The organism is Streptomyces sp. NPDC046860 (assembly GCF_040645115.1).
In the GTDB taxonomy this organism is placed as follows: domain Bacteria; phylum Actinomycetota; class Actinomycetes; order Streptomycetales; family Streptomycetaceae; genus Streptomyces.
Map to the genome: position 1 here is coordinate 1 of NZ_JBEYXQ010000014.1, position 57,671 is coordinate 57,671.

General features: G+C 72.7%; 45 protein-coding genes and 1 tRNA gene (1 of these 46 running past the window's edge). 28 read left to right on the top strand and 18 right to left on the bottom strand.

Annotated elements, in window-relative coordinates; genetic code table 11:
• Positions 1-91 precede the first annotated feature (91 nt).
• Positions 92-1,843 (bottom strand): phospholipid carrier-dependent glycosyltransferase, encoded by a 1,752-nt coding sequence (locus tag ABZ898_RS20430; protein ID WP_361660543.1) that lies wholly within the window; start codon positions 1,841-1,843, stop codon positions 92-94.
• A gap of 106 nt (positions 1,844-1,949) precedes the next feature.
• Here ABZ898_RS20430 and rsmI point away from each other — a divergent pair, with 106 nt between their 5' ends.
• From rsmI to ABZ898_RS20460, 6 genes are all read left to right on the top strand, one after another.
• On the top strand, positions 1,950-2,798 hold the full coding sequence (gene rsmI / locus ABZ898_RS20435; RefSeq protein ID WP_361660545.1) for a 16S rRNA (cytidine(1402)-2'-O)-methyltransferase: 849 nt from the start codon (positions 1,950-1,952) through the stop codon (positions 2,796-2,798).
• Positions 2,799-3,143: 345 nt separating this feature from the next.
• On the top strand, positions 3,144-3,491 hold the full coding sequence (locus tag ABZ898_RS20440; protein ID WP_361660548.1) for a hypothetical protein: 348 nt from the start codon (positions 3,144-3,146) through the stop codon (positions 3,489-3,491).
• A 25-nt stretch (positions 3,492-3,516) separates the two neighbouring features.
• A complete protein-coding gene (locus ABZ898_RS20445; protein ID WP_361660551.1) occupies positions 3,517-4,404 on the top strand; it encodes a TatD family hydrolase in 888 nt (295 codons plus the stop codon).
• A gap of 167 nt (positions 4,405-4,571) precedes the next feature.
• Positions 4,572-5,816 carry a ubiquitin-like domain-containing protein gene (locus ABZ898_RS20450; protein WP_361660890.1) on the top strand — a complete coding sequence of 415 codons (1,245 nt, stop codon included), beginning with the start codon at positions 4,572-4,574 and terminating at the stop codon, positions 5,814-5,816.
• A 41-nt stretch (positions 5,817-5,857) separates the two neighbouring features.
• The gene (gene rsmA / locus ABZ898_RS20455; RefSeq protein WP_361660554.1) at positions 5,858-6,727 is read left to right on the top strand and encodes a 16S rRNA (adenine(1518)-N(6)/adenine(1519)-N(6))-dimethyltransferase RsmA; all 870 of its coding nucleotides are present in this window, start codon (positions 5,858-5,860) and stop codon (positions 6,725-6,727) included.
• Positions 6,724-7,617, top strand: coding sequence for a 4-(cytidine 5'-diphospho)-2-C-methyl-D-erythritol kinase (locus ABZ898_RS20460; protein WP_361660557.1), 894 nt, complete (start codon positions 6,724-6,726; stop codon positions 7,615-7,617). Before rsmA ends, ABZ898_RS20460 begins: the two co-directional genes overlap by 4 nt.
• A 3-nt stretch (positions 7,618-7,620) precedes the next feature.
• Here ABZ898_RS20460 and ABZ898_RS20465 read toward each other — a convergent pair whose 3' ends face one another.
• Complete coding sequence (locus ABZ898_RS20465) at positions 7,621-8,214, bottom strand: Uma2 family endonuclease (protein WP_361660560.1); 594 nt, start codon at positions 8,212-8,214, stop codon at positions 7,621-7,623.
• A gap of 158 nt (positions 8,215-8,372) precedes the next feature.
• Between ABZ898_RS20465 and ABZ898_RS20470 the strand changes: the two genes are divergently transcribed.
• The 4 genes from ABZ898_RS20470 (at position 8,373) to ABZ898_RS20485 (ending at position 14,562) form a co-directional block, all read left to right on the top strand.
• Positions 8,373-10,181, top strand: a complete 1,809-nt coding sequence (locus ABZ898_RS20470) for an ABC-F family ATP-binding cassette domain-containing protein (protein ID WP_361660562.1) — start codon at positions 8,373-8,375, stop codon at positions 10,179-10,181.
• A gap of 167 nt (positions 10,182-10,348) precedes the next feature.
• On the top strand, positions 10,349-12,109 hold the full coding sequence (locus tag ABZ898_RS20475) for a PQQ-binding-like beta-propeller repeat protein (protein ID WP_361660566.1): 1,761 nt from the start codon (positions 10,349-10,351) through the stop codon (positions 12,107-12,109).
• 52 nt (positions 12,110-12,161) lie between these two features.
• Entirely contained in the window at positions 12,162-13,805 is a 1,644-nt protein-coding gene (locus ABZ898_RS20480; protein WP_361660569.1) for a PQQ-binding-like beta-propeller repeat protein, read from the top strand.
• A gap of 67 nt (positions 13,806-13,872) precedes the next feature.
• On the top strand, positions 13,873-14,562 hold the full coding sequence (locus ABZ898_RS20485; protein WP_361660572.1) for a LuxR C-terminal-related transcriptional regulator: 690 nt from the start codon (positions 13,873-13,875) through the stop codon (positions 14,560-14,562).
• 36 nt (positions 14,563-14,598) lie between these two features.
• Here ABZ898_RS20485 and ABZ898_RS20490 read toward each other — a convergent pair whose 3' ends face one another.
• Both ABZ898_RS20490 and ABZ898_RS20495 read right to left on the bottom strand, forming a co-directional pair.
• Complete coding sequence (locus tag ABZ898_RS20490; RefSeq protein WP_361660575.1) at positions 14,599-14,937, bottom strand: hypothetical protein; 339 nt, start codon at positions 14,935-14,937, stop codon at positions 14,599-14,601.
• Positions 14,938-14,958: 21 nt separating this feature from the next.
• Positions 14,959-16,671 carry a sodium:solute symporter family protein gene (locus ABZ898_RS20495; protein WP_361660577.1) on the bottom strand — a complete coding sequence of 571 codons (1,713 nt, stop codon included), beginning with the start codon at positions 16,669-16,671 and terminating at the stop codon, positions 14,959-14,961.
• A gap of 167 nt (positions 16,672-16,838) precedes the next feature.
• Between ABZ898_RS20495 and galT the strand changes: the two genes are divergently transcribed.
• The 3 genes from galT to galK are packed head-to-tail and all read left to right on the top strand — an operon-like array spanning position 16,839 to position 20,037.
• Entirely contained in the window at positions 16,839-17,924 is a 1,086-nt protein-coding gene (gene galT / locus ABZ898_RS20500) for a galactose-1-phosphate uridylyltransferase (RefSeq protein WP_361660580.1), read from the top strand.
• Complete coding sequence (gene galE, locus ABZ898_RS20505; RefSeq protein ID WP_361660582.1) at positions 17,921-18,883, top strand: UDP-glucose 4-epimerase GalE; 963 nt, start codon at positions 17,921-17,923, stop codon at positions 18,881-18,883. The genes galT and galE overlap by 4 nt, the downstream gene beginning before the upstream one ends.
• On the top strand, positions 18,883-20,037 hold the full coding sequence (gene galK / locus ABZ898_RS20510) for a galactokinase (RefSeq protein WP_361660585.1): 1,155 nt from the start codon (positions 18,883-18,885) through the stop codon (positions 20,035-20,037). Before galE ends, galK begins: the two co-directional genes overlap by 1 nt.
• A 7-nt stretch (positions 20,038-20,044) precedes the next feature.
• On the opposite strand, the gene ABZ898_RS20515 is transcribed toward galK, so the two are convergent.
• Positions 20,045-20,500 (bottom strand): N-acetyltransferase, encoded by a 456-nt coding sequence (locus ABZ898_RS20515; RefSeq protein ID WP_361660588.1) that lies wholly within the window; start codon positions 20,498-20,500, stop codon positions 20,045-20,047.
• Positions 20,501-20,765: 265 nt separating this feature from the next.
• Here ABZ898_RS20515 and ABZ898_RS20520 point away from each other — a divergent pair, with 265 nt between their 5' ends.
• Positions 20,766-21,533 carry a response regulator transcription factor gene (locus ABZ898_RS20520; RefSeq protein WP_361660590.1) on the top strand — a complete coding sequence of 256 codons (768 nt, stop codon included), beginning with the start codon at positions 20,766-20,768 and terminating at the stop codon, positions 21,531-21,533.
• On the opposite strand, the gene ABZ898_RS20525 is transcribed toward ABZ898_RS20520, so the two are convergent.
• Positions 21,492-21,989, bottom strand: coding sequence for a MarR family transcriptional regulator (locus ABZ898_RS20525; protein WP_361660593.1), 498 nt, complete (start codon positions 21,987-21,989; stop codon positions 21,492-21,494). The genes ABZ898_RS20520 and ABZ898_RS20525 overlap by 42 nt on opposite strands.
• 89 nt (positions 21,990-22,078) lie before the next feature.
• Here ABZ898_RS20525 and ABZ898_RS20530 point away from each other — a divergent pair, with 89 nt between their 5' ends.
• On the top strand, positions 22,079-22,870 hold the full coding sequence (locus ABZ898_RS20530) for a trans-aconitate 2-methyltransferase (RefSeq protein WP_361660596.1): 792 nt from the start codon (positions 22,079-22,081) through the stop codon (positions 22,868-22,870).
• Here the strand turns inward: ABZ898_RS20530 and ABZ898_RS20535 are convergent.
• Both ABZ898_RS20535 and ABZ898_RS20540 read right to left on the bottom strand, forming a co-directional pair.
• Complete coding sequence (locus ABZ898_RS20535; protein ID WP_161146734.1) at positions 22,867-23,544, bottom strand: TetR/AcrR family transcriptional regulator; 678 nt, start codon at positions 23,542-23,544, stop codon at positions 22,867-22,869. The genes ABZ898_RS20530 and ABZ898_RS20535 overlap by 4 nt on opposite strands.
• Entirely contained in the window at positions 23,541-24,536 is a 996-nt protein-coding gene (locus ABZ898_RS20540; RefSeq protein ID WP_361660599.1) for an acyl-CoA desaturase, read from the bottom strand. The genes ABZ898_RS20535 and ABZ898_RS20540 overlap by 4 nt, the downstream gene beginning before the upstream one ends.
• Before the next feature lie 327 nt (positions 24,537-24,863).
• Between ABZ898_RS20540 and ppc the strand changes: the two genes are divergently transcribed.
• On the top strand, positions 24,864-27,596 hold the full coding sequence (ppc, locus tag ABZ898_RS20545; RefSeq protein WP_361660602.1) for a phosphoenolpyruvate carboxylase: 2,733 nt from the start codon (positions 24,864-24,866) through the stop codon (positions 27,594-27,596).
• 65 nt (positions 27,597-27,661) lie between these two features.
• Here ppc and ABZ898_RS20550 read toward each other — a convergent pair whose 3' ends face one another.
• A complete protein-coding gene (locus tag ABZ898_RS20550) occupies positions 27,662-28,147 on the bottom strand; it encodes a hypothetical protein (protein WP_361660604.1) in 486 nt (161 codons plus the stop codon).
• Positions 28,148-28,343: 196 nt separating this feature from the next.
• Between ABZ898_RS20550 and ABZ898_RS20555 the strand changes: the two genes are divergently transcribed.
• A complete protein-coding gene (locus tag ABZ898_RS20555; RefSeq protein ID WP_361660607.1) occupies positions 28,344-29,558 on the top strand; it encodes a hypothetical protein in 1,215 nt (404 codons plus the stop codon).
• Complete coding sequence (locus tag ABZ898_RS20560) at positions 29,555-34,108, top strand: hypothetical protein (RefSeq protein WP_361660610.1); 4,554 nt, start codon at positions 29,555-29,557, stop codon at positions 34,106-34,108. The genes ABZ898_RS20555 and ABZ898_RS20560 overlap by 4 nt, the downstream gene beginning before the upstream one ends.
• On the opposite strand, the gene pth is transcribed toward ABZ898_RS20560, so the two are convergent.
• The 6 genes from pth to ABZ898_RS20590 form a co-directional block, all read right to left on the bottom strand.
• Positions 34,065-34,667: an aminoacyl-tRNA hydrolase gene (gene pth / locus ABZ898_RS20565; RefSeq protein WP_361660613.1), complete on the bottom strand. Its 603-nt coding sequence runs from the start codon at positions 34,665-34,667 to the stop codon at positions 34,065-34,067. The genes ABZ898_RS20560 and pth overlap by 44 nt on opposite strands.
• Before the next feature lie 94 nt (positions 34,668-34,761).
• Positions 34,762-35,364, bottom strand: a complete 603-nt coding sequence (locus ABZ898_RS20570) for a 50S ribosomal protein L25/general stress protein Ctc (protein WP_361660615.1) — start codon at positions 35,362-35,364, stop codon at positions 34,762-34,764.
• Between the two features lie 208 nt (positions 35,365-35,572).
• Positions 35,573-36,553, bottom strand: a complete 981-nt coding sequence (locus ABZ898_RS20575) for a ribose-phosphate diphosphokinase (RefSeq protein ID WP_361660618.1) — start codon at positions 36,551-36,553, stop codon at positions 35,573-35,575.
• Positions 36,554-36,700: 147 nt separating this feature from the next.
• Entirely contained in the window at positions 36,701-38,149 is a 1,449-nt protein-coding gene (gene glmU / locus ABZ898_RS20580) for a bifunctional UDP-N-acetylglucosamine diphosphorylase/glucosamine-1-phosphate N-acetyltransferase GlmU (protein ID WP_361660620.1), read from the bottom strand.
• 134 nt (positions 38,150-38,283) lie between these two features.
• Positions 38,284-38,359, bottom strand: a tRNA-Gln gene (locus ABZ898_RS20585).
• A gap of 14 nt (positions 38,360-38,373) precedes the next feature.
• The gene (locus tag ABZ898_RS20590) at positions 38,374-39,243 is read right to left on the bottom strand and encodes a hypothetical protein (protein WP_361660623.1); all 870 of its coding nucleotides are present in this window, start codon (positions 39,241-39,243) and stop codon (positions 38,374-38,376) included.
• Positions 39,244-39,387: 144 nt separating this feature from the next.
• Here ABZ898_RS20590 and ABZ898_RS20595 point away from each other — a divergent pair, with 144 nt between their 5' ends.
• Together ABZ898_RS20595 and ABZ898_RS20600 are read left to right on the top strand one after the other, a co-directional pair.
• Positions 39,388-40,713 (top strand): histidine kinase, encoded by a 1,326-nt coding sequence (locus tag ABZ898_RS20595; protein ID WP_361660626.1) that lies wholly within the window; start codon positions 39,388-39,390, stop codon positions 40,711-40,713.
• A 184-nt stretch (positions 40,714-40,897) separates the two neighbouring features.
• The gene (locus ABZ898_RS20600; RefSeq protein ID WP_361660628.1) at positions 40,898-41,428 is read left to right on the top strand and encodes a calcium-binding protein; all 531 of its coding nucleotides are present in this window, start codon (positions 40,898-40,900) and stop codon (positions 41,426-41,428) included.
• Positions 41,429-42,055: 627 nt separating this feature from the next.
• Here ABZ898_RS20600 and ABZ898_RS20605 read toward each other — a convergent pair.
• Positions 42,056-42,589: an SUKH-3 domain-containing protein gene (locus tag ABZ898_RS20605; RefSeq protein WP_361660631.1), complete on the bottom strand. Its 534-nt coding sequence runs from the start codon at positions 42,587-42,589 to the stop codon at positions 42,056-42,058.
• 56 nt (positions 42,590-42,645) lie between these two features.
• A complete protein-coding gene (locus ABZ898_RS20610; protein ID WP_361660634.1) occupies positions 42,646-43,161 on the bottom strand; it encodes a YwqJ-related putative deaminase in 516 nt (171 codons plus the stop codon).
• Between the two features lie 344 nt (positions 43,162-43,505).
• Between ABZ898_RS20610 and ABZ898_RS20615 the strand changes: the two genes are divergently transcribed.
• The 6 genes from ABZ898_RS20615 (at position 43,506) to mfd (ending at position 55,682) form a co-directional block, all read left to right on the top strand.
• Positions 43,506-44,510, top strand: a complete 1,005-nt coding sequence (locus ABZ898_RS20615; protein WP_361660636.1) for an SMI1/KNR4 family protein — start codon at positions 43,506-43,508, stop codon at positions 44,508-44,510.
• 10 nt (positions 44,511-44,520) lie between these two features.
• Positions 44,521-47,028, top strand: coding sequence for an SUKH-4 family immunity protein (locus tag ABZ898_RS20620; protein WP_361660639.1), 2,508 nt, complete (start codon positions 44,521-44,523; stop codon positions 47,026-47,028).
• Positions 47,029-47,211: 183 nt separating this feature from the next.
• A complete protein-coding gene (locus ABZ898_RS20625) occupies positions 47,212-48,075 on the top strand; it encodes a cellulose-binding protein (protein WP_361660642.1) in 864 nt (287 codons plus the stop codon).
• A 403-nt stretch (positions 48,076-48,478) separates the two neighbouring features.
• Positions 48,479-49,267, top strand: coding sequence for an ABC transporter ATP-binding protein (locus ABZ898_RS20630; RefSeq protein ID WP_361660645.1), 789 nt, complete (start codon positions 48,479-48,481; stop codon positions 49,265-49,267).
• Positions 49,264-51,843: an FtsX-like permease family protein gene (locus tag ABZ898_RS20635; protein WP_361660648.1), complete on the top strand. Its 2,580-nt coding sequence runs from the start codon at positions 49,264-49,266 to the stop codon at positions 51,841-51,843. Before ABZ898_RS20630 ends, ABZ898_RS20635 begins: the two co-directional genes overlap by 4 nt.
• A 305-nt stretch (positions 51,844-52,148) precedes the next feature.
• Positions 52,149-55,682 carry a transcription-repair coupling factor gene (gene mfd / locus ABZ898_RS20640; protein WP_361660651.1) on the top strand — a complete coding sequence of 1,178 codons (3,534 nt, stop codon included), beginning with the start codon at positions 52,149-52,151 and terminating at the stop codon, positions 55,680-55,682.
• A 116-nt stretch (positions 55,683-55,798) separates the two neighbouring features.
• Here mfd and ABZ898_RS20645 read toward each other — a convergent pair whose 3' ends face one another.
• The gene (locus ABZ898_RS20645) at positions 55,799-56,392 is read right to left on the bottom strand and encodes a TetR/AcrR family transcriptional regulator (protein WP_361660654.1); all 594 of its coding nucleotides are present in this window, start codon (positions 56,390-56,392) and stop codon (positions 55,799-55,801) included.
• Positions 56,393-56,511: 119 nt separating this feature from the next.
• Between ABZ898_RS20645 and ABZ898_RS20650 the strand changes: the two genes are divergently transcribed.
• Together ABZ898_RS20650 and ABZ898_RS20655 are read left to right on the top strand one after the other, a co-directional pair.
• The gene (locus tag ABZ898_RS20650; RefSeq protein ID WP_361660657.1) at positions 56,512-57,423 is read left to right on the top strand and encodes a hypothetical protein; all 912 of its coding nucleotides are present in this window, start codon (positions 56,512-56,514) and stop codon (positions 57,421-57,423) included.
• Positions 57,424-57,575: 152 nt separating this feature from the next.
• Positions 57,576-57,671, top strand: partial view of an HNH endonuclease family protein gene (locus tag ABZ898_RS20655; RefSeq protein WP_361660660.1) — the start only. It continues 621 nt past the right edge of the window; the window shows 96 of its 717 coding nt (coding positions 1-96); its start codon is at positions 57,576-57,578; the stop codon falls past the right edge of the window.

The following is a 57,671-nucleotide window of genomic DNA, read 5'->3' on the forward strand; positions in this document are numbered from 1 at the left end:
CCTCCGCCTTGCAGCCGCACGCACCAGACCCCGCTCGGGTCGGCCGACAAGGCGCCGTCGGCCCGAGCCGGCCTGATCCGGAAGAAAGGCCCTAGACCCAGGTGTCCAGCCACATCCGCGACCGCCACTGGTCGAGCGGGATCGCCTGGCCCGTGTACAGGGGCCAGAAGTAGATGAAGTTCCAGGCGATCAGCAGGACCAGGACGCCGGCGGCGGTGGCGCCGACCACGCGGCGGGTGTCGGTGGAGTTCGGCGGGCCGATGATCGCGCCGGCCAGCATCGCCACCCCCAGGCACAGGAAGGGCAGGAAGACCACCGCGTAGAACAGGAAGATCGTCCGCTCCTGGTACATGAACCAGGGGAGGTACCCCGCCGCGATCCCGCAGGCGATGGCCCCGGCCCGCCAGTCGCGGCGGAACGCCCAGCGCCACAGCACGTAGAGCACGGCCGCGCACCCGGCCCACCACAGCACGGGGGTGCCGAGCGCCAGCACCTCGCGGGCGCACTTGCCGCTCGTGCCCAGCGGGCAGCCGCCGGCGCCGGGGGTGGGGGACTCGTAGAAGTACGACACCGGGCGGCCCAGCACGATCCAGCTCCACGGGTTGGACTGGTAGGTGTGCGGGGACGACAGGTTGACGTGGAAGTTGTAGACCTCGTGCTCGTAGTGCCACAGGCTGCGCAGCCAGTCGGGCAGGAAGGTCCAGGAACCGCCCCGGCCGTCGGTCGCGGCCCAGTTGCGGAAGTAGCCGCCGGTGCCGTCGGTGGAGGACAGGATCCAGCCCGTCCAGGAGGCGATGTACACCGCGATCGTCACCGGCACCGTCGCCAGGAACGTGATCCCCGTGTCGTACCGCAGCACCGCCTCGTACGGGTGCCGGGCGCCGGCGACCTTGCGGGCGCCCACGTCCCAGAGCACGGCCATCACGCAGAACGCGGCCAGGATGTACAGCCCGTTCCACTTGGTGCCGAACGCCAGGCCCAGCATCACGCCCGCGCCCCAGCGCCACGGACGCCGGCCGAGGCGGAAGGTGTCCGCGACGCGGGCGTCCGGGCGGGCGACGCCGTCCGGGCCCACCGGGAGCGCGGCGGCGAGTCGCTCCCGCGACCGGTCCCGGTCCACCACCAGACAGCCGAAGGCGGCGACCACGAAGAACATCAGCACGCCGTCCAGCAGCGCGGTCCGGCTCATCACGAAGTGCAGGCCGTCCACCGCCATCAGCGTGCCCGCCAGGCAGCCGAGGAACGTCGAGCGGAACATCCGGCGCCCGATCCGGCACAGCAGCAGCACGCTCAGTGTGCCGAGCAGCGCGGTCATGAACCGCCAGCCGAACGGGTCGAAGCCGAAGAGCAGCTCACCCAGCCCGATCACGTACTTGCCGACCGGCGGATGCACGACGTACGCCGCGTCCGAGGGGATCGCGAGGTGGCCGTGGGAGGCGAGGACCGCGTCGTTGGCGTTCTTGTCCCAGTTCACCTCGAAGCCCCGGTGGACGAGCGCCCAGGCGTCCTTGGCGTAGTACGTCTCGTCGAATATCACCGAGCGCGGGCTGCCCAGGTGCCAGAACCGCAGCAGGCCCGCGAACAGCATCACCAGCAGCGGCCCGCCCCAGCCCGACCAGCGGGTGATCCGGTCCGCCAGGTGCGGCGGGCAGCCCAGCACCTGCCACATCCGCGGCGAGGGCTGCGCGTACGGCGGCACGAGCCGGTCCCGTACGTCGGCCGCCGGGGCGCCCGCGGGAGGTACGTAGCCGAATCGGCGCAGCCGCCGCTGCCAGGACGGCCGCTCGTCGTCGGGCGGCGCCTGGCCCTGCCGGAGGTCCGTGGAGGACGCGGTACTGGTCACCGCGCCATGGTAGGGAAACCTCCCGTGTGAGTCCCGCGCAAGCGCGGTACCGATTGGGACGCGATCGTTTTCCGTCCCGCCCGGCACCCCTGGGAGGATGGTCCCCGTGACTGGAACCCTTGTCCTCGCAGGTACCCCCATCGGCGACGTCGCGGACGCCCCGCCCCGGCTCTCCAAGGAGCTGGCGGACGCCGACCTGATCGCCGCCGAGGACACCCGGCGGCTGCGCCGCCTCACCCAGGCCCTCGGGGTCACCCCGGGCGGCCGCGTGGTGTCGTACTTCGAGGGCAACGAGTCCGCGCGCACCCCCGAGCTGGTGGAGGAGCTGCGCGGCGGCGCCCGTGTGCTCCTCGTCACGGACGCCGGTATGCCCTCGGTCTCCGACCCCGGCTACCGCCTCGTCGCGGCCGCCGTCGAGCACGACATCAAGGTCACCGCCGTGCCGGGCCCGTCCGCCGTGCTCACCGCGCTCGCCCTGTCCGGGCTGCCCGTGGACCGGTTCTGCTTCGAGGGCTTCCTGCCGCGCAAGGCCGGCGAGCGGCTGTCCCGGCTGCGCGAGGTCGCCGGTGAGCGGCGCACCCTCGTCTACTTCGAGGCCCCGCACCGCCTGGACGACACCCTCGCCGCGATGGCCGAGGTCTTCGGCGCCGACCGCCGCGCCGCCGTCTGCCGCGAGCTGACCAAGACCTACGAGGAGGTCAAGCGCGGCCCCCTCGCCGACCTGGCCGCCTGGGCCGCCGAAGGCGTGCGCGGCGAGATCACCGTCGTCGTCGAGGGCGCCCCCGAGCCCGGCCCCGAGGAACTGGACGCCGGTGAACTCGTCCGCCGCGTCCGGGTCCGCGAGGAGGCCGGCGAGCGCCGTAAGGAGGCCATCGCGGCGGTCGCGGCGGAGGCCGGGCTGCCCAAGCGGGTCGTGTTCGACGCGGTGGTCGCCGCCAAGCGCACGGCGGACTGAGCGGGGTCTGCCACGGGGGTCTGCCACTGGGGCCTGCCATCGGGGGTCCGTCGTCGGGGGTCTGCCGCCGGGCGGCCCGGCGGCTCGCACCGCCCGTGGGCCTGGGCCGCGCGCCCCGCGTGCGGCGCGTATGCCGGGGTGCGCCCCATGGCCGGGCAAACGGGGGGTCGAGGGGGCAAAGCCGCCGGGCCCCCGAGCGGAGCGATTGGGCAAGGATGACCCAAGGCGCGTCCAACACTCGACAGGTCGCGTGCTTCCGGGGCGTTGTGGGCGTCCACTGGGTGAAGGGGGCAGGAACCGTCCCCTCGTCCCGGACCGGGACGTCAGTGGACCGCAGGAGCTGGCATGAGTGAGGTAGCCGGACAGACCGCCGCCGTTCACGAGTCGTACGCGTTCGCCTGCATGCGATGCGGGCACGGCTGGGAGCAGTCGTACGCGATAGAGCACCACACCGACGCCGAGGGCCACGAGTGCGTCCGGTACGTCAGCGGGGGCACCGTGGTGCCGTCCCCGCTGAGCCGGCCGGTGTGCCAGAACTGCGACGGGCACCTCGTGCGGATCATGCGCGCCGGACAGGTGTCCGCCGTACGCGGCCCGCAGCCCGCGCCGGCCGCCCCCGACCCCGCGCCCGCCCCCGCCCACCACTGGCACCTCTCCGACCTGCTGCACCCCTTCCAGCGCCGGGCGAGCTAGCGGGAGCCTTTCGTAGGATCGGGGCATGCCTTCGAACGCCCCCGCGAGCGACAAGAACGCGCCGCCCCCGCTCCCGGCGCCCCTGGGCGTCGAGGTCGCCGACTCCCACACCCACCTCGACATGCAGTCGGGCACCGTCGAGGAGGGGCTGGCGAAGGCCGCGTCGGTCGGCGTGACCACGGTCGTGCAGGTCGGCTGCGACCTGGCGGGCTCCCGCTGGGCCGCCGAGACGGCCGCCGCGCACGACCGCGTCCACGCGACGGTCGCCCTGCACCCGAACGAGGCACCGCGCATCGTGCACGGCGACCCCGACGGCTGGTCCAGGCAGGGGGCCAGGCAGCCCGGAGGGGACGCCGCGCTGGACGAGGCGCTCGCCGAGATCGACCGGCTCGCCGCGCTCCCGCAGGTCAAGGGGGTCGGCGAGACCGGACTCGACTTCTTCCGCACCGGCCCCGAGGGCAAGGAGGCGCAGGAGCGGTCCTTCCGCGCCCACATCGAGATCGCCAAGCGGCACGGCAAGACCCTGGTCATCCACGACCGCGACGCCCACGCCGACGTCCTGCGCGTACTGAAGGAGGAGGGCGCCCCCGAGCGCACCGTCTTCCACTGCTACTCCGGCGACGCCGCCATGGCGGAGATCTGCGCCCGCGAGGGCTACTACATGTCCTTCGCCGGGAACGTCACCTTCAAGAACGCCCAGAACCTCCGGGACGCCCTGGCCGTGGCCCCGCTGGAGCTGGTCCTGGTGGAGACCGACGCCCCCTTCCTCACCCCGGCGCCCTATCGCGGCCGGCCCAACGCCCCGTACCTGATCCCGGTGACCGTGCGCGCCATGGCCGCCGTACGCGGCACGGACGAGGACACCCTCGCCGCCGCCCTCGGCGCCAACACCGCGCGCGCCTTCGGCTACTGACGGCACCCGTTCGAGTCGTCACTCCGGGTGGTCGTGCCGCTTTGGAGAGTGACGCCCGCTCCGCTAGGTTCTGGGGGCCCGATCGGCGAAGGCCCCTGGAGCGTGGCGGCGTGAGCAAGCGAGACGAGCGGTACGGCCCCCACGGCACCCTCGGCGACGAACCGGCCGTGCCCTCGGTGCACACCGCGCTGACCCTGCCGTACGGCATGCCCGCCGACACCCTCCGGCCCGCCCGCGAGGCCGTGCCCCCGCCCCGCAGCGCGCCGGACACCCGGGAGCGCAGACCGGCGGGGCGCGGCCGCCGGGCCGCCGAACGGCCGGAGTCCCCGGTGCGCCGCCTGCTGCCGCAGGCACTCGTCGTCGCCTTCCTCGCCGGGGGCACCACCGCCTTCGTCGCCGAGGACAAGGCGGTCGAGCTGACCGTCGACGGCCGGCCGCGCACCCTGCACACCTTCGCCGACGACGTCACCGGTCTCCTCGCCGAGGAGGGCGTGCGGGTCGGCCGGCACGACGTCGTCGCGCCCGCCCCCGGCACCCCCCTCACCGACGGCGACGAGATCGCCGTCCGCCACGGCCGCCCCGTCCGGCTCACCATCGACGGCGAACGCCGCGAGGTGTGGACCACCGCCGACACCGTCGACGGCGCGCTGCGCCAGCTCGGGGTCCGCGCCGAGGGCGCCTACCTGTCCGCCTCCCGCTCCCTGCCCATCGGCCGCGCCGGACTCGCCCTCGACGTCCGCACCGAGCGCACCGTCACGGTCATGGCCGACGGCCGCACCCGCACCGTCCGCACCAACGCCGCCACCGTCACCGACGTGCTGCGCGAGGCCGGGGTCACCCTGCACGGCCAGGACACCACCTCCGTGCCCGGCGACGGCTTCCCGCGCGACGGGCAGACCGTCACCGTGCTGCGCGTCACCGGCACCCACGAGACGCACGACGAGGAGATCCCGTACCCCGTGCGCCGCACCGAGGACCCCGCCCTGTTCGAGGGCACCGAGGTCGTCGACCAGGCCGGGCGGGCCGGGCTGCGCCGCACCACCTACCTGCTGCGCACCGTCAACGGCGTCCGCCAGCGCCCCCGCCTCACCCGCTCCGAGGTGGTGCGCGAGCCGCGCCGGCAGACCGTCCGCGTCGGGACCAAGCCCCGCCCGGCCAGCCCGTCCGGCGCGGACGGGCTGAACTGGCACGCGCTGGCCCTGTGCGAGTCCGGCGGCCGCCCCGACGCCGTCGACCCCTCCGGCACCTACGGCGGGCTCTACCAGTTCGACGCCGCCACCTGGCACAGCCTCGGCGGCAGCGGACGCCCCGAGGACGCGCCCGCCGAGGAGCAGACCCTGCGCGCCAAGACCCTGTACGTGCGGCACGGCGCCTCGCCCTGGCCGCACTGCGGGGCACGCCTGCGCGGCTGAGCCGGAGCAACGGCGCCCGCGCCGCCCCGTACCCTTGTCCCGTGAGCAGCCCCACCCCCGACGCCCTCCTCGGTCCCGCCGACATCCGCGAACTGGCGGCCGTGCTCGGCGTACGGCCGACCAAGCAGCGCGGCCAGAACTTCGTGATCGACGCCAACACGGTCCGCCGCATCGTGCGCACCGCCGGGGTGCGCCCCGACGACGTGGTGGTGGAGGTCGGGCCGGGACTCGGCTCCCTCACCCTCGCGCTGCTGGAGGCCGCCGACCGGGTCACCGCCGTCGAGATCGACGACGTACTGGCCGCCGCCCTGCCCGCGACCGTCGCCGCCCGGATGCCCGAGCGCGCCGACCGGTTCGCGCTGGTGCACTCCGACGCGATGCTCGTCGACGAGCTGCCCGGCCCGCCGCCGACCGCGCTCGTCGCCAACCTGCCCTACAACGTCGCCGTCCCCGTGCTGCTGCACATGCTCGCCACCTTCCCGAGCATCGAACGCACCCTGGTGATGGTCCAGTCCGAGGTCGCCGACCGGCTCGCCGCCGCGCCCGGCTCCAAGGTGTACGGCGTGCCCTCGGTCAAGGCCAACTGGTACGCCGAGGTCAAGCGCGCCGGGGCGATCGGACGCAACGTGTTCTGGCCCGCCCCGAACGTGGACAGCGGCCTGGTCTCGCTGGTCCGCCGCACCGAGCCGGTCAAGACGTCCGCCACCCGCGCGGAGGTCTTCGCCGTGGTCGACGCCGCCTTCGCCCAGCGCCGCAAGACCCTGCGCGCCGCGCTCTCCGGCTGGGCCGGTTCGGCCGCCGCCGCCGAGGCCGCGCTCGTCGCCGCCGGGGTCTCCCCGCAGGCACGCGGCGAGGCGCTCACGGTCGAGGAGTTCGCGGCGATCGCCGAGCACAAGGGAGCGGCCGCGTGAGCGTGACGGTCCGGGTCCCCGCCAAGGTCAACGTCCAGCTCGGCGTGGCCGCGGCCCGCCCCGACGGCTTCCACGACCTGGCCAACGTCTTCCTCGCGGTCGGCCTGTACGACGAGGTCACCGTGACCCCGGCCGACGAACTCAAGGTCACCTGCGCCGGGCCGGACGCCGCGTCCGTCCCCCTGGACCGCACCAACCTCGCCGCCCGCGCCGCGATCGCCCTGGCCGGGCGCCGCGGCGTCGAGCCGGCCGTCCACATCCACATCGCCAAGGACATCCCGGTCGCCGGCGGCATGGCCGGCGGCAGCGCCGACGGCGCGGGCGCGCTGGTGGCCTGCGACGCCCTGTGGGGTACGGACGCCACGCGGGCCGAGCTGCTCGACATCTGCGCCGAACTGGGCAGCGACGTCCCCTTCAGCCTGGTCGGCGGCGCGGCGCTCGGCACCGGGCGCGGCGAGAAGCTGGCCCCGCTGGAGGTCGGCGGCACCTTCCACTGGGTGTTCGCGATGGCGGAGCGGGGCCTGTCGACCCCTGCGGTGTTCCGCGAGTTCGACCGCCTGACCGAGGGCCGGGACATCCCGGCCCCGGAGGCCGACCCGGCCCTCCTCGCGGCCCTGGCCGAGGGAGACGTGGAGGCCCTCGCGGCAGCCCTCACCAACGACCTCCAGCCGGCCGCGCTCTCCCTCTACCCGGAGCTGGCCGCCACCCTGAAGACCGGCGAACAGGCCGGCGCCCTGGCCACCCTGGTCTCCGGCTCGGGCCCCACCACGGCCTTCCTGGTCCCGGACGCGGCCACCGCGACCCGGGTCGCCCAGACTCTCCAGGACTCCGGCACCTGCCGCACCACCCGCACGGCGGCGGGCCCGGTGCCGGGGGCGACGGTTCTCTGAGCCTCAGAGACGGTCGATCTCGGTCAGGTCGATGTCGATGCCGTAGGGCGCGGTCAGCTTGACCTGCGCGTGGTGGATGCCGGTCAGGACGTAGGTCCCGGTCGCCTCGCCGCGCTCGTACACCTGCACCACGGGGTGGTCGTCCTCGCCCGCCATCTCCACCAGCCAGAAGTGGGGGATGCCCGCCGCGGCGTACTTGTGCGGCTTGGTGTCACGGTCCCGGGCCTCGGAGTCCGGGGAGACCACCTCCACGGCGAGCAGGACGTCGGCCGCCTCGAAGCGCGTCTGGCGGCGATCGACGACGGACTCGGCGCGTACGACGCAGAGGTCGGGCTCGGGGACGTTGCGGCGGTCGAGGACAACGGCGATCTCTCGTTTGACCTTCAGCTCCGATGGCACGGTTCGGCGCAAGCCGTGGATCAGCATGTCGATCGTGTCGGAGTGAAAGATCCGTTGAGGGGTCACGAAAACCAGGCTCCCGTCGACCAGCTCTGTGTGAGGCGGGAGATCCGGCAGTGTGAACAGGTCGTCCACGGTGTAGCCGTCCTTGGGTGGCACCGGCCAGTGCGGACGGTGCTCGACGGACTCGGCGGTCATGGTGCCTCCCGTGGACGGAGATCCTGCTGCCTGTGGTCAACGGTAGCGGCCGGACGTCGATCACGTCATCACAAAGAGTGACCACCCCCGCGCGAGCCGCCCCCCGCCCGGCAGGGCCTACGCTTGAAGGCTGATCGATCCCCCTGCACAGGAGTGAAATGGCCGTCAACCTGGTCAATGTCGAGAACGTCAGCAAGGTCTACGGCACGCGGGCCCTGCTGGACGGCGTCTCGCTCGGTGTGTCGGAAGGGGACCGGATCGGGGTCGTCGGGCGCAACGGCGACGGCAAGACCACCCTCATCCGGATGCTCGCCAAGGTGGAGGAGGCCGACAGCGGGCGGGTCACGCACTCCGGGGGCCTGCGGATCGGGGTGCTGACGCAGCACGACTCGCTCGACCCCGAGGCCACCGTCCGGCACGAGGTCATCGGCGACCTCGCCGACCACGAGTGGGCGGGCAACGCCAAGGTCAGGGACGTGCTGACCGGGCTGTTCGGCGGGCTCGACCTGCCGGGCTTCCCCAAGGGTCTGGACACGGTCATCGGGCCGCTGTCCGGTGGTGAGCGGCGCCGGATCGCGCTCGCCAAGCTGCTCATCGAGGAGCAGGACCTCATCGTCCTGGACGAGCCCACCAACCACCTCGACGTCGAGGGCATCGCCTGGCTCGCCCGGCACCTGCGCGAGCGCCGCTCGGCACTCGTCTGCGTCACCCACGACCGCTGGTTCCTGGACCAGGTCTGCACCCGCATGTGGGACGTCCAGCGCGGTGACGTCTACGAGTACGAGGGCGGCTACTCCGACTACGTCTTCGCCCGCGCGGAGCGCGAGCGCATCGCGGCCACCGAGGAGACCAAGCGGCAGAACCTCGTCCGCAAGGAGCTGGCCTGGCTGCGCCGGGGCGCCCCCGCCCGCACCTCCAAGCCCCGCTTCCGGGTCGAGGCCGCCAACGAGCTGATCAAGGACGTGCCGCCGCCCCGCGACAGCAGCGAGCTGATGAAGTTCGCCTCGTCCCGGCTCGGCAGGACGGTCTTCGACCTGGAGAACGTCAGCGTCACCGCCGGCCCCAAGGAACTGCTCAAGCACGTCACCTGGCAGCTCGGCCCCGGCGACCGCATCGGCCTGGTCGGCGTCAACGGCGCCGGCAAGACCTCCCTGCTGCGGGCCATGGCCGAGGCCGCCCGCTCCGAGGGCGAGAAGCAGCCCGCCGGCGGCCGGGTCGTCGTCGGCAAGACCGTCAAGCTCGCCTACCTCTCCCAGGAGGTCGCCGAACTCGACCCGGCGACCAGGGTCCTGGAGGCCGTGCAGCAGGTCCGCGAGCGCGTCGACCTCGGCAAGGGCCGCGAGATGACGGCGGGCCAGCTCTGCGAGACGTTCGGCTTCAGCAAGGAGAAGCAGTGGACGCCGGTCGGCGACCTCTCCGGCGGTGAGCGCCGCAGGCTCCAGCTGCTGCGCCTGCTCATGGACGAGCCCAACGTCCTCTTCCTCGACGAGCCCACCAACGACCTCGACATCGAGACCCTGACCCAGCTGGAGGACGTCCTCGACGGCTGGCCCGGCTCGATGATCGTCATCTCCCACGACCGGTTCTTCGTCGAGCGCACCACCGACAGGGTGTTCGCGCTGCTCGGCGACGGCGCGCTGCGCATGCTGCCGCGCGGCATCGACGAGTACCTGGAGCGCCGCCTGCGCATGGAGGAGGCCGTCGCCCAGCGCTCGGCCGCCGCCGCGCCCGCCCCGGCCGTCGCGGAGCGCAGCGCCGCCGACCAGCGGGCCGCGAAGAAGGAACTCCAGAAGATCGAGCGCCAGTTGGACAAGATCTCCGAGAAGGAGTCCAAGCTGCACGCCCGGATCGCCGACAACGCCACCGACTTCGCCAAGGTCGCCGGACTCGACGCCGAACTCCGCGAGTTGGCGGGCGAGCGCGAGGAACTGGAGATGCGCTGGCTGGAGCTGGCCGAGGACGCGTAGGGCAGGGGGAGCGGAATCCGGCCATACCGGTGGGCGCGTAACGGGCGCATCACAGGGTGGTTCGTCCTTGGGCACAGGGGTTCGCACGGGCCCCTGTGCCGTCGGTGGTGGGTGATAGAAAGGCCGTACGAGGGCTAAAAGTCAGTGAACGAGGGGGAGCAGCGCTGATGAGCCAGCCGCCCGGTCAGCCGCCGCAGGGCGGTTTCGGCCCACCGCAGAACCAGCCACCGCAGGGACAGCCTCCGCAGGGGCCCCCGCCGCAGGGAGGCTTCGGCGCTCCCCAACAGCCCCCGCCGCAGGGAGGGTTCGGCGCCCCGCAGCAGCCGCCACCCGGTTACGGCTACCCGCAGCAGCCGCAGCCCGGTTACGGCTACCCCCAGCAGCCCCCCGGCCCGTACGGGCAGCCGGGCCCCTACGGCCAGGCCCCCGGACCCTACGGTCCCCCGCCCGGCGCCCCCTACGGGACGCACCCGTACCCCGGCACCCCCGGCGGACCCTCCGGCAAGAAGCGCACCGCGCTCGTCGCCGGGGCCGTGGCCGTCGCCCTGCTGCTGATCGGCGGCACCGTCTGGGCCGTCACCGGTGGTGGCGGGGACGACGGCGAGCCCGTCGCGCACCCGACCGGCGACACCCGGAACTCCGCCTCCCCGACCACCTCCGCCGACTCCGGCGACGGCAAGGGCGACGGCCGTGAGGACGCCGAGGACCTCAACGCGGGCCGCAAGCCCGGCGAGTCGAAGGTCCTCTGGTACAAGTCCGCCCCCGACGCCCCCGCCAACGGCGCGGAGGCGCCCGGCCTGTGGGTCACGGACAGGACCGCGGTGAAGGCCGCGTACAAGGAGGTCGTCGGCTTCCGCGTCGCCGACGGCACGCCCGCCTGGGACCCGGTCACCCTGCCGCACGAGGTCTGCTCGGTCACCAAGCGCGCCGACTCCGACGGCAAGATCGTCGTCGCCTACATGAACGGTGTCAGCGACCGCGCCGACTGCAACCAGCTCCAGCAGATCGACCTCGACACCGGCAAGAAGGGCTGGCACGCCGAAGTCGGCAAGGGCACCGGTCTGTTCGACAGCATCCGCGACATCGAGCTGTCCCTCGCCGGCCAGAGCCTGATCGTCGGCCGCGACCAGTCGGGCACCGCGTACGACGTGGCCACCGGCAAGAAGCTGTACGACCTCAAGAAGTACGGCACGGACTGCTACCCGGCCGCGTTCGCCGGTGACAGCCGGCGCCTGGTCCAGGTCGCCTCGTGCGGCGCCGGCGGTGCCAAGGAGCGCGACGAGATCCGCGAACTGGACCCCGCCACCGGCCGTACGAAGTGGACCCGGGCGGTCTCCAAGGGCTGGCGGGCCGAGCGCGTCCTGTCGGTGAACCCGCTCGTGGTCTACCTGACCAACCGCGACAAGAAGGCGTGGAACATCTCCGCCCTCGACAGCGGCGGCCGCTTCCGCGCCGAGGTCAAGGTGGACGAGAAGTTCGCCCTCGGCTGCGGCTTCCTCTCGTTCAGGCGCGGCCTGCAGAGCTGCCGGGACGTCGCCGCGGACGCCACCACCCTCTACCTGCCCACCGAGGCCACCAACAGCGCGAACGAGATCGTCGCCATCGGTCTGGCCGACGGCAAGGAGAAGTGGCGGGTGAAGTCCCCGGTCGACCGCCCGACGGTCCCGATGGGCATCCAGGGCGGCAGCCTCATCGCCTACGCCGACGCCGCCTACTCCCAGGGCGGCCGGGTGCTCTCCATCCCGACCGGCTCCGGCGCGCACCGGCCGGCCACGCTGCTGCGCAACCCCGACGGCGCGGCGAAGATCGAGAGCGGTTTCTACGACGCCGGCACGGTCTGGTCCGGCGGCCGTTTCTTCATCGCCACCAACCGGCTCGGAGGCCAGGACGACTCCGAGGAGAAGCTGATGATGGCCTACGGCAAGTAGCCGTCCTCCCCGCGTCCTTCCGTCCCCACCAGCCGCTTCGAGGTACCCCGCGATGACCGACCAGTCGCCCTCCGGCCCGCCCCAGGACCAGCCGCCCACCCCGCCGGCGCCACCCGTCCCGCCCGCCGGCGCCCAGCCCGTGTACGGCTACCCGCAGGCACCCCCGCCGCAGCCGCAGCCGCAGCCCGGTTACGGCTACCCCGCCCAGCCCCAGCAGCCGGGCTACGGCTACCCCGCCCAGCCGCCCACGGTCGTCGCGGACGGCGGCACCCGGGCCAGGGAGAACCGCGCCATCACCCTGACCGTCCTCGCGGCCGTCGTCGCCATCGGGCTGATCATCGGCTCCGGCGTCTGGTACGCCCGTTCCTCCGACGCGGGCGGCACCGCGCACTCCGGCGGCGGCAGGAACGGCACCGCCACCGCGACCGGCGGCAAGGAGAAGGTGCCGGACAACCCGGCCGCCGACGTCGCCTTCAAGGTCCCGGAGCCCAAGACCGAGGAGAACGTCGTCACCACGCCGGGCTCCTGGCTGAGCGGGCGGGTCTACGCCAAGACCGGCATCGCCGAGATCACCGGCTACGACCCGGACGACGGCACCAAGAAGTGGACGCTCAAGCTCCCCGGCCCGGTCTGCGCGGCCACCGAGCACCTCACCGCCGACGGCCGCACGGGCATCCTCTACCAGCCCTCGATGCCGACCAAGACCGACCGCGCCGGCTGCACCCAGGTCGCGGGGATCGACGTCCGCGCCGGCACCAAGCTGTGGACCAGGTCCGTCGGCACGGGTGACTTCGCCACCCAGTTCTCCAACGTCACCGTCGCCGGGAAGACCGTCGCGGTCGGCGGCCTCGGCGGCGGCGCCGCCTGGGACATCGGCACCGGCAAGGTGCTCTGGCAGCCCAAGCCCGGCGACGACTGCAAGGACTCGGGATACGGCGGCGGCACCAGGCTGGTCGCGGTGCGCAAGTGCGGCACCTACGGCAACCGCACCCTCAGCATCCAGAACATCGACCCCACCTCGGGCAAGGTGATCTCCGAGTACAAGATGGGTTCCGGCATCGAGTACGCGGGCATCATCTCCACCGACCCGCTGGTGGTCGGCGCCGACGCCGGGCACAGCGCGAGCGGCGGCAGCGGTGTCTCGGACTACTTCTCCCTCGACAACCGCACCGGCAGGCTGCTGGCCCGTATCCCGGTGCCCGGCGACACCTACGACGGCGAGTGCGACACCATCACCGTCGTCGAGGCGTGCAAGGGCGTCATCGCGGGTCAGGGCAAGCTGTTCCTGGCGACCAAGGAGCACAAGGGCAGCGGGAAGAGCAGCCGCACCAACGAGATCGTGGCCTTCGACCTCGCCACCGGCAAGCAGACCGGCCAGCGCGCCGCGGCCGGCGAGGACTACGCGTTGTTCCCGCTCCGCATGGACGGCGGCAACCTGATCGCGTACAAGAAGCCGCCGTACGACAAGGGCGGCCAGGTCGTCAGCATCGACGGCGGGACCTTCCGGTCCACGACGCTGATGGAGCTGCCCCCCGACATGGCCGAGCCCCGCGTCCAGACCGGTCTGCTGCCCGGCCTCGCGGAGTACCGGTACGCGCAGGGCAAGCTCTTCATGGCGGCGCCGAACGCGGCCAAGCCGCTCGGGAGCTTCGACAAGGACAAGAACTGCGTGGTGGCCTTCGCCACCCGCGACTGAGCGAAGCCCGCACGGCAGGCGCCCCGAGCGTGTAACTTCCGGGACATGAGGACTGGGGGGTTGCTCTATGGGTGTGCGGCTCATGGTCGTCGACGACCACCGCCTGCTGGCGGAGGCGTTGGCGTCGGCGCTGAAGCTGCGCGGGCACCGGGTGCTCGCGGCGGCGGCGCCGGCCGCGGGCGCGGCCGAGCTGGTGATATCGCGGGCGCCCGAGGTGTGCCTGCTGGGCACGGCGGCCCCCGCCGAGTCGGGCGCGTTCGACCCGGTGGCCCGCATCCGGCGGGAGCGCCCGCAGGTGGCCGTGGTCGTCCTGGGCCCGGTGCCCTCCCCGCGCGGCATCGCCGCGGCCTTCGCGGCGGGCGCCGCGGGCTACGTACGTCATGACGAGCGTATCGAGGGTGTCGAGCGGGCCATCCTGAAGGCCAGGTCGGGTGAGGCCGCCGTCGCCCCGCAGCTGCTGCAGGGCGCCTTCGCGGAGCTGCTGAACCCGGCCGTCCAGCCCGACGACGAGGGGCAGCGGCTGCTGCGGCTGCTCACCCCGCGCGAGGTGGAGGTGCTGGTCCGGGTCGCCGACGGCGAGGACACCCGGCTGATCGCGGCCGGCATGGGGATAGCGCCCAGCACCGCCCGCACCCATGTGCAGCGGGTCCTGATGAAGCTGGGCGTCGGCTCCCGGCTGGAGGCGGCGGCCCTCGCGGCCCGTACCGGCCTGCTGGACCGGGCGAACGCCCCGCACACGACGGGGCCGGAGCTGTAGGTCACAGCTCCGGCCCCGTACGGCACGCGGGTGGCGTCAGTGGACGGGGTCCTCCTCGCCGGCGTCCTCCGCGGGCAGCGGCGGCGGGGTCGGCCGGAGCTTCAGCCAGGCCAGGAAGAACACACCGAGGATCAGCATGCCGATGCCGGTCCACAGGTTGATGTTGACGCCCTCGGCCTTGTCGATCGCGGCCTGGGAGTCGGTGATGCCGGTGATGGTGACGATGATGCCGTACACCACGAACAGGCCGCCGATGATGCGCCGCAGGTCGAAGATGCGGGCCGCGGTGGCGGACTTGCCCTCCAGCTCGCTGACCTCGCGCTGGACGTCGCGCTCGGTCGGGCCGTGCTCGGGGCGGGGGGATTCGTCGGTCATGGTTTCCTCATCCTCCCGCTATCAGAACGAGAACGGGATGTAGCAGGCGGCGGCCAGGACGACCGCGCCCCAGCCGAGCAGGGCGGGCTTGCGGTACCACGCGTCGTCGCCCTCGGCGGGCGCCTCGGTCATACCGGGGGAGGTGGTGCCGTAGACCAGGCCCTGGAGCTCCTCGGCCGGCTTGGGCTTGGTGAACAGCGACACCGCGACCATCACGACCGCGCCCGCCACGAAGCCGGCGATGGCGGAGACGAAGTTGGCGCCCTGGTCGGAGGGGATCGAGATGACGCCCTCCTTGTAGAACCAGAAGTAGTTGACCATCGCGGTCGCGGTGCCGGCGAGCAGACCCCAGAAGCCGGACTTGGCCGAGGCGCGCTTCCAGAACATGCCGACGATGAAGACCACGAACATCGGGACGTTGAAGAAGGAGAACAGCGTCTGGAGGTAGCTCATGATGTTCGAGAACGACGAGGCCAGGAACGCCGTGCCGACCGACGCGGCGACACCGATCACGGTGATCCAGCGGCCGAAGCGGACGTAGTAGGCGTCCTCCTGGCCGGGCTTGACGTAGCGGGCCCAGATGTCGGTGGTGAACACCGTGTTGAACGACGACACGTTGGCCGCCATGCCCGCCATGAACGCGGCGAGCAGACCGGTGACCGCGATGCCGAGCACGCCGTTGGGCAGCAGCTCCTGCATCAGGTAGGGGATCGCGTCGTTGTACTGGAGCCCGGAGCCGGGCTGGCCGATCTTCGGCACCAGGGCGGCGGCGACCAGGCCGGGGATCATCACCAGGAAGACGATGAAGATCTTCGGGTAGGCCGCGATCAGCGGGGTGCGCTTGGAGGCGGAGAGGTTCTTCGCGGACAGCGCACGCTGCACCTCGGCGAAGTTGGTCGTCCAGTAGCCGAAGGACAGCACGAAGCCGAGACCGAGCACGATGGTCAGCCAGTTGGCGCCCAGCGGGTTGGCGCTGCCGATGCCGGTGCCGCCCCAGGCGGTGGTGAAGTTGGCGCCGTGGGCCGCGTCCAGCTTGTGGGTGAGGCCGTCCCAGCCGCCGGCCTTCTTCAGGCCGAGGATGGTGATCGGGATGAGGGCGGCCAGGATCACGAAGAACTGGAGCACCTCGTTGTAGATCGCCGAGGAGAGACCGCCCAGCGTGATGTAGCCGAGCACGAAGGCGCCCGCGACCACGATGGCCACCCACTGCGGCCAGCCGAGCAGGGCCTCCACCACGATCGCCAGCGCGTACAGGTTCACGCCCGCGATCAGGATGGCGGCGAAGGCGAACAGGATCGAACTGAGCAGGTGGGCTGCCTTGTCGAAGCGCAGCAGCAGGAACTCGGGGACCGAGCGGACCTTGCTGCCGTAGTAGAAGGGCATCATCACCAGGCCGAGGAAGACCATGGCCGGGATGGCGCCGATCCAGTACCAGTGCACGGTGTACGCGCCGTACTGGGCGCTGTTGGCCGCCATGCCCAGGATCTCGGTGGCCGCCAGGTTCGCCGAGATGAAGGCGAGGCCGGTGATCCAGGCGGGCAGCGAGCGTCCGGAGAGGAAGAAGTCCAGGCTGGTCTTCACCGAGCGGCGGGCCGCGAAGCCGATGCCGAGAACCACGACGAAGTAGATGGCCAGGATCGTGTAGTCGAGCCAGTTGGTCGGGAGCCGTAGCTCCGCCGCCAGATAGCTGGGGCCCGCCGCCAGGGGCGCGGGTCCGGTCGGGGGGGTCTGCATGAGAACTCGCTTCGTTGCGCGAACTGATCCAGAGCGGAACCTACGCCGCGGCGTTCATTATTTGAACAGTTCTGTTGGTGTTCTTTGTTCGATTGTGATCGTACGAGCTGTTGTCGAGTTGTGGTTTGTTATGTTTGATTGTGTTGAGTGAGAGCGAGGAGTGCGGCGTGAAGAAGACCTCGACCCGGCTGGCCGACGGGCGCGAGCTGGTCTACTACGACTTGGCGGACGACACCGTCCGCGACGCCGTCGACCGGCGTCCGCTGGACCCGACGGTCACCGCCTCCGAGATCCGCCGGGACCCGCTGCTCGGCGACTCGGTCGCCGTCGCCTCCCACCGCCAGGGCCGCACCTACCACCCCCCGGCCGACGAGTGCCCGCTCTGCCCGAGCCGGGACGGCCGGCTCAGCGAGATCCCGGACTCCACCTACGACGTGGTCGTCTTCGAGAACCGCTTCCCCTCGCTCGCCGGGGACTCCGGCCGCTGCGAGGTGGTCTGCTTCACCTCCGACCACGACGCGTCCTTCGCGTCCCTCAGCGGTGAACAGGCCCGGCTGGTGCTGGAGGCGTGGACCGACCGCACCGCCGAGCTGTCGCATCTGCCCTCCGTGAAGCAGGTCTTCTGTTTCGAGAACCGGGGCGCCGAGATCGGGGTGACGCTGGGGCACCCCCACGGCCAGATCTACGCCTACCCGTTCGTCACCCCGCGCACCGCGCTGATGCTCCGCTCGCTCGCCGCGCACAAGGCCGGCACCGGCGGGGAGAACCTCTTCGACACCGTCCTGGAGCGGGAACTCGCCGGGGAGCGGGTCGTCCTTGCGAGTGAACACTGGGTGGCCTTCGTCCCGTTCGCCGCGCACTGGCCGTACGAGGTCCACCTCTATCCCCGGCGCCGGGTGCCCGATCTGCTCGCCCTGGACGAGGCCGCGCGCACAGAGTTCCCCCAGGTCTATCTGGAACTCTTGAGGCGCTTCGACCGGATCTTCGGGCGGCCCGAGGGAGAGGGGGACACCGTGGAGGAACCGCAGACGCCGTACATCGCGGCCTGGCACCAGGCGCCCTTCGGTGAACTCACCGGCTTCGACGGGGTGACCCGCGACGACTTCGCGCTCCACCTCGAGCTGTTCACCATCCGCCGCACTTCCGGCAAGCTGAAGTTCCTCGCCGGGTCCGAGTCCGGCATGAACGTCTTCATCAACGACGTGCCGCCCGAGCGCGCGGCCGAGCGACTGCGAGAGGTAGCGAGTTCATGAAGTACCTGGTGACGGGTGGCGCGGGTTATGTCGGCAGTGTCGTCGCCCAGCATCTGCTGGAGGCGGGGCACGAGGTCACCGTCCTGGACAACCTCTCCACCGGCTTCCGCGAGGGCGTCCCCGCCGGGGCCGCCTTCGTCGAGGGCGACATCCGCGACGCCGCCAAGTGGCTCGACCGCTCCTACGACGCGGTGCTGCACTTCGCCGCCTTCTCCCAGGTCGGCGAGTCCGTCGTGAAGCCCGAGAAGTACTGGGCGAACAACGTCGGCGGCACCATGGCCCTGCTCTCCGCCATGCGCGAGGCGGGCGTCGGCCGGCTCGTCTTCTCCTCCACCGCCGCGACCTACGGCGAGCCGGAGGAGGTCCCGATCCCGGAGTCCGCCCCCACCCGGCCCACCAACCCCTACGGCGCCTCCAAGCTGGCCGTCGACCACATGATCACCAGCGAGGCGCACGCCCACGGCCTGGCCGCCGTCTCCCTGCGCTACTTCAACGTGGCCGGCGCCTACGGCTCCTACGGCGAGCGCCACGACCCCGAGTCCCACCTGATCCCCCTCGTCCTCCAGGTCGCCCAGGGCCGCCGCGACGCCATCTCCGTCTACGGCGACGACTACCCGACCCCCGACGGCACCTGCGTCCGCGACTACATCCACGTCGCCGACCTCGCCGACGCCCACCTGCTGGCCCTGGACGCCGCGCGCCCGGGCGAGCACCTGATCTGCAACCTCGGCAACGGCAGCGGGTTCTCCGTCCGCGAGGTCGTCGAGACCGCCCGCGAGGTCACCGGCCACCCCATCCCCGAGGTCACCGCCCCGCGCCGGGCCGGCGATCCGGCGGTCCTGGTGGCGTCCGCGGAGACCGCACGCGCCACACTGGGGTGGAACCCGTCCCGCGCGGACCTCGCCGGGATCATCGCGGACGCCTGGGAGTTCGCGCGCGACACGCAGAGGGAGCACTAGTGGGGGCACAGCAGGTCCGGGCACGCTTCACCGAGCTGTACGGAGCCGAACCGGAAGGGGTGTGGGCGGCGCCGGGCCGGGTCAACCTGATCGGCGAACACACCGACTACAACGACGGCTTCGTCATGCCGTTCGCACTGCCGCACCAGGTCACCGCCGCCGTCTCCCGGCGCACCGACGGCCGTCTCCGGCTGCACTCGGCGGACGTGGAGGGCGAGGCCGTCGAACTCACCCTGGACGCGCTCGCCCCGGGCACCGACGAGAACTGGACGGCCTACCCGGCCGGGGTGGTCTGGGCGCTGCGCGAGGCCGGACACCCGGTCACCGGCGCCGACATCCACCTCTCCTCCACCGTGCCGACCGGCGCCGGACTGTCCTCCTCGGCCGCGCTGGAGGTCGTCGTCGCGCTCGCGCTGGACGACCTGTTCGGCCTGGAGCTGCCGCGGTGGAAGCTGGCCCGGCTGTGCCAGCGCGCGGAGAACGTCTACGTCGGCGCGCCCACCGGCATCATGGACCAGACCGCCTCCGCCTGCTGCGAGGAGGGCCACGCCCTCTTCCTCGACACCCGCGACCTGTCCCAGCGTCAGATCCCCTTCGACCTGGCGGCCGGGGGTCTGCGGCTGCTGGTGGTCGACACCCAGGTCAAGCACGCCCACAGCGGCGGCGAGTACGGCAAGCGCCGGGCCGGGTGCGAGAAGGGCGCCGCCCTGCTCGGCGTCGACGCGCTGCGCGACGTGGCGTACGACGGGCTGGACGCGGCGCTGGAGGAACTCGGAGACGAGGCCGAGGTGCGTCGTCTGGTGCGGCACATCGTCACCGAGAACCGCCGGGTCGAGCGGGTGGTGGAGCTGCTGACCTCGGGGGACGTGCGGGCCATCGGGCCGGTCCTCACCGAGGGCCACGCCTCGCTGCGCGACGACTTCCGCATCTCCTGCCCGGAGCTGGACCTCGCGGTCGACACCGCGCTGGCCGCGGGCGCGCTCGGCGCCCGGATGACCGGCGGCGGCTTCGGCGGCTCCGCGATCGCGCTGGCCGAGGCGTCCGCGGTGGACACCCTCACCAAGGCGGTCGAGGAGGCGTTCGCGGCGGCCGGGTACACCGCCCCGCGCGTCTTCGAGGCGGTGCCCGCGCCGGGCGCCCGGCGCCTGGCCTGAACCCGGGTCAGCCCAGGCGCTTGGTCAGGGTGAACTCCTTGACCCCCGGCGGATAGTCGGGGATCACGGACACCACGTCGTAGCCCTGGGACCGGTAGAAGTGGGGGGCCTGGAAGTCCCAGGTCTCCACCCGGGCCCGGGCGCAGTCCCGGTCGGCGTGCGCGATCCGCTCCGCCTCCTTCAGCAGCCGGGAGCCGATCCCGGCGCCCCGGTGGCGGTCGTCGACCCACAGATAGGTGATGTGCAGCCAGCCGGCCCAGGTGTGGCCGACCAGCCCGCCGGCCAGGCCGCCCGCCGCCTGAAGCGCCCACACGTGCAGCGGCACGTCCCGCTCGCCGGGCGTGCCGCGCAGCGCGGCCAGCACCGGGGAGGCCGCCGTGTTCGTCTCCCGCAGCCTGGCGCGCAGCAGATCTCGTCGGTCCTTGTCCACTTCCGTCTCGATCCGAAACATGCGGCACACCATAAACGCGGTGCCCGGTCAGTTCCGGCAATCGGCTGCCTCCGCGAGGAGGGCGCCCGTACGCTGATGAGCGGTACCGGTGGGGGCCGGTGCCCGATCAGGGGGCGAGACGGGCGGGTACGGCGCTCGCGGTGGGGGTAGCAGTTTCCGCGACGGCGGCGGCCGCGCGGTTCGCCCTCGCTGCCGCGGGTGCCGTGCCCGTGAGCCGTCGTCGTTCTCCGGACCTGGGTGACCCCTGCTCCGTGCGGAGCGTGGGGAAGGGGGTTTCGTGGTTCGCATCCGAGTGCTGGTCGTGGACGACCACCGCATCTTCGCCGAGTCACTCGCCGCGGCGCTCGCCGCCGAGCCCGACGTGGAGGTGTCCGCCGCGGGCAGCGGCCCGGCCGCGCTGCGCTGCCTGGAGCGCGCCGCCACCGAGGGCCGCCGCTACGACGTCCTGCTCGTGGACGCCGACCTCGGCCGGGTGCTGCCCGGCGGCCGGGCGGCGGTGCCGGTGCAGGCGGGCGACGCGGAGGGGCTGGTCGACGGCATCTCGCTGGTCGCCGGGGTGCGCTCGGCGCAGTCCGGGGTGCGCACGGTGGTCCTCGCGGAGAAGGACGACCCGCACCGGGCCGCTCTCGCGCTCCAGGCGGGCGCCTCGGGCTGGGTCGCCAAGGACTGCTCGCTGTCCCGGCTGCTCACCGTGATCCGCGGGGTGCTGCGGGACGAGACGCATCTGCCGGCCGCGCTGCTCACCGGGGTGCTCAAGGAGCTGACGGCCGCGCGCAAGCACCGCAGCGAGAGCGAGCGGCTGGTGCAGTCGCTGACCCCGCGCGAGCGGGAGGTGCTGCGCTGCATGGTCGCCGGGCTCGGGCGCAAGGCGGTCGCGGAGCGGCTGTTCCTCTCCCCGCACACCGTGCGCACCCATATGCAGAACGTGCTGGGCAAGCTGGGCGTGCACTCCACGCTGGCGGCCGTGGCGCTGGCCCGTCGGGCCGGGGTGGGGCCGGTCGACCTAACCGGGGACGTTGTCGAACGGGGCGGTCAACTGGCGTAGCAGTCCGGCCAGTTCGCCGCGCTGGGCGCGGGACAGCTCACTGAGGATGGCCCGCTCCTGGGCCAGCAGGCCCGCCAGCGCCTCGTCGGCGCGGTCCCGGCCGGTGGCGGTCAGCCGCACCAGCACGCCGCGCCGGTCGCTGGGATCGGGCAGCCGCTCCACCAGGCCCTTCTTGGCGAGCCGGTCGATCCGGTTGGTCATCGTGCCCGAGGTGACGAGCGTCTGGGTGAGGAGCTGGCCGGGGGAGAGCTGGTACGGGGTGCCGGCGCGGCGCAGCGCGGTCAGCACGTCGAACTCCCAGGGCTCCAGCTGGTGCTCGGCGAAGGCGAGCCGGCGGGCGCGGTCGAGGTGCCGGGCCAGCCTGCTCACCCGGCTCAGCACTTCCAGTGGTTCCACGTCGAGGTCCGGGCGCTCCCGGCGCCATGCTGCGACCAGCCGATCGACCTCGTCCTCCATGGAGATCAGTGTAGTGGTTGTGTCGACGTGAAGTCTCTTGATGCCAAGTATCTTGACATCGAGACAACCGGACCGGGAAGGTGGACGCCATGACGACACCCGCCTGGGACCCCGCCCAGTACCTCCGTCACTCCGGCCACCGGCTGCGTCCGTTCGTGGACCTCCTCGCCCGTGTCCCCGGCCTGCCCGCCGAGCGGCCCCGGATCGCCGACCTCGGCTGCGGCCCCGGCAACGCCACCGCCCTGCTCGCCGAACGCTGGCCCGCCGCGAGCATCACCGGCTACGACAACTCGCCCGAGATGCTGGAGCGCGCCCGCGCGGAGCACACGGGGCTGGACTTCGCCTTCGCCGACGCCCGCACCTGGACGCCCGAGGGACCGCACGACCTGCTCCTGTCCAACGCCACCCTCCAGTGGGTGCCGGGCCACCTCGACCGGTTCGCGGACTGGACCGGCGCGCTCGCACCGGGCGGGGTGTTCGCCTTCCAGGTGCCGGACAACACCGACGCCCCGCTGCACGCCCTGATGCGCGAACTGGCCGCCACGCCCCGCTGGGCGTCCCGCCTGGCCGGCGTCCTGCGCGACCCCGGCTCCGTGCACGCCCCCGGCGTCTACCTGGACCGCCTGGCCGGCCTGGGCTGCGCCGCCGACGTCTGGCAGACCACGTACCAGCACGTCCTGCCCGGTGCGGACCCCGTGCTGGACTGGGTCAAGGGCACCGGCCTGCGCCCCGCCCTGAGCGCGCTGGCGGACGACCCGGAGGCGCGGGACGCCTTCGTCGGCGAGTACCGCGAGCTGCTCCGCGAGGCGTACCCGGCCACCCCGTACGGCACGGTCCTGCCCTTCCGCCGCCTGTTCGCGGTGGCGGTGAAGGGGGCCTAGTTCTTGCGGTGCCCTATCAGGCGGGGCTTCTGTTCCAGGCCGTCCAGGCCGTGCCAGGCGAGGTTGACCAGGTGGGCGGCGACCTCGGCCTTCTTGGGGCGGCGGACGTCCAGCCACCACTGGCCGGTCAGGGCGACCATGCCGACCAGGGCCTGGGCGTAGAGCGGGGCGAGCTTGGAGTCGAAGCCCCGGCTCTTGAACTCGCGGCCCAGGATGTCCTCGACCTGGGTGGCGATGTCGGAGATCAGCGAGGCGAAGGAGCCCGTGGACTGCGGGATCGGGGAGTCGCGGACGAGGATGCGGAAACCGTCCGTGTACTCCTCGATGTAGTCCAGCAGCGCGAACGCGGCCTGCTCGCACAGCTCACGGGGGTGGCCGGCGGTCAGCGAGCCGGTGACCATGTCCAGCAGGCACCGCATCTCCCGGTCCACCACGACCGCGTACAGCCCCTCCTTGCCGCCGAAGTGCTCGTACACCACCGGCTTGGAGACCCCGGCCTTGGCCGCGATCTCCTCCACGGACGTGCCTTCGAAGCCCTTCGCCGCGAAGAGGGTCCGGCCGATCTCCAGCAACTGCTGGCGCCGCTCCGCACCGGTCATACGGGTCCGGCGGGTCCGTCGCGTCTTGTCGTTGCTCGAGGTGCTGCTGGAGTCGGTGGCCACGCCGTCAATCATGCCGCCTTCGCCGCGGCCTTCCCGCGCCGGGACGAGCCGTCCCCGTCGGCGCGGCGCGAATCGATACGCGAGCGTGACGGCCAGCGCACGTCATAGGCCCAGCCGAGCTTCTCGAACCAGCGGATGATCCGGGCCGAGGAATCGATCTGCCCGCGCTCCACACCGTGCCGCGCGGAGGTCGGGTCGGCGTGGTGCAGGTTGTGCCAGGACTCGCCGCAGGACAGCACCGCCAGCCACCACACGTTGCCCGAACGGTCGCGCGACTTGAAGGGGCGCTTGCCCACCGCGTGGCAGATGGAGTTGATCGACCACGTCACGTGGTGCAGCAGGGCCACCCGCACGAGTGAACCCCAGAAGAACCCGGTGAAGGCGCCCCACCAGGACATCGTCGCCAGCCCGCCGATCAGCGGGGGCAGCAGCAGCGAGACGGTCGTCCACAGCGCGAACTGGCGGGAGATCGCCCGCAGGGCCGGGTCCCGGACCAGGTCCGGCGCGTACTTCTCCTGCGGCGTCTGCTCCTCGTCGAACATCCAGGCGATGTGGGCCCACCACAGGCCCTTCAGCAGCGCCGGGAGCGTCTCCCCGAACCGCCACGGCGAGTGGGGGTCGCCCTCGGCGTCGGAGAACTTGTGGTGCCTGCGGTGGTCGGCCACCCAGCGCACCAGCGGCCCCTCCACCGCCATCGACCCCATGATCGCCAGGGCGATCCTGAGCGGCCGCTTCGCCTTGAAGGAGCCGTGGGTGAAGTAGCGGTGGAAGCCGATCGTGATGCCGTGGCAGCCCAGGAAGTAGAAGAACACCATCAGGCCCAGGTCGAGCCAGCTCACCCCCCAGCCCCACACCAGCGGCACCGCCGCCAGCAGGGCCAGGAAGGGCACGACGATGAAGACGAGCAGCGCGATCTGCTCGATCGAACGCTTCTGTTCGCCTCCCAGCGTGGCGGAGGCGCCGCCCTGGGTCTCGTCGATCACATCGGAACTACTGGAGGTCATGCGCGTCCCCTGTGGGGTCGAGGGCGGGGGTCGAGACGGCGCCGGAGAAGCCGGGACCGTACGGGAGCGGACGGTACGGAAGGGACCGTACTTCCCTACGGTTGCGTAACCTACGGCGTCGTAAGTATGGCAGCGTGTCGGACGGCGGCAAGAGCCCGACAACCTGCGCGTCCAGCGGGCCGCCTATCCTGGGAACCGGTCGGACAGCGCGGTCCGCTCTGTTTACTTCCCGGACGTTCCGGCCGGTATGCGGCGATTCGCCGCGTGATGGATGGGGTGTCCGGTTTCTCTCCCGGATGAGCTTCAACACCGCAAGGAGCCGCACCTGTGAGCAGTGTCGACGACCAGACCACCACGAACGGCCAAGCGCTGCGCGCCGACATCCGGCGCCTGGGCGACCTGCTGGGCGAGGCCCTCGTCCGCCAGGAGGGGCCCGAGCTGCTGGAGCTGGTCGAGAAGGTCCGCAGCCTCACCCGCGAGGACGGGGACGCCGCGGCCGAGCTGCTGCGCGGCACCGAGCTGGAGACCGCCGCCAAGCTGGTGCGCGCCTTCTCCACCTACTTCCACCTCGCCAACGTCACCGAGCAGGTGCACCGCGGCCGCGAGCTGCGCGCCCGCCGGGCCGCCGAGGGCGGACTGCTCTCCCGCACCGCCGACCGGCTCAAGGACGCCGACCCCGAGCACCTGCGCGAGACGGTCCGCAACCTGAACGTGCGGCCGGTGTTCACCGCCCACCCCACCGAGGCCGCCCGCCGCTCGGTCCTCAACAAGCTCCGGCGCATCGCCGAGCTGCTGGAGACCCCCGTCCTCGACTCCGACCGCCGCCGCCACGACGTCCGGCTCGCCGAGAGCATCGACCTCGTCTGGCAGACCGACGAACTGCGCGTGGTCCGCCCGGAGCCCATCGACGAGGCCCGCAACGCCATCTACTACCTCGACGAGCTGCACGCCGACGCCGTCGGCGACGTCCTGGAGGACCTCACCGCCGAGCTGGAGCGGGTCGGCGTCACCCTGCCCGCCGACACCCGCCCGCTGACCTTCGGCAGCTGGATCGGCGGCGACCGCGACGGCAACCCCAACGTCACCCCCCAGGTCACCTGGGACGTGCTGATCCTCCAGCACGAGCACGGCATCAACGACGCGCTGGAGATGATCGACGAGCTGCGCGGCCTGCTCTCCAACTCCATCCGCTACACCGGCGCCACCCAGGAACTCCTGGACTCCCTGGCGGCCGACCTGGAGCGCCTGCCGGAGATCAGCCCCCGCTACAAGCGGCTCAACGCCGAGGAGCCCTACCGGCTCAAGGCCACCGCGATCCGCCAGAAGCTGGAGAACACCAAGCAGCGCCTGGCCCGCAACATCCCGCACGAGGACGGCCGCGACTACCTCGGCACCGCCGAGCTCCTCGCCGACCTGCGGATCATCCAGACCTCCCTGCGCGAGCACCGCGGCGCCCTCTTCGCCGACGGCCGCATCGACCGCGTCATCCGCACCCTGGCCGCCTTCGGTCTCCAGCTCGCCACCCTCGACGTCCGCGAGCACGCCGACGCCCACCACCACGCCCTCGGTCAGCTCTTCGACCGCCTCGGCGAGGAGTCCTGGCGCTACGCCGACATGCCCCGCGAGTACCGCGCCAAGCTGCTCGCCAAGGAGCTGCGCTCGCGCCGCCCGCTCGCCCCGAGCCCGGCCCCCGTCGACGCGGCCGCCGAGAAGACCCTGGGCGTCTTCCAGACGGTCAAGCGGGCCCTGGAGGTCTTCGGACCCGAGGTCATCGAGTCGTACATCATCTCGATGTGCCAGGGCGCCGACGACGTGTTCGCCGCGACCGTGCTGGCCCGCGAGGCCGGACTGCTCGACCTGCACGCCGGCTGGGCGAAGATCGGCATCGTGCCGCTGCTGGAGACCACCGACGAGCTGAAGGCCGCCGACACCATCCTGGAGGACATGCTCTCCGACCCGTCCTACCGGCGCCTGGTCGCGCTGCGCGGGGACGTCCAGGAGGTCATGCTCGGCTACTCCGACTCCTCCAAGTTCGGCGGCATCACCACCAGCCAGTGGGAGATCCACCGCGCCCAGCGCCGGCTGCGCGACGTCGCCCACCGCTACGGCGTGCGGCTGCGCCTCTTCCACGGCCGCGGCGGCACCGTCGGCCGCGGCGGCGGCCCCTCCCACGACGCGATCCTCGCCCAGCCCTGGGGCACCCTGGAGGGCGAGATCAAGGTGACCGAGCAGGGCGAGGTCATCTCCGACAAGTACCTGATCCCCTCCCTCGCCCGGGAGAACCTGGAACTGACGGTCGCCGCCACCCTCCAGGCGTCCGCCCTGCACACCGCACCCCGCCAGTCCGACGAGGCCCTCGCCCGCTGGGACGCGGCCATGGACGTCGTCTCCGACGCCGCCCACACCGCATACCGCCGGCTCGTCGAGGACCCCGACCTGCCGAACTACTTCCTCGCCTCCACCCCCGTCGACCAGCTCGCCGAACTGCACCTGGGCTCGCGGCCCTCCCGCCGCCCCGGCTCGGGCGTCTCGCTCGACGGCCTGCGCGCCATCCCGTGGGTGTTCGGCTGGACCCAGTCCCGGCAGATCGTGCCCGGCTGGTTCGGCGTCGGCTCCGGCCTGAAGGCCCTGCGCGAGACCGGTCTCGACACCGTGCTCGGCGAGATGCACGAACAGTGGCACTTCTTCCGCAACTTCATCTCCAACGTCGAGATGACCCTCGCCAAGACCGACCTGCGCATCGCCGAGCACTACGTCGACACCCTCGTCCCCGACGAGCTGCGCCACGTCTTCGACACCATCAAGGCCGAGCACGAGCTGACCGTCGCCGAGGTGCTGCGGGTCACCGGGGAGAGCGAACTCCTCGACGCCCAGCCCGAGCTGCGGCAGACCCTGGGCATCCGCGACGCCTACCTGGACCCGATCTCCTACCTCCAGGTCGCCCTGCTCAAGCGCCAGCGCGACGCGGCCGCCGCCGGCCAGGAGCCCGACCCCACCCTCGCCCGCGCCCTGCTGCTCACCGTCAACGGTGTCGCCGCGGGCCTGCGCAACACCGGCTGAGCGCGGACCGGAACACCGGTGCCCCCGGAAACCCACAGGGTCCGGGGGCACCGCCGTACCGGGGCTCAGGACAGCACGAAGGCCGCCGTCAGCAGGGCCGCGCCCGCTCCCGCCAGCACCCAGGCCAGGCGGGTCAGCCGCATCCCGCCCGCGACCACCACCGACGCCAGCAGCAGCGCCCCGCCCAGCGGCAGCCAGGCCAGCAGGACCCCCGAGACCCCGGCGCGCACGGCGAGATCCGTACCGGGCTCGATGACGACGTCGTAAGCGTGGTCCTCGCGCACCGCCACCGACCGGCCGATCTCCACCGACCCGCGCGCCACGCCGCCCGGCGACAGCGGCTTGAAGGTGCCGCCGCAGCGCTCGGGCCGGCAGTCCGTCACCGTCAGCGTGCCGCGCTCGCGGCCCTTGGGGAGCATCGCGTGCTGGGCGGTGCCCCAGGACCCCCACACCCCGGCGAACAGGATCAGCGCGGCGAACAGGCCCATGAGCACGGTGCGCCCCAGCCGGACGGCGGACCCCGGACGCGCGGAACTCGCGGAGGCAGGCATGGCCCGGATCATTGGCCATACCTCCACGGCGGGTCAACTCGGCGGTGGGCGGCCGGGCCGGACACGTCCCGAAACGCGTGCTTACCTGCCCGACCGGTTCGCCGGAACCCGCACGAGAGGGCCGTTCAGGGGACAACTTGCCTAAGATGAAAGACAGGTGAACCCACGCGGTACTTGGGACAATCGGGGGAGAGCGATGAGTGCGCTGCTGTTCGTCCACGGCACCGGGGTCCGGCAACCCGCTTACGGCGAGACCCTGGAACTGCTCCGCGCCGAACTGGCCGTGATCGCCCCCGGCGCCCGGGTGCACGACTGCTACTGGGGCGACACCTTCGGCGTCCCGGCGGGCGTCGGCACCGCCGCCCTCTCCGCGGCCCCCGCCCCCGAACCCCCGGTGGACGAACCGGCCGCCGAGGAGGAACTCACCCCCGACGACCGCCGCGCGGTGGTCTGGGGCGCCCTCTACGACGACCCGCTCGCCGTGCTGCGCCGCCCCGCCGACGACGGACAGGGCCTCGGCGCACCCGCGTTCGGCGACCGCTCGGGCCCCGAGGTCGAACACCGCGCCCGCGCCCTGGCCGAGGACCCGCCCGAGCGCCTCGTCCAGCTCCTCGACCTCGCCGGCGGCCGCACCGCCTTCCACGCCTCCCTCACCGCCGTCCTCGACAGCGAACCCGGCCGCGACGCCCTCACCCACGGCCTCGGCCCCGGACAACTGCCCCAGGCCGTCGCCACCGCCACCGTCGCCCACCTCCTCGGCGGCGCCCTGCGCCGGGGCACCCCCGTGCTGTGGACCACCGACCGGCGCGACGAGGCCGTACGCGTCATCACCGGCGAACTCGGCGGCCAGGCACGCGGCATCGGCCTCGGCGTCCTCCTGCTGCACGGCTGGGCCGCCCACCGCTTCGGCGTCATGCGGGCCGTGGAGAAGCGACGCGCCTGGCTCATGACCCGCGTCCACCCGCAGGCCGGCGACATCCTCAAGTACCTCGCCCGGGGCGAGGCCCTGCGCACGTTCATCAAGGACCGCGTCACCGCCGTCGCCCGCGAACACGGCCCCGTGACCCTCCTCGCGCACAGCCTCGGCGGGATCGCCGCCGTCGACCTGCTCGCCCAGGAGGAACTGCCCGGCGTCCACCACCTGGTCACCGTCGGCTCCCAGGCCGCCCACCTCCACGAGATCGGCGCCCTGCCCGGCCTCGCCCCCGGCAAGCCCCTGCCCGAACACTTCCCCGCCTGGACCAACGTCTACGACGCCCGCGACCTGCTCGGCTTCCCCGCCGAACCCGTCTTCCCCACCCGCGTCACCGACCTCGAACTCAGCAGCGGCCAGCCCTTCCCCGCCGCCCACAGCGGCTACTTCCCCAACCCCGAGGTCCACCGCCTGCTCGGCCGCCTCCTCGGGGCATGACCGCCGCCCTCGAAGGCGTCGACCCGCTCGCCACGTACGCGATCCTCGTCGGCATCGAGAAGTACGAGAACGACGCCTACCTGCCCACCCTGCACGACAGCCCCGCCGCCGACGCCCTCGCCCACGCCGGCTGGCTGCGGGCCAACGGCGTGCCCGCCGAACAGATCCGGCTGTGCCTGTCGGTGGAAGAAGCCCGTCAGGAGAGCGTCGAGGCCGAGGCCGCCGCGCTCGGCATCGAGGTGCGCGGCGCCACCCAGGCCGACATCTGGGCCGTCCTCGCCAACGAACTCCCCACCTGGAAGGGCGACCTGCTCTGGCTGGCCTGGAGCGGCCACGGCAGCCTCGACCCCGGCGCCGGCGAGCAGTACCTCTTCTACGCGGACGCCATCCGCTTCCGCGAGTACACCCTGTCCACCGAGAACCTCCAGGACACCCTGCTGCACAACCCCCTCTACACCGGCATCCCCCGCACCGTCCTCCTCGTCGACGCCTGCCGCCAGTACCTGCCCGGCTTCACCGGCGCCGGCGGCTTCCGCTTCCCCTCCCCCACCCAGCACAACGCCGGCTCCCGGCTCATGAGCCTGTACGCCACCCAGGACGGCGCCACCGCCTCCAACGGCCGCACCGGCGCCGGAGGAGCCTTCACCACCGCCCTCATCGCCGAACTCACCGCCGCCACCGCCTGGCCCCCCGACCCGCAGACCCTCATCGACCCCGTCCGCGCCCGCCTCACCGCCGACCGCACCCGCCAGACCCCCTACCTCGACGCCCGCCACTGGGACGGCGACCGCCGCGGCTGGGGCCGCACCACCCCGCGCCACGCCGCCGTCCTCACCCACGACCAGGCCCTGCACCGCATCGGCCGCAAGGGCCGCTACCTCAGCGACGACCACCTCCCCTACGTCGCCCCCGAGGACCCCCGGCACCCCGCCGCCCCCGCCAACCTCCTCGACCGGCTCGCCGACCCGCCCACCACCGAGTTCGGCGACCCCGTACGCGGAGTCCTGCTCACCGCCCCCTGGGGCGCCGGCAAGACCCGCACCTGCCTGGAGACCGCCAAACTCGCCCGGGAACAGGGCTGGCACGTCCTGCACATCGCCCAGCCCGAAGGCCGCGACGGCGCCACCCGGCTCCTCGTCGACGACCTCCTCGCCGAGATCCGCGAGGACACCGAGGAAGACCCCGAACGCCGCTTCCTCCTCGTCTTCGACTACCTCGACAGCCAGCGCTACCTCGACCTGCGCGCCCTCGCCGACGCCCTCGGCGCCGAGGACCCCGACGGCAGCCGCATCGCCTGCCTCGCCTCCGTACGACCCGGCGCCCTCGACCTCGTCCACCAGCGCGGCTCCCAGGAACTCTTCGAGGAGACCCCGCTCGCCACCGACGACCTCGACCAGCGCGCCGTCGCCGCCAGCATCTTCGAACGCGTCGCCCCCCGCGCCCTCGAAGCCTGGGGCCCCACCCGCATGGCCCGCGCCTGCGGCACCCGGCCCGTCCTCGCCCTGCTGCACGCCCTCGCCGTCGAGAAGAACCTCGAACGCCTCCTCGCCGACGGCGACACCGCACCCGGCGACCAGCGCCTCGAACCCACCGCCGCCCGCTCCGAGACCCTCCTGCACTGGCTCAACCGCCGCACCGGAGAAGGACTCACCGTCCCCGGCGACCCCAAGGAAGAGCGCGCCCTGCTGCTCGCCGTCACCGTCGCCGCCCTCGCCTGCACCCAGCCCCGCGACGCCGTCGAGAACGCCGTCGACCGCTGCCTCACCCGCACCGGCACCGCCTTCGACGACGGCCAGAGCGTCGTCAACCGGCTCGTCGCACTCGGCTGGCTCCTGCCCACCACCGACCTGCCGGACTCGGTGGAACTCATGCACGACATCGTCGCCGAGGCATTCCTCCAGCAGACCTGCCTGCCCCGCGCCGTCGCCCTGCACGCCGCCTCGCTCAACCAGCTCCTCGAAACCTTCCTCGGCGACCTCCCCTCCTTCCGCCGCGCCGTCGAACACATCGGCCGCTGGGCCAAGGAACTCGAACCGGACCGGCAGCGCGAACTCGTCCGCGCCTGCACCACCTGGACCGCCGACCGCGCACCCGCCCTCGTCGACATGCTCGTCACCGACCCCCACGACGGCATGCGCGCCCTGACCGCCATGGTCTCCGACACCCCCTGGCGGCACGGCGTCACCGAAGCCTGGGACACCGTCGTCCTCCCCTGGATGGACCGCGCCGGCGACCCCGCCCTCGTCCGCACCTTCCTCACCGACGCCGTCCGCAACACCCTGCGGCCCCCCAAGAACCTCCTCGACTGCGCCCGCACCTGGCTCGACGCCCACATCACCACCGCGCCGGACTCCCTCGCCCTCATCAACGTCCTCGCCCGCGTCCCCGACCTCCCCGACAGCCACCGCGCCGACCTCGACCGGCTCACCCTCACCTGGCTGCGCGAACACGGCGACACCCCCGAAGCCCGCGACCGGCTCGTCGCCCTGCTCCAGCACGACGGCCACAGCCCCACCGTCCAGGCCGCCGCCCAGCGCACCGCCATCGCCCTCGCCCACCGGCTGCGCGACGACCTCCCCACCGGCGAACTCCTCACCGTCCTCACCCACACCACCACGGCCGACGACGAGGGCTGGTCCGTCCTCACCGAATCCCTCCACGACTGGCTGCGCCACCACACCACCCGCGAACGCGCCGTCTCCCTCTACGTCGTCGCCCTGCGCCACGCCGGACTGCCCTCCAGCAAGGCCGAACACCTCGCCAAACTGGGCGTCCGCTGGCTCGGCGGCCACGCCCGCAAATCCGTCGCCGGCCGCCTCCTCACCGTCCTCCTCGACCGCTCGGACATCCCCGCCCGCCAGGTCGGCGACGCCACCCTGCACGCCCACACCTGGCTGCAGCACCACGGCACCCGCAGAGGCGCCTCCTTCGTCCTGGCCCGCCTGCTCAACCAGGCCCGCACCGGCATCCCCGTCGCCCCCGGACACACCGTCGCCCACACCCTGAGCTGGCTCGACCGCTACGCCACGGACACCGCGGCCGACTACGTCCTGCGCCTCGCCCTGCGCATCCCGGCCACCGCCACCGCCGAGCTGACCGCCGAAGCGGCCGCCGACCGCACCTTCGAACACGCCCTGACCTGGATAGACCGCCACAGCGCCCACTCCGCCGACACCCAGGTCCTCGTCTACCTCCTCAGCCGCACACCCGACCTGACGGAACACCAGCTGGAGCGGGTCACCGCCGCGGCCCTGCGCCGGCTCAAGCGCCCCCACCCGCCCGAACTGAGCGACCGCCACCTCTTCAAGCAGCTCCTCAAACGCGAACCACAGTCACCCGAGACCGAGGAACTCCTCCACACCTCCGCCCTGGCATGGCTCGACCTGCACGGCGAAAGCCCCGAAGCCGCCTACGTGCTGCCCTCGCTCACCGGCCGCGCCCGCTACCTCGAACGCCCCGACGACCTCGCCGTGGCCGTCGACCGCGCCCTCGACTGGCTCGACCTGCACCACACCATCCCCACCGCCGGCCGCGTCCTGCGCATCCTCCTCATGTGCCAGGGCGTCACCACCGCCACCCGCGACGCCGCGACCGTCACCCAGCAGTCCTTCGAACACACCCTCGCCTGGTACGACGCCCTGCCCGTCCCGGACGACGACCCCGGCGCCCTCGCCAACCTGCTCCAGCCGCTGCACAGCATCGCCCCGCGCGGCGGCGAACTCTCCCCCGAACAGGCCGAACGCGCCGCCCGCCACGTCATCGCCTGCTTCCGCGGCCAGCACCGCGGCCCCGACACCGGCGAATGGCGCTACGCCCTCGACGGCGCCCTGAAATACCCGCCCCTCGAACCCGACACCGAGACCGCACTCGTCCGCACCGCGAAGAAATGGCTCGGCCACCGCCACGACCAGCTCGTCCTCGCCGACACCTTCACCCTCACCCCCCTGCTCGGCAGGCTCCGCGAAGCCCCCGAACCCGACGGCGCCATCCTCCGCGTCAGCCTCGGCTGGCTGAAGCGCTTCGGCCGCAGCCCCGAAGCCACCTTCCTCCTGCACCACCTGCTCAACACGACGGCACTGCCCCGCGAGACCCTCGACACCGCCCTCGGCCACGCCGTGATCTGGCTGCGCGCCCACGGCACCCTGCCCGGCGCCTCCTACGTCATCGCACCCGTCCTCACCCACCTCAGAGAACGCGGCGGCTCCGACCGGGGCGCCGTCGACCACGCCCTGGAATGGCTGCGCGCCAACCCCCGCACCGAGGACAACCCCCAGCACGACGAGAGCACCTGGCGGGTCCTGAGCACCGTCGCCGGCCACCCCGCCGCCACGCCCCACCACCCCGAACTGCGCGAGCGCGCCCGCGACTGGATCGCCACCGGCTCCGGCACCGGCAAGCGCAACGCCGTACTCGCCGAACTCCTCGGCCTCAAGACCACGCAGGACGGCAGCGGCGGCACGGATGACGAAGGCGCCCTGGGGGCCACCCCCGAGGACGCCCCCGACCCTACGAGTTGTACGCCGACTGAGCCCGCTCCAGCCCCTCGGTGACCAGACACTCCACCGCGTCCGCCGCCCGGTCCACGAAGTAGTCCAGCTCCTTGCGCTCCGCCGACGCGAAGTCCTTCAGCACGAAGTCCGCGACCTGCATCCGCCCCGGCGGCCGGCCGATCCCGAACCGCACCCGGTGATAGTCCGGACCCATGGCCTTCGTCATCGACTTCAGCCCGTTGTGCCCGTTGTCACCGCCGCCCAGCTTCAGCCGCAGCGCCCCGTAGTCGACGTCCAGCTCGTCATGGACCGCCACCACCTGCGCGAGCGGCACCTTGTAGAAGTCCCGCAGCGCGTTCACCGGACCGCCCGACAGATTCATGTACGACATCGGCTTCGCCAGGATCACCCGACGGCTCGCCGGACCCACCGGACCGATCCGGCCCTCCAGCACCTGCGCCTGCGCCTTGCCCGCCCGCTTGAACTTCCCGCCGATCCGCTCCGCGAGCAGATCCACCGCCATGAAACCGACGTTGTGCCGGTTCATCGCGTACTCCGGCCCCGGATTACCGAGCCCGACCACCAGCCAAGGGGCGCTTTCGGGGGTGCTCACGACCACGTCTCCTCACGTGCGACAGCCGCCGCTCCCCCTCGGGGGAACGGCGGCTGGAGCTTTCGGACAGTCACCACCGCAAAAGCGGCGGAACCGCGGATCAGGCCTCGGCGGACTCGTTGCCCTCGGCGGCCTCGGTCTCGGCCTCGGTGGCCTCCTCGGCCTGGGCGGCCAGGACCTGCAGGACGACGGCGTCGTCCTCGACGGCCAGGGAGACGCCCTTGGGGAGCTTGATGTCCTTGGCGTGGACGGAGGCACCGGCCTCCAGGCCCTCGACGGAGACCGTCACGGACTCGGGGATGTGGGTGGCCTCGGCCTCGACCGGCAGCGCGTTCAGCACGTGCTCGAGCAGGTTGCCGCCCGGGGCCAGCTCGCCCTCGGCGACGACCGGGACCTCGACGGTGACCTTCTCGCCGCGCTTGACCAGCAGCAGGTCGACGTGCTCCAGGAAGCCCTTCAGCGGGTCGCGCACCACGGACTTCGGGATCGCCAGCTCGTTGGTCTTGCCGTCGATGTCCAGGGCGATCAGGACGTTCGGCGTACGCAGCGCCAGCAGCAGCTCGTGGCCCGGGAGGGTCAGGTGCAGGGGCTGGGAACCGTGGCCGTAAAGGACACCGGGGACCTTGTTGTCACGGCGGATGCGGCGGGCGGCACCCTTGCCGAACTCGGTGCGGGTCTCGGCGGCGAGCTTGACCTCGGACATACGGATCACTCCTCGTACAGGTAGATGCGGACGGGTCACCCGGCCACGAACGGCCTGCTACGAAGAGCGCGTCGATAACGGACAACCGGCACCCGTGCGGACACGAGCGCGGCCTCCCTCGCCGAGCAACTGTGGAAGTGTACTCGGCAAGGGAGGCCGCACCCAAAAGGATCTTCCGCCGCACCCGCTCAGCAGGCCGGCAGAAACCTCACTGCTCGTCGAAGAGGCTCGTCACCGAGCCGTCCTCGAACACCTCACGCACCGCGCTGGCGATCGTCCCGGCGATCGACAGCACCTTGATCTTGTCCAGGTCCGCCGCCAGCTCACCCGGCGTCGGCAGGGTGTCGGTGAACACGAACTCGCTCACCCGCGAGTTCTTCAGCCGGTCCGCCGCCGGACCCGACAGCACACCGTGCGTCGCCGTCACGATGACGTCCTCGGCACCGTGCGCGAACAGCGCGTCCGCGGCGGCGCAGATCGTGCCACCGGTGTCGATCATGTCGTCGACCAGCACGCAGATACGGCCCTCGACATCACCCACGACCTCGTGGACCGTCACCTGGTTCGCGACGTCCTTGTCCCGGCGCTTGTGCACGATCGCCAGCGGCGCACCGAGCCGGTCGCACCAGCGGTCGGCCACCCGCACCCGGCCCGCGTCTGGCGACACCACGGTCAGCTTCTCCCGGTCCACCTTCGCGCCCACGTAGTCCGCCAGCAGCGGCAGCGCGAACAGGTGGTCCACCGGGCCGTCGAAGAAGCCCTGGATCTGGTCCGTGTGCAAATCCACGGTCAGGATGCGGTCCGCACCCGCCGTCTTCATCAGGTCCGCGATCAGGCGCGCGGAGATCGGCTCACGGCCACGGTGCTTCTTGTCCTGACGGGCGTACCCGTAGAACGGCACGATCACCGTGATGGAACGCGCCGACGCCCGCTTCAGGGCGTCGATCATGATCAGCTGCTCCATGATCCACTTGTTGATCGGAGCCGTGTGGCTCTGGATCAGGAAGCAGTCCGCGCCACGCGCCGACTCCTGATAACGCACATAGATCTCGCCGTTGGCGAAGTCGAAGGCCTTCGTCGGGACGACCCCGACACCCAGCTTGTGGGCGACCTCCTCGGCAAGCTCGGGGTGGGCGCGGCCGGAGAAGAACATCATCTTCTTCTCGCCGGTCGTCTTGATCCCGGTCACAGCACTGTCTCCTCAGAGGTTCTCAGCCAGCCATCAGCCACGCGCCCTCTCGACGGCACGAGAGGGCCGAATCGGCTGGTAGGGGTGCGGTTGTGCACTTATCACGGTACGCCGTGTTTGGCGCACTCGTGTCCGACGAGCCTTCGCTCAGCCCTCGTCCACGCCCGCCCGGGACGCCGCCTCGGCCGCCTTCGCCGACGCGCTCCCCGGACGCTTGCGAGCCACCCAGCCCTCGATATTCCGCTGCTGGCCACGGGCCACGGCCAGCGAACCGGGCGGCACATCCTTCGTGATCACGGACCCCGCACCGGTGTACGCGCCGTCCCCGACCGTGACAGGAGCCACAAACATGTTGTCCGAACCGGTCTTGCAATGCGACCCCACCGTGGTGTGGTGCTTGCTCTCACCGTCGTAGTTCACGAACACGCTCGCCGCGCCGATGTTCGAGAAGTCACCGATCGTCGCGTCCCCCACGTACGACAGATGCGGAACCTTCGTCCCCTCACCGATCGACGCGTTCTTCGTCTCCACGTACGTACCGATCTTCGCCTTCACGCCCAGCCGCGTACCCGGCCGCAGATACGCGTACGGACCCACCGACGCGCCCTCACCGACCACCGCGCCGTCCGCCACCGTGTTGTCCACCCGCGCGCCCGCGCCCACGGCCGTGTCGTTCAGCCGGCTGTTCGGGCCGACCTCCGCACCCTCCGCGATCCGCGTGTCACCCGTGAGCTGCGTACCCGGGTGCACCACCACGTCACGCCCGAAGCCGACCGTCACGTCCACCCACGTCGTCGCCGGGTCCACCACGGTCACACCGTCCAGCATCGCGGCCGTCAGCAGACGGTCGTTCAGCGTCCGGCGGGCCTCCGCCAGCTGCACCCGGTTGTTGATCCCGGCGATCTCCCGGTGGTCACCGGCCACCGAAGCGCCGACCCGGTGCCCGGCCGCCCGCAGGATGCCCAGCACATCGGTCAGGTACTCCTCGCCCTGACTGTTGTCCGTACGCACCTGCTTCAGCGCCTCCGACAGCAGCGCGCCGTCGAACGCGAACACGCCGCTGTTGATCTCGCGGATCGCCCGCTGGCCCTCGCTCGCGTCCTTGTGCTCCACGATCGCGGTCACCGCGCCGCTCGCGCCGTCCCGCACGATGCGCCCGTAACCGGTCGCGTCCGGGACCTCGGCGGTCAGCACGGTCACCGCGTTGCCGTCGGCCCGGTGCGTGCCCGTGAGGGCCGCCAGGGTGCCGGCGGTCAGCAGCGGCGTGTCGCCGCAGACCACCACGACGGTGCCGTCCACGGAGCCGCCCAGCTCCTCCAGCGCCATCCGCACCGCGTGCCCGGTGCCGTTCTGCTGCTCCTGCACCGCCGTGCGGACCTGGGGGTCGATCTCGGCGAGGTGCGCGGCGACCTGCTCACGGGCATGGCCGACGACGACGACCAGCTCGGCGGGGTCCAGCTCACGGGAGGCGGCCAGCACGTGACCGACCAGGGAGCGGCCGCAGATCCGGTGCAGGACCTTCGGTGTGGCCGACTTCATACGGGTGCCCTCACCCGCTGCGAGAACGACGACGGCTGCCGGGCGAATGGCGCTCACGGGGTTGCCTTTCGGCTCTGGGAAGAGGTGGTGACTGGCGGCAGAATACCGGGGGGGTTTTCGGCGGACATGAGAGCGGGTCCCGCCGGGGGTTGTAACCGGTCGAGACCCGAACTTTCGAAACCTGCGCGCTGTGGCTCCCCCGCAAGGATTCGAACCTTGTCCTGCTGGTACCAAAAACCAGTGTGCTGCCAGTTACACCACGGGGGACAGCGCGTCAGACCTTACCCGAGACGTGCTCGGGCCTGGGCCACGATTCCACCCCACCAGCCCTCGACGCGGTTGTACAGGTCGGCGCTCCGGGACACGTCCACGACCAGGCAGCCGTGATAGTCGACTCCCGTGTTCTTGCGGACCGTTCGGGGGTTGTGCCGTTTGAGTGTCGGCTTGGCCAGGACGGACACGTCGACGCCGGTCACACCGGCCCAGAAGCGCTGGGCGGCCGGCACGTCCGCCGACTCGTGGATCAGCACCCGGAACCCCCGCAGGGCCCGGTCCACGCCGATCAGGTCGAGCCAGGCGAGGTAGGTGTGGATCACGCCGGGGTCGCTGTTGACGAACACGAGCCGCTCGCGGCGGTCGTAGGGCTTGCTCTTCTGGCCCTCCGCCCAGTACAGCGCGACCCCGGCCAGGAAGAGCTCTCGGTCCGTGAGCTGCCCGATCTCCGCTCGCGCCGCGTCTCTGGCCTCCTCCAGTCGCCGCCGCTCCGCCGCCCGGTGCCGCTCCAGCCCCTCGCGCATGAGCGCCTGCCGCTCCTCGGGTGTGTACCGCGGAGCGGGCTTCGGCAGGTCCCGTACCCACAGGGAGGCCGAGCTGCGGGAGCAGCCGAGGGCGGCTTCGATCTGGTCGTAGGTGTGGCCCTGGAGGCGGAGGGTTCTCGCCTGTTCCCGGAGGTCGTCCTTGGCGTTGGGGCGTTTCGTCCAGGCGGGGGCCGGTTCGCCGGCGACGAGGCGGTTGAGGAGGTCGTTGTTGTGGACCTTCAGGTGGTCCCGGATCTGGCGCAGGCTCATGCCCTGACGGCGGAGCGCGACCGCTTGTGCGCGGAGGTTCTCGAAGTCGGCGTACTTGCTGCTTTTGCCTGGTGAATGTGCCATTTGCATAGCCTGCGGGCGGAATATGTCCTTCCGGAGGCGGACCGGTGGAGTTCGGCAGTTCGAGTGACCCGGCCGGGTCCGGCCCGGGACGGGTAGGCGAAAGTCACCGGAAAAGCCGCCCTGGGCGCCCGTAGGCTGGAGGGCATGACCACGACGGGGGAAGACCACACCAGGGCACCGACCGGCCCGTGGTGGTGGGAGAGACGGCGCGGCGCGGTCCTGGACGGCGCCCTCGCGCTGGTGTCCGCGCTGGAGTGCGGCGCGGAGGGCATCCCGTTCGCGCGGGACGCGGACGTGCCGCTGTGGCTGGGTGTCGTGTTCGGCCTGCTCGTCGGCTCGGTGCTGCTGGTGCGCCGGAAGTGGCCGGTCGCGGTGGTCCTGGTGTCGATCGCGGTGACGCCCGCCCAGATGGGTTTCCTGATGGGCATCGTCGGCCTGTACACCCTGGCGGCGTGCGAGCTGCCGCGCCGGGTGATCGTGGCGCTGGCGGGCATGTCGCTGGTGGGCACGATGATCGTGACGTTCGTGCGGGTGCGCCAGGACATGGCGAGCGGCGATCTGACCCTGGGTGACTGGTTCGTGCCGTTCGCCGCGGTGGCGACCTCGCTGGGGGTGACGGCGCCGCCGCTGCTGCTGGGGCTGTACGTGGGGGCCCGGCGCCGGCTGATGGAGAGCCTGCGGGAGCGGGCGGACAGCCTGGAGCGGGAGCTGCAGCTGCTGGCGGAGCGTGCGGAGGAGCGTGCCGAGTGGGCGCGCAGCGAGGAGCGCACGCGGATCGCGCGGGAGATGCACGACGTGGTGGCGCACCGGGTGAGTCTGATGGTGGTGCACGCGGCGGCGTTGCAGGCGGTGGCCCGTAAGGACCCGGAGAAGGCGGTGCGGAACGCGGCGCTGGTGGGGGACATGGGCCGGCAGGCGTTGACGGAGCTGCGGGAGATGCTCGGGGTGCTGCGTTCGGGGGAGGACGGGGCGCGGCGGCGGGTCGAGCCGGTGCCCGTGGTTGTGCCGTTGGCGGCGGTGGGGGCCGCGGCGGAGGCGGCGGCGTCGAAGGCGGCGGCCGAGGTGGTCGTGGTGGACGGGCCGTGGCTGTCGGAGCTGGAGGAGCTGGTGGGGCAGTCGGCGGCGGCCGGGATGGTGGTGGCGCTGTCGGTGGAGGGTGAGCTGCGGTCGTATCCGGCGGAGGTGGAGCAGACGGCGTACCGGGTGGTGCAGGAGGCGTTGACGAACGTCCACAAGCACGCGGCGGGTGCGAAGACGTACGTGCGGCTGGCTCACCGGTCGGCGGAGATCGCGATGCAGGTGGAGAACGATTCGCCGCCGGAGCCGGGGTCGGCGTCGGCGGGGCTGCCGTCGGGCGGCAACGGTCTGGTGGGGATGCGGGAGCGGGTCGTGGCGCTGGGGGGCGTGTTCGTGTCGGGGCCGACGGACGCGGGGGGTTTCCGGGTGTCGGCGGTGATCCCGGCGGCGTAGGGGCGGCGTGGGGGTGATGTCCGGGCGCCGCTTCTGTCGGTCGTGGCGCGCAATCCTCGGTGGGTGCTGAATCCACCCATCGGGTGAAGGTGCCTGGCGGGCGGCATGCGGAGGGCTTTTGGGACGCAGTGTGTCGGTGCGTCCCGAGGGGTTCGGGGCGGGCCGGCTGAAGGGTGTGGGAGTCATGCGTACGGAGGCCATCGACCGGGTGACGCTGGTGTTCGCGCTGTTCGACGCGAACGGCAACGGTCATCTGGACCCGGATGATTTCGAGCTGATGTCGTCGCGGGTGACGGCGGCGGCGGAGGGGTCGGACGCGGCCGCGCGGGCGCGGATGGCGGCGGCGTTCCGGCGGTACTGGGAGACGCTGGAGGCGGAGCTGGACGCGGACGGGGACGGGCGGGTCACGCTGGAGGAGTACAAGGCGTGCGTGCTGGCGCCGGAGCGGTTCGGGGGGACGGTCCGGGAGTTCGCGGAGGCGCTGGCGGCGCTGGGTGATCCGGACGGGGACGGGGCGATCGAGCGGCCGCTGTTCATGGGGCTGATGCGGGCGATCGGTTTCGCGGGTCCGAACATCGACGCGCTCTTCGACGCGTTCGGCCCGGACGAGGGGGACCGCATCGCGGTGGCGACGTGGATCGGGGGCATCGAGGACTTCTACGCCCCGGACAAGGCGGGAATCCCGGGCGACCGACTGGTGGACGCGGGGGTCTGAGGAGGGGCGCGCCGCTGGTTTGGGTGGTGCGGCGGTGTGGCTGGGGCCAGATGCTGTGCCGCCGGGGCCGGCCGTCGTCGGCCACTGTGGTGCGGGGGTGGCGCCGGGTGATGGCTGTCCGGTGGGTTGGGGCGGGGACGCCGTAGGGCCGCGTCTGGGAAGCGTGGGCCGGGATTGGGGCGGGGCCTGGTGATGCGAACTGTGGGCGCCACCGTCGTCGGCCTCTGTGGTGCGGGGGTGGCGTCCGGGTGAGGCATGTCCAGCGGGGCCCGGCGGGTGCGTCGTAGGGCCACTTACGAGGTGCGGGCGGGGGCCCCGGGCCGTGTGACGAGCCGGGAGGCAGGCGCCGGTGTTCGTGGTGGCGTGGAGGGCGGGTGAGGCGTCCGGGTGAGCTGCTCAGGGGGTTCGGGCGTGGACGTCGTGCGGGGGTGGGCCGGGGCCTGGTGATGTGCCGGGTGTCGGCCGCCGTCGGCCGCTGCGGAGCTGGGCGGAGTCCGGGGTGGGGTTGTCCGGCGGGACCGGGCGGGGGCGCTGCGGGGCCTCGTGCGGGGTGCGGGCGGGGTGTGGCCGGGGCCGGGTGATGGATCGGGCCCCGGCTGCGCGTGTTCGCCGTGCGGGGCGGGCGGGTCAGCCTGTGGTGAGGCGGACGGGCTGGGTTCCGGCGATGAGTGCGGTGAGGGCGTGGTCGATGTCGGGGCCGAGGTACCAGTCGCCGGTGTGGTCGAGGGTGTAGACGCGGCCCTGGGTGTCGATGGCGAGGAGGGCGGCGGTGTCGGTCTCCTCGCCCAGGGGGCTGAGTTCGGTGCCGAGCGCGCGGCCGAGGTCGCCGAGGGTGCGGGCCAGGTGGAGGCCCTGCAGGGGGTCGAGGTGGAGGGCGGCGGGGGCGATCTGGCGGCCGGAGCCGGTGGGGGCGACGCGCAGTCCGCCGAATTCGGCCCAGGCTTCGACGGCGGCGGGGAAGACGGCGTGCCGGTGTCCGGCGGGGGAGAGGTGTTCGCGCAGGGTGTCGGCCCAGATCTCGGCCTGCTTTATGTCCCAGCGGCCGGGGTGCCAGCCCGCGGTGCGCAGTGCGTTGTCGACCGCGCCGGGGAAGCGGGGGGCGGTGCCGCCCGGCCCGTGGGGTGCGGTGGGCCTGGGGGATGAGGTGCGGTCGGGGTGCATCTGCCCTATCGATCGTCGTGCTGGTGAGCTGGTTCTGGGGCCCGGCGGGGGCGGGGTCAGTCGCCGGTGGTGGCCGGGTCGACGATGCGGACGCCGAAGTGGGCGCTGAGGGCGGCGCAGGCGCGGCAGGGGGTGGCGAAGCTGCCGTGCAGCGGGTCGCCGTCCTCCCGTATGCGGCGGGCGGTGAGCTTGGCGTGCTTGAGGGACTTGCGGGCCTCGCCGTTGGTCATGGGGCGGCGGGCGGAGCGCCTGCTGCGGGTGGCGTCGGCGGCGGTCAGGTGCCGGGAGATGAGGATCGTTTCGGCACACCGTCCGGTGAAGCGGTCGCGCTGGCCGCTTGTGAGGGTGTCGAGGAAGTCCTGCACGAGGTGGTGCAGGGGGGTGCTCTGGTCGCCGCGGGCGGCGGTGCCGGTGAGGGTGGCGCCGCGTACGGAGAGGGCGGCGGCGACCGCGGGGAGGATGCCGTCGCGGCGCTGGAGGAGGGCCGGGGCCGGCGGCTCGTGGGTGTCGCTCCAGCCGATGCGGGGATCGCCGGCCCGCACGTCGGTACCTCCGGTCGGCATGGTGTTCATGATCGTCTTCCCTCCCCTGGGCCCGCGCCCGGAGGACACAGAGTGCCAAATGCCGTGGCGGCTGCGGAAGCTGGGGCGGTGCGACACGCCAGGGAGGGCCTTGCCCGTCACATCTGGTGACGGATGGTCACACAAATGACGGGCTTTCGGCGGGGTGTTCGAGAGAAGGCGGGGGTGGCGGTGCGGAGTGCCGGGGTCCGGTGGGCCGGTGACCGGTGCACGCGTACCGCATAGGCTGTCGGCACCGCGCCGGGGCGCGGGCAAGGGCGTCGGTGACGTTGAAGACAGTCGGATACGGGTCGGGGCGTCCCGGCTCGTACAGAGTGCCGCAGGGGGCAACCGCCATGACGACAGGTCGGCTCGGGCAGGAAGCCGCGCCGCCGAACGCGGCCTATGCCGGGCAGGTCGTGCACTTCCCGGACCCGGTGCGGGCGGCCCGCCATCCGCGCGGGGTGCGGATCGACGAGCACGGTCATCCCGACTTCTCCCCGTACGCGCGCGCGGCGGCGGAGATCGCGGAGCCCCCGGAGGGGTTCGGGGTCGACGAACTGCGGCTGACGGACTACGTGTCGGCGAACGCGGTGCTGGCGGCGGCGGGGCACGAGCTGTGGGACACGGTGCCCGACGTGGCGACGCCGCACGGCTGGACGTGGCACCACGTGGCGGGTTCGCGCCGTCTGGAGCTGATCCCGGTCGAGGTGAAGGCGCTGCTGCGGCACCACGGCGGGGTGGCGACGGCGGTGGTGGACCACGCCAAGCGCGGCACGCGCCCGCTGAACGAGACGCGTCCGGCGCACTTCGCGCTCCCCAAGTCGGGGATCGCGGTGACGGAGTCGCAGGTGCAGGCGGTCGAGGAGGACCTCGGCTACCGGCTGCCGGGCGCCTACCGGTCGTTCTTGAAGGCGGCGGGCGGCTGCGCCCCGGTGGGCGCCGCGCTCGACGCCGAGCTGGGACTGCTGCTGGACCAGCCGTTCTTCACGGTGCGCGACGAGGCCGCGGTCAACGACCTGGTGTACGTCAACAAGTGCCTGCGCGACCACCTGACCAAGGACTACCTGGGCGTCGCGTTCGTCCAGGGCGGTCTGGTCGCGGTCAAGGTACGGGGCGAGCGGGCCGGTTCGGTGTGGTTCTGCGCGTACGACGACGTGCGGGACGTGGACCCCTCGTGGTCGGCGGCGGAGCGCGTGGAGCGGCTGCTGCTGCCCTGCGGTGACGACTTCGACGCGTTCCTGTCCCGGCTGGCCGGTGATCCGCCGGAGCTGGAGACGGTGGCGAGTCTGATGGTGGACGGCGGCTTCGCGCACGCCGTCCCGGTGTCTGCGGCGCCCCCGGCGCCGGCGGGGGAGTGAGGTCCGGGTCATGGTGACGTTTGCGCGCGCGCAGGAGCGCGGCGAGGAGTGGGTCAACGGGGACGTCCCCGCGTACCAGCACCGGGAGGTGCGGGTGCGGGAGTTCGACCTCGGGTTCGTGGTGTGGGGCGAGGACCGGGCCGACGGGCCGCGTTCCGACGCGGGCGGGCAGCGGCTGGTGATCGCGCGGGACAGCGGCGAGGCCACGCTGTGGCCCGCGCTGCCGGTGGGCGAGGTGATCCGCCGGTACGAGGAGCTGTACGGCCGTCCCGACGACGTCGAGGACGCGGTGCCGGTGCCGCCCGCCGCGCGGGTGGACCTCAACCAGACCTCGTTCCTGCTGAGTCCTCCGGAGTGGCTGCAGGAGGCGGCGGACAAGCTGGGCATCCCGGACCGGCGGCCGCAGGACACGCGGGGCGGCGCGGACTCCGGACCGTCCCAGGGTCCGGCGCCGGTGCCGTCCCAGGGGGCCGACCCGCTTCCGGCTCAGGGGGCCGGCCCGGTGCCGCCCCAGGCGCCGAACCCCGTTCCGGCCCAGGGCGCGCCCGCCGGGTCGGGGCTCGCTCCCACCCAGGCCGGGGTGCCGGCCGCCCCGTCGGAGGGGGCCGGGTGGCCCGCCGCCGCGGGGGACGCGCCGGGCGCCGGGGACACCCCGTGGGCCGGTACGGACACCAACGCCGAGGGCGGCGAGGACCGTTCGGTGCCGCTGCCGGCGACGGTGTTCGCGCCGCCGCTGAACGACGGCGCCCCGCGCCCGCCCGCCGCCGAGCCGGACGCGAAGACGGCGCTGATGTCGGGCGGCAGTCAACTCCCGCCCACCGCGGTCGCCCCCGCCGTGGACGGCGCCGCGGCTCCGCCTGCCCAGGGCGCCCCCGCCGGTCCGGCGCGGCCGCTGCCGCCGCACGCCGGGGACATCGCCGACGCCGCGACCAGCAAGGCCGCGCCGCCGCCGCGCAAGCCGCGCGGTCCGGGCGCGCCCCCGCCGCCGCCCGGCGCCCCCGGCACCCCGGGCGCCCGCCCGGGCGGCACCCCCGAGGGGTACGTACCGACGCGGCTGGTGTCCTCGCTCGGGCCCGAGAACCCCGACGCCGCCGGTCCCGCGGGGGCGCCGCGGCCGCCGGAGGCTCCGGGCACCCCGGCGCCGCCCCGGCCCGCCGGGGCCCCCGGTGCCGTGCACCACGCGGAGACGGTGCTGGCGCAGCCCCCGGTGAGCGGCCCCGGCGTTCCTCCGCCCCCGTCGGCGCCCGGCGTGCCTCCCGCGCCCGGCACCCAGCCGACGGCGGGGATGCCTCCCGTACCCGGACCGCCCCCCGGCCCGCCCGCCGCGCCGCACGCGGGCCCGCCCCCGGCGCCGATGCCCCACGCGGGCCAGGCGCCGCAGGGCGCGCCCATGCCTCCGCCCGGCGCCATGCCCCCGCCGGGCGCGATGCCGCCTCCGGGGGCCATGCCGCCGCCGGCCGGTGGGATGCCGCCCGGTGCCATGCCGCCCCCGGCCGCGCCGATGCCGGGCGCGCCGGCGGCCTACGGCTATCCGCAGCCGGGGCAGCCGATGGTGGGGCCCGGCTATCAGGCGGTGCTGCGCTACCGCGCGCAGGACGGCTCGGAGCAGCAGCTGATCCGGCGTTCGGCGCCGGGCACCCCGCACCCGGAGTGGCAGATCTTCCACGAGCTGCGCGCGATGAACGTGCCGCCGGACCAGGTGCTGGAGCTGCACACCGAGCTGGAGTCCTGTGAGCTGCCGGGCGCCTACTGCGCGCGGATGATCCGGGAGCAGTGGCCGCAGGCGCGGATCGCGTCCATCGCGCCGTACGGCACCGATCACGCCAGCCGCCAGGAGGGCATGCAGGAGCTGCTGGCCCATCAGGGCGAGCTGCACCAGGTGGCGGACGGTCCCGCGCGGCCGGGACCGGTGCGCGCGCCGCTGCCGCCGGTGCCGCCCGTGCCGCCGGTCCCGCCGGAGGGTGTCGCGCAGGAGCTGGCGGCGGTGTTCGGGCCGGGCGTGTACCGGTTCGAGCAGCAGGCGGTGGCCCGGCAGGGCGTGCCGCCGGTCGTGGCGCACACCCTGGTGGTGGCCGGACTCCCGCTGGACATGAACCCGTTCTTCTGGGCGCAGGCCCAGCCGGGCCGTCCGGTGCCGACGCTGGCGGAGCTGGCGGCCGAGCGGGGGGTCGCCCCGGCCTCGGACGCGGGGTCCTACCTGGTGATGGGTACGGACTTCGGCAAGGCGATCTGTGTGCAGTACGGGACGGCGAACATCGTGGCCGTGCCGGTGGAGAGCGGTCCCGGCGGGGCGCCGGTGCCGCCGCAGTTCGTCAACTCCGGGCTGCCCGAGTTCGCGCGCTGCCTGGCCCTGCTGGGCCGGATGTGGCGGCTGCGCTACGGCCTGAACCAGGAGCAGGCGGCCCGCTGGACGGTCGACTTCCAGGCTCAGCTGGCCGCGCTGGACCCGGCCGCGCTGGCGTCGCCGGAGAGCTGGTGGTCGGTGCTGCTGGAGCAGATGTGGGACGGGCTGCTTTAGCGGGCACGTCCGTCGAAACACGGGGTCCTTCACCGGTTCGGGTGAAGGACCCCTTCGCGTTCCGCGGCGCTCCCGGGCCAGGTGCCGTCCGCGGAGTGTCGCGGCAAGGACCCGTACGACCCGACCGGCAGGATATGCGCGAAATCATCATGTCGGTTATATCCGGCGGAAAGGGGTCCCAGGGTGAGCGTCACGGCGAGGACACCGCGCGGCTACCGGCCCGGCCAGGTCGACGCGTACCTGGCGTTGCTGTCCGAGGACAGGGACGCCGCCTGGGAGCGCGCGGCCCGGCTGACCGTGCTGGCCCGGCGGATGGAGACGGAGTCCGCGCGGCTGCGCGAGATGGCCGCGGGGCTGGCCCCGCAGGACTACGCGGCTCTCGGCGAGGGCGCCCGGCACGCGTTCGGGCTGCTGCGCGAGGAGGCGGCCCGTGTGTGCGAACGGGCCCGTCAGGAGGCGCGGCAGCGGCTCGCGCGGGCCGAGGAGGAGGCCGCCGGCCTGCTGGGCGCCGCGCGGGAGGCGGCCGGGGTGCTGTGCGCCGAGGCCGAGGAGGCGGCTGGGCGGATGCTGCTGGCGGCGCGTGCCGAGGCGGACGGGGTGCGCGTCGGTGCCCGGCGCGAGGTGCGGGAGCTGCGCGGGCGGGCCCTCGCGGTCCTGCGCGAGGCGCGGGCCCACGGCGCCGCCGTCCTCGCCGCGCAGGAGGCCGAGCACGCCGAGCGCGGCGCGGCGGTCGGACACGCGGAGGAGGAGCGGGCGGCCGAGGCCGCGGCCCGCCTCGCCGAGCGGACGGCCCGCGCGGAGGCCGCGCTCGCCGCGGCGGAGCGGGACGTGGAAGAGGCGGCGGCCGCGGCCCGTCACGGCGAGGACGAGGCACGCGCGCGTGCCGCCGGGATCCTCGCCGAGGCCCGCGGTCACGCCGACCGCACGGCCCGCGAGACCGAGCGCGTCCTGCGCGAGCACGGTGACACCTGGGACGACGTACAGGCCCAGACGGTCCGGGTGCGCGACCGTCTCACCGCCCTGACCGGCCGGGCCGCCGCACGGTGACGCCGGGTCAGGTGCCGGGGTGCCTATGCGGAGGGTTGCCCCTGACGCGGCGTGAGGGTGGAGGCTGACTCGGGTCCGGGGTGGAGACGACCCTGAGAAAGGCTCCACCCGGCGGTGGAGTACCCCTAGGGGTATCTCCGTACGACGGCTCGGGGAGGGTTCGTCCCCGCGGAGGACGAGAGCGGGCGCGCCCCGTCCTTAGTCTGGCTTTATGCCGTCGGGGGGCGGCAGCCGAACCCCGGGGGTGGGGATTTCCCCCGGGGAGACGGGGGCCCGCACCAGCGTGCGGGACCCCCCGCCACGGCCAGACTCGAGGCGTAGCGCACGGACGCACCGGCCCGCACCATCCCGCATCGCACCGCGACCCAGGTCGCCCGCGATCGATCCGCATAGGAGACATACCGTGACATCGGCTGTGACCATTCCCAGGCACGGGGGCACTGGAGGGCCTACGGCCGTCGCCGCGCGGGCGCGGCAGGTCGTGAAGGCGTACGGGGCCGGGGAGACCCGCGTCGTCGCCCTCGACCACGTCGACGTGGACATCTCCCGCGGCGGGTTCACCGCGATCATGGGCCCCTCCGGCTCCGGCAAGTCGACCCTGATGCACTGCCTCGCCGGTCTGGACACGGTGACCAGCGGTCAGATCTACCTCGACGAGACCGAGATCACCGGCCTGAAGGACAAGAAGCTCACCCGGCTGCGCCGCGACCGGATCGGCTTCATCTTCCAGGCGTTCAACCTGCTGCCGACGCTGAACGCCCTGGAGAACATCACGCTGCCCATGGACATCGCGGGCCGCAGGCCCGACAAGGCGTGGCTGGACCAGGTCGTGGAGACCGTCGGCCTCACGGACCGGCTCAAGCACCGGCCCGCCCAGCTCTCCGGCGGCCAGCAGCAGCGTGTCGCCGTGGCCCGCGCGCTCGCCGCCCGCCCGGAGATCATCTTCGGTGACGAGCCGACGGGAAACCTCGACTCGCGGGCCGGCGCCGAGGTCCTCGGCTTCCTGCGCCGCTCGGTCGACGAACTGAGCCAGACCATCGTCATGGTCACCCACGACCCCGTCGCCGCCTCCTACGCGGACCGCGTGCTCTACCTGGCCGACGGCCGGATCGTGGACGAGATGCTGAAGCCCACGGCCGACCAGGTCCTGGACCGCATGAAGGACTTCGACGCGCGGGGGCGCACCTCATGACCGTCCTGAAGACCTCGCTGCGCAACTTCTTCGCGCACAAGGGCCGGATGGCGCTGTCCGCGATAGCGGTCCTGCTGTCGGTGGCGTTCGTGTGCGGCACGCTGGTGTTCACCGACACCATGAACACCACCTTCGACAAGCTCTTCCAGGCCACGTCCTCCGACGTCACGGTGAGCGCCAAGGGCGCCTCGGACACCGGGGAGACCACCTCCGACACCGGCAAGCCGCCCGTCCTGCCCGCCGCCGTGGTCGGTGAGATCCGGCGGACGCCCGGCGTGAAGTCGGCCGAGGGCACGGTGTTCTCCACCTCGGTCACGGTGATCGACGGCGACAAGGACAAGCTGTCGCCCACCAGCGGCGCGCCGACCATCGTCGGCAACTGGAACGCCAACGACGCCCGCACCATGAAGATCACCACCGGCGCCGCGCCCAAGGGCTCCGGCCAGATCATGGTCGACGCCGACACCGCGAAGAAGCACCACCTGAAGCCCGGCGACGACATCGGCGTCATCACCGCCGTCGGCACGCACCACGCGCGCGTGTCCGGCATCGCCACCTTCACCGTCACCAACCCCGGCGCGGCGATCTTCTACCTGGACACGAAGACCGCCCAGCAGACCCTGGTCGGCCGCACCGGCGTCTACACCAACGTCAACGTCACCGCCGCCCAGGGCGTCACCGACGCCCGCCTCAAGCGCGACGTGGCCTCCGCCCTCGGCGCCGGCTACAAGGTGCAGACCGCCAAGGAGGTGGCCGACGCCAACCAGCAGGACGTCAAGAGCTTCCTCGACGTCATGCGGTACGCGATGCTCGGCTTCGCCGGGATCGCCTTCCTGGTCGGCATCTTCCTGATCATCAACACCTTCTCGATGCTGGTCGCCCAGCGGACCCGCGAGATCGGCCTGATGCGGGCCATCGGCTCCTCCCGCCGCCAGGTCAACCGCTCGGTGCTGATCGAGGCCCTGCTGCTCGGCGTCATCGGCTCCGTGCTCGGCGTCGGCGCCGGGGTCGGCATCGCCGTCGGCCTGATGAAGCTCATGGGCCAGATGGGCATGCACCTGTCCACGGACGATCTGACGGTCGCCTGTACCACCCCGGTCGCCGGTGTGGTGCTCGGCATCGTCGTCACCGTCCTCGCCGCCTACCTGCCGGCCCGCCGCGCGGGCAAGGTCTCCCCGATGGCCGCGCTGCGCGACGCGGGCGCCCCGGCCGACGCCAGGGCCGGAGTGATCCGCGCGGTGATCGGTCTGGTCCTCACCGGGGCGGGCGCGGCCGGCCTGTTCGCGGCCGCCGCCGCCGACAAGGCCACCGCCGGCTCCGCCTGGCTGGGCCTCGGCGTGGTGCTCACCCTGATCGGCTTCGTCGTGATCGGCCCGCTGCTCGCCTCCGGCGTGGTGCGCGTCCTCGGCGCGATCGTCCTCAGGGTCTTCGGCCCGGTCGGCCGCATGGCCGAGCGCAACGCGCTGCGCAACCCGCGCCGCACCGGCGCGACCGGCGCGGCCCTGATGATCGGCCTCGCCCTGGTCGCCTGCCTGTCCGTGGTCGGCTCCTCCATGGTGGCCTCCGCCACCGACCAGCTCGACAAGACCGTGGGCGCCGACTTCATCGTGCAGAGCGACAACGGCTCCGTCATCACCCCGCAGGCCGTCGACGCGCTCAAGAAGACCCCGGACCTGGAGCGGGTCACCGAGTACAAGGTCCTGAACGCCGCCCTGACCACCCCGGACGGCAAGGTCTCCCAGCGCGAGACGATCAACGCGGCCGACCCGACCTACGCCCAGGACCTGCGCACCGAGACCGTCCAGGGCGACCTCGCCGACGCCTACGGCCCCGACTCCATGTCCGTCTTCGCGGGCTTCGCCAAGGAACACGGCATCAAGCTGGGCTCCAAGGTGGACGTCGCCTTCAAGGACGGCCGCACCGCCCGGCTGACGGTCCGCGCGATCACCAGCGACGACGTCGTGATCGACAAGGGCGCGATGTACGTCTCCATCGCCACCGTCAAGAAGTACGTGCCCGCCGACAAGATGCCGCTCGACCTGCTGTTCTTCGCCACCGCCAAGGACGGCCAGCAGGACGCCGCGTACAAGTCGCTCAAGGCCGCGCTGCACGACTACCCGCAGTACACCGTGCGCGACCAGACCGACTACAAGCAGGCGCTCAAGGACCAGATCGGCCAGCTCCTCAACCTGATCTACGGCCTCCTGGCGCTGGCCATCATCGTCGCCGTCCTCGGCGTGGTGAACACCCTCGCGCTGTCGGTGGTCGAACGCACCCGCGAGATCGGTCTGATGCGCGCCATCGGCCTCTCCCGCAGGCAGCTGCGCCGCATGATCCGCCTGGAGTCCGTGGTGATCGCCCTGTTCGGCGCCCTCCTGGGCCTGGGCCTGGGCATGGGCTGGGGCGCCACCGCCCAGAAACTCCTCGCCCTCCAGGGCCTCACCGTCCTGGAGATCCCCTGGCCGACCATCATCACGGTCTTCATCGCCTCGGCCTTCGTGGGCCTGTTCGCCGCACTGATCCCGGCGTTCAGGGCGGGACGGATGAACGTGCTGAACGCGATCGCCACGGAGTAGGGGGACTGACGGTGGTATCCGGTGCCGGGAGCCTGGGGGCTCCCGGCACCGGCGTGTTCTTGGTGGGGGCAGTTGCTTTTCAAGTTGCCCTCTCCAGCCGACAGCTACGGGTGGGCTGGGTGGAAAGCGGGGGTCCAGGGGGCGGAGCCCCCTGGTACGCGGGCTACAGCACAGGGCACCGGAACAACAGGGGTTATCCACAGCCCCCGCCAAGCCCGACCGCAGCGTCGTACGCTGGAAGACCCCCGGCCCGTACGACGAGTCGGGCGATTCGCGTTCCCACCCCCAGGACGGAAAGCCCCTCCATGAGCCTGCACGGTCTGCTCGACGCCGTCGTCAAGGACCCCGCCCTCGCGGAAGCGATCACCGCGGCCACGGACGGCAACCGCCCCCACATCGACCTCGTAGGCCCACCCGCGGCCCGCCCCCTGGCGATCGCCGCCCTGGCCCGCGACACCACCCGCCCGGTGCTCGCGGTGACGGCCACCGGCCGTGAGGCGGAGGATCTGGCCGCGGCCCTCCGCTCCCTGCTGCCCTCCGAGGGCGTCGTGGAGTACCCCTCCTGGGAGACGCTGCCGCACGAACGCCTCAGCCCGCGCAGCGACACCGTCGGCCGCCGCCTGGCCGTCCTGCGCCGCCTGGCCCACCCCCGCCCCGACGACCCCGAGACCGGCCCCGTCTCCGTCGTCGTGGCCCCCGTGCGCTCCGTGCTCCAGCCGCAGGTCAAGGGCCTGGGAGACCTGGAACCCGTATCCCTGCGGACGGGCCAGACCGCCGACCTGAACGAGATCGTGGAAGCCCTCGCGGCCGCCGCGTACGCGCGCGTGGAGCTCGTCGAGAAGCGCGGCGAGTTCGCCGTACGCGGCGGCATCCTGGACGTCTTCCCGCCCACCGAGGAACACCCCCTGCGCATCGAGTTCTGGGGCGACGACGTGGAGGAGATCCGCTACTTCAAGGTCGCCGACCAGCGCTCCCTGGAAGTCGCCGAACACGGCCTGTGGGCCCCGCCCTGCCGCGAACTGCTGCTCACCGACGACGTGCGCGCCCGCGCGCGTGCCCTCGCCGAGGAACACCCCGAGCTGGGCGAACTCCTCGGCAAGATCGCCGAGGGCATCGCGGTGGAGGGCATGGAGTCCCTTGCCCCGGTCCTCGTCGACGACATGGAACTCCTGCTGGACGTGCTCCCCAAGGGCTCGATGGCCGTGGTGTGCGACCCGGAGCGCGTCCGTACCCGCGCCTCCGACCTCGTCGCCACCTCCCAGGAGTTCCTGCAGGCGTCCTGGGCGGCCAGCGCGGGCGGCGGCGAGGCGCCCATCGACGTCGGCGCCGCCTCCCTGTGGTCCATCGCGGACGTGCGCGACCGCGCGCGCGAGCTGGACATGATGTGGTGGTCCGTCTCGCCGTTCGCCGCCGACGAGGAGTTCGACGGCGACACCCTCAAGCTCGGCATGCGCGCCCCCGAGACCTACCGCGGCGACACCGCCAGAGCGCTCGCCGACACCAAGGGCTGGCTCTCCGAGGGCTGGCGCACGGTGTTCGTCACCGAGGGGCACGGCCCGGCCGCCCGCACGGTCGAGGTCCTGGGCGGCGAGGGCATCGCGGCCCGGCTGGACGCCGACCTCGCCGAGCTGAGCCCGTCCGTGGTGCACGTCTCCTGCGGCTCGATCGACCACGGCTTCGTGGACGCGGCACTCAAGCTGGCCGTCCTCACCGAGACCGACCTGACCGGGCAGAAGGCCGCCGGCCGCGAGGGCACCCGCATGCCCGTCCGCCGCCGCAAGACCATCGACCCGCTCACCCTGGAGGCAGGCGACCACATCGTCCACGAGCAGCACGGCGTCGGCCGCTACATCGAGATGGTGCAGCGCACCGTCCAGGGCGCCACCCGCGAGTACCTGGTCGTGGAGTACGCGCCCGCCAAGCGCGGCCAGCCCGGCGACCGGCTGTACATCCCCACCGACCAGCTCGAGCAGATCACCAAGTACGTCGGCGGCGAGGCCCCCACCCTGCACCGCCTCGGCGGCGCCGACTGGACCAAGACCAAGGCGCGCGCCAAGAAGGCCGTCAAGGAGATCGCCGCCGACCTGATCCGGCTCTACAGCGCCCGCATGGCCGCCCCCGGCCACGCCTTCGGCGGCGACACCCCCTGGCAGCGCGAGCTGGAGGACGCCTTCCCGTACGCGGAGACCCCCGACCAGCTCACCACCATCGCCGAGGTGAAGGAGGACATGGAGAAGTCGGTCCCGATGGACCGTCTGATCTGCGGCGACGTCGGCTACGGCAAGACCGAGATCGCGGTCCGCGCCGCCTTCAAGGCCGTCCAGGACGGCAAGCAGGTCGCCGTCCTCGTCCCGACCACCCTGCTCGTGCAGCAGCACTTCGGCACGTTCTCCGAGCGGTACTCGCAGTTCCCGGTCAACGTGCGCGCCCTCTCCCGCTTCCAGACCGAGACCGAGGCCAAGGCCGTCCTGGAAGGGCTCAAGGACGGCTCGGTGGACGTCGTCATCGGCACCCACCGCCTGTTCTCCTCCGAGACCAAGTTCAAGGACCTCGGCCTGGTCATCGTCGACGAGGAGCAGCGCTTCGGCGTCGAGCACAAGGAGCAGCTCAAGAAGCTGCGCGCCAACGTGGACGTCCTCACCATGTCCGCCACGCCCATCCCGCGCACCCTGGAGATGGCGGTCACCGGCATCCGCGAGATGTCCACGATCACCACCCCGCCCGAGGAGCGCCACCCCGTCCTCACCTTCGTCGGCCCGTACGAGGAGCGGCAGATCGGTGCCGCCATCCGCCGTGAACTGCTGCGGGAGGGCCAAGTCTTCTACATCCACAACCGGGTCGAGTCCATCGACCGCGCGGCTGCCAGGCTCCGCGAGATCGTCCCCGAGGCGCGGATCGCCACGGCGCACGGCCAGATGTCCGAACAGGCCCTGGAACAGGTCGTGGTGGACTTCTGGGAGAAGAAGTTCGACGTACTGGTCTCCACGACGATCGTCGAGTCCGGCATCGACATCTCCAACGCCAACACCCTGATCGTGGAGCGCGGCGACAACTTCGGCCTCTCCCAGCTGCACCAGCTCCGCGGCCGCGTCGGCCGAGGCCGCGAGCGCGGGTACGCCTACTTCCTGTACCCGCCGGAGAAGCCGCTCACCGAGACCGCGCACGAACGGCTCGCCACCATCGCCCAGCACACCGAGATGGGCGCGGGCATGTACGTCGCCATGAAGGACCTGGAGATCCGCGGCGCCGGCAACCTGCTCGGCGGCGAGCAGTCCGGCCACATCGCGGGCGTCGGCTTCGACCTCTACATGCGGATGGTGGGCGAGGCCGTCGCCGACTACCGCCGTCAGCTGGAGACCGGCGAGATCGAGGAGGAGCCGCCGCTCGAGGTCAAGATCGAGCTGCCAGTCGACGCGCACGTCCCGCACGACTACGCGCCCGGCGAGCGGCTGCGCCTCCAGGCGTACCGGTCCATCGCCTCCGCCAACTCCGAGGACGACATCAAGGCCGTCCGCGAGGAACTCACCGACCGCTACGGCAAGCTGCCCGAGCCGGTGGAGAACCTGCTGCTGGTCGCCGGTCTGCGGATGCTCGCGCGGGCCTGCGGTGTCGGCGAGATCGTCCTCCAGGGCAACAACATCCGCTTCGCGCCGGTGGAGTTGCGCGAGTCGCAGGAGCTGCGGCTGAAGCGGCTGTACCCGGGCTCGGTCATCAAGGCGACCGCGCACCAGGTGCTCGTGCCGCGGCCCAAGACGGCGAAGATCGGCGGCAAGCCGCTGGTCGGCCGCGAACTCCTGGGCTGGGTCGGGGAGTTCCTGGCGTCGATCCTGGGGTCCTGAGCCGGTCGGTCGTGGCGAAGGGCCGGGGAGCGTACTTCCCCGGCCCTTTTCGCTGCCCCGTTGTCCCGCTGCCTCTCTGACCTGCTGTCCCGCTGTCTCGCCGTCCGGGGCCGGGGTCAGTCGGCCGCCGAGTGGAACAGCATCGCCGCGAGCGCACGGAACGTGTCCTCCGGGTCCTCCTCGCCCACCTGGCCGTCGAGGTTGTGGCCGAGGAGCAGGGTCGCGAAACCGTGGGCCAGGGACCACGCGGCCATCCCGGCCAGTTGGGCGTCGGGGCCCCGGTCACCGGGATCGACGCCGGAGACGGCCCGGTCCAGCGCGTCCTTGGCGAGCGCGCGGGCCGTGGTCAGTTCGAGGTCCTCGGCGCGCAGCGGTTCCGGGCCGAACATCACCTGGAAGTGCGCGGGGTGTTCGCGGGCGAAGCGGACGTAGCGCACCCCCGCCTCCCGCAGCCCGGAAGCCTCCCGCAGGGCCTGGGCGAGCTGCCCGAAGCCCTCGGCGGCGATCGCGGTGAGCAGCCCGGCGCGGTCCTTGAAGTGGTGCGCGGGCGCCGCGTGCGAGACCCCGGCCCGGCGGGCGAGGTCGCGCAGGCTGAGCGCGCCGGCGCCGTCGGCGGCGATGACGTCGAGCGCGGCGGACAGCACGGCTCGCCGCAGATCGCCGTGGTGGTACGACCGCCGTTCCGCGGACGCGGACTTCGAGGGGTTCATGGGCACCAGAATACGCTGAGACTAGTCATTGACAAGTTCTTCGCGGCCCGGCAATCTAGTCAGTGTCAAGTCAGTCGGCGGCGCCCGGTCCACGGTCGCGTACGGGGGAGGAGGCCGGCATGTCCGAGAAGGCTCTGGGAGCGGTGGAAGCGGCGGGAGTTGGGGGAGCTGTGGAGACGGCGCGCGTGCGCCAGCTCTGGCATCTGCTGGAACCGTTCCACGCGCTGCTGTACTACGCGCCCGAGGTCGAGCAGGAGATGGCCGCGCTCGGCTTCGGCACCGAGGACCGCTGGCCAGCCTACTTTCCGTTGCGCGCCGCCCCGTTGGGCGAGGTCGGCCCCGAGCGGGTGGCCTCCGCCTTCTACAGCTTCAGTCCGCGCATGGTTGCCGGGCACATGGGGCGGGCGTGGGACATCGCCGGCCCCCGGGAGGTGCTGGAGGCCCGGCTGCGCGGCATCGACCGCGCCTACCGTGCCATCCTCGGGGACCGTGTCGAGGGGCCGGGTCTCGCCGAGGCGGCCGCGCTGGCCCGTCGCGCGGCCGAGTCCGCGGGCACCGGGGGCCGCCCGCTCGCGGCGGCCAACGCCGAACTGCCCTGGCCCGAGGCCCCGCACCTGCAGTTGTGGCACGCGGCCACCGTCCTGCGCGAACACCGTGGCGACGGACACCTGGCCGCCCTGCTGGTCGCCGGGCTCGATCCGGTGGAGTCGCTGGTGTCCTTCGCGGCGATAGGCGCCGCGTCCGTGGAGCGCTTCGAAAGCCGCGGCTGGAGCCGTGAGGAGTGGGCCGCCGCTCGCGAACGCCTCGCCGTGCGCGGCCTGGTGCAGCCGGACGGCACGGCCACGCGGGACGGCCGCGCCCTGCGCCGCCGGGTGGAGGAGCACACCGACACGCTGGCCGCGGCCCCTTGGCAGTCCCTCGGCCGAGCGGACGCCGACCGCCTCTCCGACCTCCTGGGCGACCACTGGGTCGCGGTCCTCTCCTCCGGCCTCCTGCCCTCCGAATCGACCCTGGGCATAGGCAAGGTCTGAGCGAGGCGCGCGAACCGGCAGACCCTCAGGGCCCCGAATAACCCTGTACGCCCCTTTGGTTCCTCTCCAGCAAGCGCGGCCCGGCGGTTACGGTGGAGAGCGGATCTCTCCGCCCGCGTCCGCGGACGGACCGGGCGAGTGAGGGGGGCGCCGTGAAGCGTCTGTGGGGTGGGGCGGCCACCGCCGTCGTCGTACTGGCCACCGTGACGGGCTGCAAGACCGATCAGATCGAAGGGCCTTCAGGCCCC

Excerpts from the sequence above, each read along its gene's own strand:
- ABZ898_RS20605 (WP_361660631.1), bottom strand. The coding sequence starts at position 42,589 with ATGCACCCCGACCGCACCTCATCCCCCAGGCCCACCGCACCCCACGGG.
- ABZ898_RS20475 (WP_361660566.1), top strand. The coding sequence starts at position 10,349 with ATGAGCCAGCCGCCCGGTCAGCCGCCGCAGGGCGGTTTCGGCCCACCG.
- mfd (WP_361660651.1), top strand. The coding sequence starts at position 52,149 with ATGAGCCTGCACGGTCTGCTCGACGCCGTCGTCAAGGACCCCGCCCTC.
- ABZ898_RS20480 (WP_361660569.1), top strand. The coding sequence starts at position 12,162 with ATGACCGACCAGTCGCCCTCCGGCCCGCCCCAGGACCAGCCGCCCACC.
- ABZ898_RS20615 (WP_361660636.1), top strand. The coding sequence starts at position 43,506 with ATGACGACAGGTCGGCTCGGGCAGGAAGCCGCGCCGCCGAACGCGGCC.
- ABZ898_RS20590 (WP_361660623.1), bottom strand. The coding sequence starts at position 39,243 with ATGGCACATTCACCAGGCAAAAGCAGCAAGTACGCCGACTTCGAGAAC.
- ABZ898_RS20490 (WP_361660575.1), bottom strand. The coding sequence starts at position 14,937 with ATGACCGACGAATCCCCCCGCCCCGAGCACGGCCCGACCGAGCGCGAC.
- ABZ898_RS20535 (WP_161146734.1), bottom strand. The coding sequence starts at position 23,544 with ATGATTGACGGCGTGGCCACCGACTCCAGCAGCACCTCGAGCAACGAC.
- ABZ898_RS20540 (WP_361660599.1), bottom strand. The coding sequence starts at position 24,536 with ATGACCTCCAGTAGTTCCGATGTGATCGACGAGACCCAGGGCGGCGCC.
- galE (WP_361660582.1), top strand. The coding sequence starts at position 17,921 with ATGAAGTACCTGGTGACGGGTGGCGCGGGTTATGTCGGCAGTGTCGTC.
- ABZ898_RS20555 (WP_361660607.1), top strand. The coding sequence starts at position 28,344 with ATGAGTGCGCTGCTGTTCGTCCACGGCACCGGGGTCCGGCAACCCGCT.
- ABZ898_RS20635 (WP_361660648.1), top strand. The coding sequence starts at position 49,264 with ATGACCGTCCTGAAGACCTCGCTGCGCAACTTCTTCGCGCACAAGGGC.
- ABZ898_RS20440 (WP_361660548.1), top strand. The coding sequence starts at position 3,144 with ATGAGTGAGGTAGCCGGACAGACCGCCGCCGTTCACGAGTCGTACGCG.
- ABZ898_RS20530 (WP_361660596.1), top strand. The coding sequence starts at position 22,079 with ATGACGACACCCGCCTGGGACCCCGCCCAGTACCTCCGTCACTCCGGC.
- ABZ898_RS20560 (WP_361660610.1), top strand. The coding sequence starts at position 29,555 with ATGACCGCCGCCCTCGAAGGCGTCGACCCGCTCGCCACGTACGCGATC.
- ABZ898_RS20470 (WP_361660562.1), top strand. The coding sequence starts at position 8,373 with ATGGCCGTCAACCTGGTCAATGTCGAGAACGTCAGCAAGGTCTACGGC.
- ABZ898_RS20445 (WP_361660551.1), top strand. The coding sequence starts at position 3,517 with ATGCCTTCGAACGCCCCCGCGAGCGACAAGAACGCGCCGCCCCCGCTC.
- ABZ898_RS20495 (WP_361660577.1), bottom strand. The coding sequence starts at position 16,671 with ATGCAGACCCCCCCGACCGGACCCGCGCCCCTGGCGGCGGGCCCCAGC.
- ABZ898_RS20595 (WP_361660626.1), top strand. The coding sequence starts at position 39,388 with ATGACCACGACGGGGGAAGACCACACCAGGGCACCGACCGGCCCGTGG.
- ABZ898_RS20645 (WP_361660654.1), bottom strand. The coding sequence starts at position 56,392 with ATGAACCCCTCGAAGTCCGCGTCCGCGGAACGGCGGTCGTACCACCAC.
- ABZ898_RS20485 (WP_361660572.1), top strand. The coding sequence starts at position 13,873 with ATGGGTGTGCGGCTCATGGTCGTCGACGACCACCGCCTGCTGGCGGAG.
- ABZ898_RS20620 (WP_361660639.1), top strand. The coding sequence starts at position 44,521 with ATGGTGACGTTTGCGCGCGCGCAGGAGCGCGGCGAGGAGTGGGTCAAC.
- ABZ898_RS20570 (WP_361660615.1), bottom strand. The coding sequence starts at position 35,364 with ATGTCCGAGGTCAAGCTCGCCGCCGAGACCCGCACCGAGTTCGGCAAG.
- ABZ898_RS20600 (WP_361660628.1), top strand. The coding sequence starts at position 40,898 with ATGCGTACGGAGGCCATCGACCGGGTGACGCTGGTGTTCGCGCTGTTC.
- ABZ898_RS20525 (WP_361660593.1), bottom strand. The coding sequence starts at position 21,989 with ATGGAGGACGAGGTCGATCGGCTGGTCGCAGCATGGCGCCGGGAGCGC.
- ABZ898_RS20515 (WP_361660588.1), bottom strand. The coding sequence starts at position 20,500 with ATGGTGTGCCGCATGTTTCGGATCGAGACGGAAGTGGACAAGGACCGA.
- ABZ898_RS20550 (WP_361660604.1), bottom strand. The coding sequence starts at position 28,147 with ATGCCTGCCTCCGCGAGTTCCGCGCGTCCGGGGTCCGCCGTCCGGCTG.
- ABZ898_RS20650 (WP_361660657.1), top strand. The coding sequence starts at position 56,512 with ATGTCCGAGAAGGCTCTGGGAGCGGTGGAAGCGGCGGGAGTTGGGGGA.
- ABZ898_RS20610 (WP_361660634.1), bottom strand. The coding sequence starts at position 43,161 with ATGAACACCATGCCGACCGGAGGTACCGACGTGCGGGCCGGCGATCCC.
- ABZ898_RS20465 (WP_361660560.1), bottom strand. The coding sequence starts at position 8,214 with ATGACCGCCGAGTCCGTCGAGCACCGTCCGCACTGGCCGGTGCCACCC.